Here is a 56104-nt window from a genome sequence, read left to right as displayed (position 1 = left end):
GCCACGTCGGCGCCCAGGTCCGCTATGCCATCCTGCGTTTCAACGGCCGCGGTGTCGCGCCCGACGAGGCTGAGGCAGCCGACTGGTTCGAGCGCGCCGCCTTGTCAGGCAATCCGGTGGCGATGAACCGCCTCGCCCGCCTCTATGCCTTCGGCCGCGGGCGCCCGGTGGACCTCGAGAAGGCCGCCGGCTGGCACCTTGCCGCCCGTGCGCTCGGTATCTCCGACCTGGAGCTCGACGGTGTCCTGACCGCCATCGACGAGGAAACCCGGCGCAAGGCGGAGAGCTTTGCTCAAGGCTATGCGACGGTGCTCGACGCCCCCGACCCCGAACCGCTGTCCGAGACCCCCTGAGTTCGGCTGAACGGCCGTTTCCGCGCGCTCCAGGGCAGCCATCCCGCGTTTTTGCTTGATTGGCGACCCGAAGTGTGGTGCACAGGCCGCGCACCGAACATCGTGCCCGCTCCCGGCCGTTCCGCGTTTTGCGGCAGGCAGACGGACCGGCGTGGCACCTGTCCGGCGAGAGGCGCGCGGGCCCGTTACGATGGCCAGGACCCATGCCACATCCGGCACACCCGCACGCGACCCGCCAAAGGGGCATGAGCAACACCAGACCCGCCGGATCGCACGCGCTCCGCGCGCGGAGCCGCAAGGCAGCCAGAGACGGAACCCGAATCCATGAAAATCAACGGCAACGAAATCAAGCCCGGCAATGTCCTGCTGCACCAGGAAACCCTGTGGGCTGTGGTCAAGGCCGAGCACGTCAAGCCCGGCAAGGGCGGTGCGTTCGCACAAATCGAGATGAAGAACCTCATCGACGGCCGCAAGCTCAACGAGCGCTTCCGCTCCGCCGACAAGGTCGAGCGCGTCCGCCTCGAGCAGAAGGACTTCCAGTTCCTCTATCCGCAGGACGAGATGCTCGTCTTCATGGATACCGAGACCTATGAGCAGATCGAGCTGCAGGCCGATTTCGTCGGCGAGCGCGCCGCCTTCCTCCAGGACGGCATGATGGTGACGCTGGAACTGCACGAGGAGAAGCCGATCGGCATCACCCTGCCGCAGTATGTGACGCTCGCGATCACCGAGGCCGACGCCGTGGTCAAGGGCCAGACGCAGTCCTCGTCCTACAAGCCCGCCATCCTTGAGAACGGCGTCCGGGTCATGGTGCCGCCGTTCATCACCGCCGGCGAGCGGATCATCGTCGACACCGAACTCGTCGAATACGTCCGCCGCGCCGACTGAGGCACATCATCCTTTTCGCCGGCGACAGCACGCCGCCGGCGCTTCTCCCCCTTCTTGCGCGCACCGCCTGCCGGCGCGCGCCGACACCTGCCAGGTAACGCCATGTCCCGCTCCGCAATTCTCAATGTCATGGTCCAGGCCGCGCTCAAGGCCGGTCGCAGCCTCGCCCGCGACTTCGGCGAAGTGGAAAACCTGCAGGTCTCGCGCAAGGGCCCGAGCGATTTCGTCTCCGCCGCCGACATCGCCGCCGAGAAGATCGTCCGCACCGAGCTGCAGAAGGCTCGGCCGGACTACGGTTTCCTGATGGAGGAGTCCGGTGTCATCAAGGGCGAAGACCCCCAGCACCGCTGGATCGTCGATCCTCTCGACGGCACGACCAACTTCCTGCACGGCATCCCGATCTTCAACGTCTCGATCGCGCTCGAGCGCGAGGGCGTGATCGTCGCCGGCGTGATCTACAACCCGGCGATGGACGAGCTGTTCACCGCCGAGCGCGGTCGCGGCGCCTTCATGAACGACCGCCGCTTGCGGGTCGCGGCGCGCAAGTCGCTGCCCGACTGCGTCATCGGCACCGGCATTCCCTTTCTCGGCGTCGGCGATCATGCCCGGTCGCTGAAGGAAATCCGCCACGTCATGGGCGAGGTCGCGGGCCTGCGTCGCTGCGGTGCCGCTGCCCTCGATCTCGCATGGACCGCCGCCGGTCGCTATGACGGGTTCTGGGAGCACGGCCTGTCCCCCTGGGACATGGCTGCCGGCCTGCTGATGGTACGCGAGGCGGGCGGCTACGTGACCGACATCGACGGCGGCGAGCAGATGTTCGAGACCCGCTCGATCGTTGCCGGAAACGAGCAGGTCCAGGGTCAGTTGCGCAAGCTGCTCGTCAACGCCCGGGGCTGACCGGCACGCGCCGGCGGCATGGCCGGGCACATTACGGCTTTTCACTACGGGGAAAATCACGCTATCAAGGGCTTGTCCTAAAACCGGGAGAAGACAAGCCGTCATGGCGCGTGCCTACGATCCGTACAGCCTGTCCAGCCCCTGGGTCTATCTGATCCGGATGATGATTTTCCTGGCGGTGGTCGCGTTTATCGCGCTGATCCTCTACCGCCAGATTGCCACGGCCTTCATGAGCAACCCCGGTCTCAACGGGCTGATCATTGGCACGGGCCTCGTCGGTATCCTGCTCGCCATCCGCCAGGTGATTCGCCTGATGCCGGAGGTCAACTGGGTCAACAGTTTCCGTCTTGGCGACCCCGGCATCGAGGTGCGCCGCCCGCCCGTTCTGCTCGCCCCGATGGCGACATTGCTCGGCAACCGGGCTGGCGAGACGATCCTGTCGCCGGCAACGATGCGCTCGATCCTCGATTCCATCGGCATGCGGCTAGACGAAGCGCGCGAGATGGCGCGCTACCTGACCGGCCTTCTCGTCTTTCTCGGCCTGCTCGGCACCTTCTGGGGCCTGTTGCAGACCGTCGGCTCCGTCAATGTCACGATCCAGAGCCTTGATGTCGGTTCGGGCGATGCCAATGTCATCTTCGAGGATCTCAAGGCCGGTCTGGAAGCGCCGCTCTCCGGCATGGGCACGGCGTTTTCCTCTTCCCTCTTCGGCCTGACGGGATCGCTGATCCTGGGTTTCCTCGACCTGCAGGCGGGACAGGCCCAGAACCGCTTCTACAACGAGCTTGAAGACTGGCTGTCGACGCTCACCGACATCGAGCCCGAGGAGGGCGGTGGCGGGGCCTCCGGCATGGTGGAACTGCGTTTTGCCATCGACAACCTGCGCAAGACGGTGGCCGAAAGCGGCGGCGGCGCCGGCCGCAATGCCGCCGTGGCGATGGCCAATCTCGCCGAAGGCATCCAGGGCCTCGTCCAGCATGTGCGCAACGAGCAGCAGATGATGCGCGACTGGGCCGACGAGCAGTCGGAACAGCAGAAGCGCATCGAGAAGCTGCTGCGCTCCATGTCCAGCGCCTTCGAGCGCATCAAGGACGAGCCGAAGTGATGCGGCACCGGATGACGCGCCGCAAGGGAACGGGCTGATCATGGCCGGCACGCGGATGAGGCGGCGGGACGCACGCACGGACTACTGGCCGGGCTTCGTCGACGCGATGGCCTCGCTGCTGCTCGTGATCATCTTCCTGTTGTCGATCTTCGTCCTTGCCCAGTTCTTCCTCGGCCAGCAGTTGTCGGGCCGCGACACCGTGCTCAACCGCCTCAACGCCCAGATCAGCGAACTGACCGAGCTGCTTGCGCTCGAGCGCGCCTCCGGCCGCGACCTGCAGGACACGATCGCCTCGCTGACGGCCAATCTCGGCGATGCCGAGGCCGAGCGCGAGCGGCTCCAGGGCCTTCTCGACGCCTCCTCCAGCCGGGCCGACCAAACAGGTGGCGCGCTCGCCGGGGTCGAGAGCGCGCTCGACGAGGAACGCCGCATCTCGCAGCGCGCGCTCTCCCAGGTCGAGCTGCTCAATCAGCAGATCTCCGCGCTGCGCCGCCAGATCGGCGCCCTTGAGGATGCGCTCGATGCGTCCGAGAACCGCGATCGGGAGAGCCAGGCCAAGATCGCCGATCTTGGCCGCCGGCTCAACGTGGCGCTGGCCCAGCGCGTGCAGGAGCTGTCGCGCTACCGCTCGGACTTCTTCGGCCGGCTGCGCGAGATCCTGTCGCAGCGCTCCGACATCCGCGTCGTCGGCGACCGCTTCGTGTTCCAGTCCGAGGTCCTGTTCTCCTCCGGCGCCGAGACGATCAACCCGGAGGGCGAGGCGGAGTTGCAGAAGCTCGCCGACGCGATCAAGGAACTGGCGGTGCAGATCCCGGCGGAGATCAACTGGGTGCTCCGCGTCGACGGCCATACCGATGCGCGCCCGCTTTCGGGGACCGGCCGCTTCCGCAACAACTGGGAACTGTCGGCGGCCCGCGCCATTTCCGTTGTCCGCTACCTCATCGACCAGGGCGTTGATCCCAAGCGGCTGGTTGCCGCCGGTTTCGGCGAGTTCCAGCCGCTGGAGGAAGGCGATGGCGAGGAGGCGCTTGCCCGCAACCGCCGCATCGAACTGAAGCTGACGGAACGCTGATCACCCGAGCCTGAACCCGGTCTCACGTCCGGGCACGCTGCAAGCGGGCTGTTTCCCCGCCACATCAGGCGTCGCCAGATCCCTCCCGAGGCAGTGTCTCTCCCGAAGCCGCCGCGCCATGGGGCGCGGTGTAATCCTTCGCCAGCAGGGCCAGCCGAGCCGACAACCGGGATGCGAGCGACGGATCGCCGGGAGACCGTCCCTGTCGCCTTTCCAGAACCGAATAGCGGATGGATGGAAGCGGTGGCAGCCGGCAGTCCTCACCAAGCGGCCGCAGGCCCAAACCGGCAACCGTTCGACAGGCAACGCCCAGGCCGGCCGCAACCGCGACGCGCGCGCCCTCCAGGCTCGGCGTGACGACCGCGATGCGCCAGGCTCTGCCGGCCGCGTCAAGCGCGTGCTCGGCCGCTTCGAGGAAGGGACAGGGGCGCGCAACGCTCACAAGCGGCAGAACCTCGTTGTCCAGCAACCCGGTCTCGCCGAACCAGCGCATCGGAAAGGCCCTCGTCCCGGCTCCGCGCAACTCGCTCACGCAAAGGGCGGTGTCGATCCGGTCCTCCCCCATTGCGCGCAGCAGGTCGGTCGAGCCGCCAATCATGATCTCGAGGCTGATCGCGGGCTCGCTGGCTCGCAATTCCGCGAGCACGGGGCTCAGCACCGTTCCGACGAAGTCTTGCACGATGCCGACCCTGACCGGCCGGGCCGCGCTCGGACCCAGGTCGGCTCTCGCCGCGTCGATACGATCGAGAATGGCGCGCGCGTGTCCAAGAAACCGGCTGCCCGCCTGGTTCAGGCGCAAGGAACGCCCGTCGCGATCGAACAGGGGCTGCCCCGCAATGTCCTCCAGGCGAGACATCTGCAGGCTGAGGGCGGATTCGCTGCGCCCCATGCGCCCCGCCGCGGCGGCAAGGGAGCCGCAGTCGACGACAGCGACCAGACTGCGCAGAAGTGGCGTCGGCAGGTCCTGTATCATGAACAAAACTCAATTCTGAATTCGGATTTTGCCGATAATAACTGAATTTTCCTGAAGTAAAATACGGCACCCGAAGCCGGAGGATCCGCAATGCCCTTTGCCAGACTGACCTTGATACCCGCCCCCGCCCCCGAGCAGGCAAGCCGCCTCGCCGCGGAACTGACCGACCTCGTCGCGGGCGATCTCGGCAAGCGACACGACCTGACATCGATCCTGATCGAAACGCCGGGCGAGGCCCTGTGGACCATCGGCGGGCAACCCCGTGCGAGCGCTGCGCACCTTGAGGTCTGCGTTACCGCCGGCACCAACTCCGACGAGGAAAAACGGACCTTCGTGGCAAACGCCATGCGGATGCTGAAGGCAGCGCTGCCCGGTCTCGACCCGGCCACCTATGTGATCGTCAAGGAAGTGCCCGGGTCGGACTGGGGCTTCGACGGGCGCACCCAGGCCGATCGCGCCCGAGAGCGAAACTGAAGCGGCGGTTTGCCGCCGGTCCCCGCGAGTTCCGGCCGCTCGAGGAAGGCGACAGCGAGGAGGCACTTGCCCGCAACCGCCGCATCGAACTGAAGCCGACGGAACGCCGGCCCCGCGCCGACCGGCATGGCGATATTCTCCCCAACCGGCTCTTTACCGGACGGATGTCCTTCAGATAGCCGTGATGCGAGGAGGAACCTTGCCATGCTGGAACTTCGTCCAGGCTGCGAATGCTGTGATCGCGACCTGCCCCCGGATTGCGCGGACGCGATGATCTGCACGTTCGAGTGCACCTTCTGCAGCGACTGCGCGCAAGGCGTCCTGAAGGGGTGTTGCCCGAATTGCGGCGGCAACTTCACCAGGCGGCCGATCCGGCCGGTCGAGAAACTGGCCAGGTACCCGGCTTCGACCCGCCGGGTGGTCAAGCAGGCCGGCTGCGCCTGACGGCAGCCAAAAAGAAAGGCCGCCCGAGTACGGACGGCCTCCCGATTGTCCCTACGTGCGCCAGGCTCAGTCTTCGTCTTCGTCGTCCTCGTCGCTCTTCTTGCCCTTCAGCGAGTTGAGCTTGGCGAAGACCGCGTCGGCATCGATTTCCTCGTCCTTGGGCTGCGAGGGCGCCGGACGGGCGAAGGCGGCTGCCATGGCGTCTTCCGACGTCGTCTCGTCGACCGGCAGCAGTGTCTCCTCGACATACTCGCTCTCGGGGCGCGGCGGCAGGTTCTTCGAGGCCTTCTCGACTTCCATGTCGAGTTCGATCTGGCTGCACAGGCCCAGCGTCACCGGGTCCATCGGCGTCAGGTTGTTGGAGTTCCAGTGGGTGCGCTCACGGATCGCCAGGATCGTCGGCTTGGTCGTGCCGACCATGCGCATGATCTGCGCATCCTTGAGTTCGGGATGGTTGCGCACCAGCCACAGAATGGCGTTCGGCCGGTCCTGACGGCGCGACACCGGCGTGTAGCGCGGCCCCTTGCGCTTGCTCTCCGGCACCCGCGTCTTGGTTTCCTGGAGCTTCAGCCGGTAGGCCACGTCACCTTGCGCCTTCTCGATCTCGTCGCGCGTCAGCTGCCCGGTCATGACGGGATCGAGGCCCTTGATACCCTGGGCCGCCTCGCCGTCGGCGATCGCCTTGACCTCGAGCGGGTGCAGTTTGCAGAAATCCGCAATCTGTTCGAAGCTGAGGGACGTGTTATCCACGAGCCACACGGCCGTCGCCTTGGGCATCAAGGGAGTGGTCGCCATGTGTAAATGCCTCCTGTTCGCTCCGCCGAGGGCCCGCACTTGAAGCGCAGGAACCGGCAAAGCCTAAATCTGTCGCATGGAAGGGGAACTGCAAGGCTTATACGCGCTCCCCGTCCTGAAATCAAACATGGATCACGCACCTTGATCCGTCAAAAGCACGATCTTTCCGATGTGCCCGGAGCTTTCCATCCGGGCATGGGCCGCGGCCGCCTCACGCAGGGGAAAGGTTGAATCCATGACGGGCCGCACGGTGCCCGCCTCGATCAGCGGCCAGACCTTTTCACGCAGGCTGTCGGCGATCGCCGCCTTGAAGGCGGCATCGCGCGGCCGGAGGGTCGAGCCGGTATGGGTCAGCCGCTTGACCATCAGCCGCGAGAAATTGACCTGCTCGGCAACGCCGTTGAGCGTGGCGATCTGGCAGATGCGCCCTTCCACCGCCGCCACTTTCCAGTTGCGCTCGACATAGTCGCCCCCGACCATGTCGAGGATCACGTGCACACCCTCGCCGCCGGTCGCGGCGAGGATCGCCTCGACGAAGTCGGTCGTGTTGTAGTTGATCGCATGATCGGCGCCGAGCGCGCGAACCGCCTGCGCCTTTTCTTCGGATCCCACGGTGGTGAAGACCTCCGCTCCGAACGCCCTGGCCAACTGGATCGCCGTCGTGCCGATGCCCGACGTCCCGCCATGGACCAGAAACCTTTCACCCGATGTCAGGCCGACGCGGTCGAAGACATTCGTCCACACGGTGAAGAAGGTCTCCGGCAGGGCCGCTGCCTCCGCCATCGAGAGGCCGGCGGGAACAGGAAGGACGCTGCCTTCGGGCGCCGTGACGTAGTCGGCATAACCCCCGCCTGGCACCAGCGCACAGACCGCATCGCCCGGCGCAAGGCCCGAAACCCCGGGGCCGGTGGAGACGACGCGCCCCGCCACCTCCAGGCCGGGAATGTCCGTAACCCCTTTCGGCGGCGGATAGCTTCCCATCCGCTGCAACACGTCCGGGCGATTGACGCCTGCGGCCGCCACCTCGATCAGGACCTCGCCCGCGCGCGCCGACGGCGTCGGCCGCTCCATCGGCACCAGGACGTCCGGTCCTCCCGGGCTTTCAAAGCCGATTGCGGTCATCATGCGCGGTGTTTCGATCATGGGTGTTTCCTTCCCCGGCTTGTCTCACGCCCGGTTTAAGCGTTCGGAGGCTGCCTGACAATTGACGGGACGGCCACAGGCCTGACATCTTGTCCGGTCTGGAGGAGCCGCTTTCTCGAGGAGACAAGGACAAATGCCTCAGGACGACAACCTGCCGCCCCAGACCATGCCGACCCCCGTGGTCGTGGGCGAGGACCTTTCCCGGCTTTCTGTGGATGAACTCGGCGCGAGGATCATCCTGCTCCAGGGCGAGATCGACCGCACGGAAGCCGAACGCTCCGCGCGCGGAGGCGTGCTTGCCGCGGCGGATGCCTTGTTCCGAAAATAGGCCGCGACAAACAACCCTTATGTAAGATCCGATTTCTACTTGTGAAATCGCTGCGGGCAACTTTGCGCGAACGGCTGGGATTCATTAAGATTTTAGATATTTACCAATTATTAAGCTTTCCAAATCATAACTGTGGGTATCCAGTCATCTGGATTTCGAGTGGCTCCTGTCCACTCTGTTTGACGCCTCCCTGTTAATGACTTCGAGCCGCGGTCACGCGGCTCTTTTTTTGCCCGGCACTTCGGTGTATCCCGGGTCGGTCGTGTTTTTTGGCGACCCTCTGTCGTGGCACGATGATTGCGAGACAAGGATTGACGCCGCCGGCTGCGGCCCAAAACGGGACATGTGTCCAGGGACGCGACAGGATCGAACGCTCCTGTCGCCAAGAGAGACACCCCCGGCCCGGACGCCTGATGCGTGGCGGCACGCAAGCATTGAGACAAGAAGACAGGGAACAGGAGGCACTGGCACATGACGGACTGGTTCTCATCCACAAGGCGGGAAGGACCCATCGACTTCGCCGATCGCCTGGCCAATTCGGACATGTTCCAGGCGCTGTTTCGCGATGGCATGGCCCTGGTCGAGGAAACCGCCGCCTATCTCGACGGTGACGGGCGGGTGGAGTCCAAGTCGCTGCCGCGCGCGGCCTCGCTCGCCTATGCGACCGAATCCATGCGCCTGACCACGCGCCTGATGCAGATGGCCTCCTGGCTGCTGCTGCAGCGGGCCGTGAACGAAGGCGAGATGTCATCGGAGCAGGCCGGCAGCGAAAAGAACAAGGTGCGCCTCGACACGCTCTCCTCGACGCGTGGCGGCCCCGGCTGGCAGGACCTGCCCGAGCAGCTTCGCGACCTGATCGAGCGCTCCGTGCGCCTGCAGGAACGCATCGTGCATCTCGACCGGATGATCCACGAGAGCAAGCAAGGCGAGGTCCGCGCTGAAAACCCGGTCGCGGCACAGCTCAACGTCCTGACCGCCGCATTCGGCGCCGGAGGCGGCGCGGGTCGCCTGCGCTGATCCGGCCGAGCAGATGCCGGCGGGGTACCCGCCGGCAGCATCCTTCAGCCGCACACAAAAAAACCCCGGCCGCTTCGGCCGGGGTTTTTGTTTGTCGCCCGGAAGCCCGGGCCAGATCATCCGGCAATCAGTTGCCGAGGAAACCCGCATACTTGTTCTTGAAGCGCGAAACGCGGCCGCCACGGTCCATCAGCTGGCGATCGCCACCCGTCCACGCCGGGTGCGTGCGCGGATCGATGTCCAGCTGCAGCGAGTCGCCTTCCGAGCCATAGGTGGAGCGCGTGTGGAACTCGCTGCCGTCCGTCATCACCACCTTGATCGAGTGGTATGCGGGATGAATGTCCTTCTTCATCTTCTCGTCCCCGTGCCTGCGGCAAACACCGGCCCTGGGGAGGCGCGGCGCGTTCTGGTTGAAACAATGTCGACGCGCACCCAGTCACGCGCGCCTCTCCCGGCCATCTGGCGGAAGCCGCGTCACATGACGGCTGCACGAATTTGCGGTCCCCCGCGCCGAAAGCACGGGCGAGCCGAAACCTTGAGCGCGAGCCTATAGCCTATCCGCCCCCGGAAAACAAGGCCGCGAGCGATCTCTTGGGCCCTCTCTTGGCCGCGGTCCGGCGGCGCGGCAATCGGACCATGCGCAACCGGTTGGCCTGCCTTGCGCGACCCGCTATGGTCCGGCGGATTGCGAAAGGCGGTCCCGCATCGCCACGCGCCGAAAGGGTCTCAACGGAGAAAACAACAAACGTGTCCCGATACGGTTCCCCATCATCGCCCGACCGCGGTGGCAAGCGCGACATCCGGCCACTGGCCGCCCTCCTCCCCTATCTGGTGAAGTATCGCGGCCGCGTGGTTCTGGCGTTCTTCGCGCTGCTAGGCGCCTCCGCCACCACATTGCTGCTGCCCGTGGCGATCCGGCGGATGATCGACTTCGGTTTCGGCGCCGATGATCCCTCGCTCGTCGACAACTATTTCTCGGTGCTGATCGCCGTCGCGGCCGCGCTCGCGACCTTTTCCGCCCTGCGCTACTATCTCGTCACCTCGCTCGGCGAGCGGATCGTCGCCGACCTGCGCGCCGATGTCTTCGCCCATCTGGTGCGCCTGTCGCCGGCCTATTTCGACAGCGCAAAGTCGGGCGAGATGGTCTCGCGCCTCACCGCCGATGCCACCCAGGTGAAATCGGCGGTCGGGGCCAGCGCATCCATCGCCATGCGCAACCTGATGATGTTCGCCGGCGCCTCCGCGATGATGGTGGTGACCAGCCCCCGCCTGTCGCTGTTCGTGCTCGGCGCCATCCCCGTCATCGTGCTGCCACTGATCGCTTTCGGCCGCTCCGTGCGCCGCCGCTCCCGCCATGCGCAGGACACGCTCGCCGGCGCGTCCGCCTATGCCTCGGAATCGCTCGGCGCGATCCGCACCCTCCAGGCCTTCACCAACGAGCGCTTCGCCGGTCGCCGCTTCGCCGGCGCCGTCGAGGAAGCCTTCGGCGCCGCGCTGAAGGCGATCCGCGCCCGGGCGCTGCTCACGGCCTTCGCCATGTTCGTCATCGCCTCCAGCGTCGTCACCGTGCTCTGGGTGGGTGCCAGCGACGTTTTCAACGGGCGCATCTCCGCCGGTGAACTCGGCCAGTTCCTGCTCTACTCGATCTTTGCCGCCGGCGCGCTCGGCGAGCTCAGCCAGGTCTGGGGAGAGATATCGCTCGCCGCCGGCGCCGCCGAACGCCTGTCGGAACTGCTGCGCATCGAACCGGAGATCGCCGCCCCGCGCGATCCCAAGCCGCTACCGAAACGCGTCGCGGGAGAGGTGCGTTTCGACCAGGTCGGGTTCTCCTACCGGCAGGCGGGGGAACTGCCTGTCCTTCATGGCGTCGATCTTGCGGTCGCGCCCGGCGAGACGGTCGCCGTCGTCGGTCCGTCCGGCGCCGGCAAGTCGACGCTGTTCCATCTGTTGATGCGCTTCTACGACCCGAGCACGGGCGCGATCCGCATCGACGGTCTGGACCTGCGCGACTGCGACCCGGAAGAGGTCCGCCGCCAGATCGCGCTTGTCCCCCAGGACACGACGGTTTTCGGGGCAAGCATTGCCGAGAACATCGCCTTCGGCCGGCCCGACGCGACCCGCGAGGAGATCGAGGCGGCGGCGGCGGCCGCATCCGCGGATCTGTTCATCAAGGCCATGCCGCAGGGCTATGACACGCCGGTCGGCGAGCGGGGCGTGACGCTGTCCGGCGGCCAGCGCCAACGGGTCGCCATCGCCCGCGCAATCCTCAAGGACGCGCCGGTGCTGCTCCTTGACGAAGCCACCAGCGCGCTCGATGCGGAAAGCGAGACCCTGGTCCAGGGAGCGCTTGAACGCCTCATGCAGGGTCGCACCACGCTGGTCATCGCCCACCGCCTTGCCACCGTGCTGAAATCCGACCGCATCATCGTCATGGATGGCGGGCGGATCGTGGAAAGCGGCCGTCACGAGGAGCTCGTCGCCGATGGCGGCCTTTATGCCAAGCTCGCCAAGCTGCAGTTCGAAAGCGGTGCACAGGCCTTTTCTTCGGCCCGTGAAAGGCTCCCCCTCCCGGAGTAGGCAGAACCCCGCTTCGCCGCTCAGGCGAACCGCTTGAGGAGGAAGATCCGGTCCTGTCCGCGGGGATGATCGCCGATGCGTCCGAATTCCTCGAAACCCAGCTTCCGGTAGAAGTCCGGCGCCTGGTAGGAAAACGTATCGAGCCACAGGCCGACGGATCCCAGCCGCCGTGCCTCCAGCTCGACGGCCTCGACCAGCTTTCGGCCAACGCCGCGCGAGCGCGCGGCATCGCTCACCGCGAGGAGCTCGATGAAGGTCCAGTCGGAGACGCTGCGCGCGATGATGCCGCCGAGATAGATCTCGCCGTCCCAAGCTTCCAGGGAGAGGGTCTGCGGGCGGAAAGGATGGCCCGCCGCATCCGAATGGGCGCTGAGCGTGTCCAGGATCCGCTGGCGCACCTCGTCACCGGCATCCCCGGCCTTGCGTATCTCGAGCATGTTGAAGTGTCCGGAAAATCAGGTGTGAAGCAGGTCGCGCCCGGCGCCCTTGCGGGCACCGGGCGGATCCGGGATCAATCTTCCTCGGCGACGGGCACCGTATAGTTGAGCGGCAGCCGGCCGCCATCGGCATAAACCGTCTGGCCCGTCACGTAGCTCGCATCGTCCGAGGCCAGGAATGCGGCGACGCCGGCGATTTCCGACGGTTCGCCGACCCGGCCGAGCGGCGTGCGCGAGAGAACCCGCATGCGCGCCGCCTTGTCGGAATTCACCGAGGCCAGCATCTCCGTCATGATCGAGCCGGGGCCGATCCCGTTGACGCGAATGCCATAGGGCGCCAGCGACAGGGCCGCCACCTTGGTGAGCTGGTTGAGCCCGCCCTTGGAGACCGAGTAGGGAACCTGGTTGGGAATGGCGAAGACGGCATTCACCGACGACATGTTGATGATCACGCCCGGCTTGCCGCCCTCCTTGACCTTGTCGACCATGTGGCGGGCCACCGCCTGGCTGCACAGGAAGGCGCCTTTCAGGTTGATCGAGAGGACGCGTTCGAAATCCGCCTCCTCCAGGTCGAGGAAGTCGCCGCCGATGACGATGCCGGCATTGTTCACCAGGATGTCGATGTCGCCGAACGCGTCCAGCGTCGCAGCGACGAGATTGCGTACGTCGAGCTTCTCGGCCACGTTGCAGTGCACGTAGCGCACCTCGCCAAGAGCCTTGAGCTCGGTCTCGGCCGCCTCGCCGCGCGTGTCGTCCACGTCGGCAATGATCACCTTCGCACCGTCGTTCAGGAAGCGACGGGCGATCGCGAAACCGATGCCGCCGGCCGCGCCGGTGACGATGGCTACCTTGTTTTCCAGGGACACGGAGTTCCTCGCAACTGTCATTCGGAATGATTGGCAGGGCGCACGTCCCGCGAAGGGGAAGCGCACCCATGCGCGCGAACATAGGCCGGCAAGCGCGCCCTGTCGATCAGCGCCGCCGACATCTCCCCGGCGCGCGCGCCGCCGGCCGGCCGCAAGCCCGGCGGACGCTGCGTTCCCACAGGTCCGCGAACGGAGCTACACCGCCAGCCCGCGGTCCTTCAGCGCGCTCTCGATCTCCTGAAGGATCGCCGGATCGTCGATCGTCGCCGGCATGCGGTATTCGGCGCCGTCGGCGATCTGCCGCATCGTCGCCCGCAGGATCTTGCCGGAACGGGTCTTCGGCAGCCGCTCGACGGTGATCGCCAGCTTGAAGGCGGCAACCGGTCCGATCTTCTCGCGCACCAGCGCCACCAGCTCCTTCTCGATCTCGTCATGCGGCCGGTTGACGCCGGCCTTGAGCACCACGAAACCGCAGGGCGCCTGTCCCTTGAGACTGTCGGAGATCCCCACGACCGCGCATTCGGCAACATCCTTGTGGCTGGCCAGCACCTCCTCCATCGCCCCCGTCGACAGCCGGTGACCGGCGACATTGATGATGTCGTCGGTGCGCGCCATGACGAAGAGATAGCCGTCCTCGTCCATGATCCCGGCATCGGCCGTCTTGTAGTAGCCCGGGAACTCCTCCAGATAGCTGGCATGGAAACGCTCCGGCGCCTGCCACAGCGTCGGCAGGCAGCCTGGCGGCAGCGGCAGCTTCACCACCACGTTGCCCAGCGTTCCCGCCGGCAGCGGATGGCCGGCATCGTCCAGGACCTGCACGTCATAGCCCGGCATCGGCACGGTCGGCGAGCCGTGCTTGACCGGCAGCATGCCAAGGCCCACCGGATTGCCCACGATCGGCCAGCCGGTCTCCGTCTGCCACCAGTGATCGATCACCGGCACGCCGAGCTTGTCCTCCGCCCAGGCGAGCGTGTCGGGATCGGCGCGCTCCCCGGCAAGGAACAGCGTGCGGAAGGACGCGAGATCGTGATCGCCGATCAGCTTGCCCTCCGGATCCTCCTTCTTGATCGCCCGGAATGCCGTCGGCGCGGTGAACAGGGCAACGACATTGTGCTCGGCGATCACGCGCCAGAACGTGCCGGCATCCGGCGTGCCGACGGGCTTGCCCTCGAACACGACCGTCGTCGCCCCGTGCAGCAACGGCGCATAGACGATGTAGGAATGGCCCACCACCCAGCCGACATCGGAGGCGGCCCAGAAGACCTCGCCCGGCTCGACGCCATAGTGGTTCTCCATGGTCCATTTCAGCGCCACCATGTGCCCGCCATTGTCGCGCACAACGCCCTTCGGCTGGCCGGTGGTGCCTGAGGTGTAGAGGATGTAGAGCGGATCCGTCGCCGCGACCGGGACGCAATCGATCTTTCGCCCCAGCGACAGCGCCTCGTCCATCAGCGCGCCGAGGTCCCGGTCGCGCGCCTCGCCGAGCTCGGCCGGCGCCTGCGTCCGTTGCAGCACGAAACAGGCGTCCGGCTTGTGCACGGCCATCTCGACCGCCGCGTCGAGCAGCGGCTTGTAGGCGATGACGCGGCCCGGCTCGATGCCGCAGGAGGCGGCGATGATCGCCTTGGGAGTGGCGTCGTCGATGCGCGTTGCCAGTTCGCGCGCGGCAAAACCGCCGAAGACGACAGAATGCACGGCGCCGATGCGGGCGCAGGCCAGCATCGCCATCACCGCTTCCGGGATCATCGGCATGTAGATGATCACCCGGTCGCCCCGGCCGATGCCGTGGTCGTCGAGGATCGCGGCAATGGCGTTCACCCGCTCCAGCGTCTCCTCGAAGGTGTAGCTCGCCTGCGCTCCCGTGATCGGGCTGTCGTAGATGATCGCCGGCTGGCCGGGGCGGCCGCGCTCCACATGCCGGTCGAGGCAGTTGTAGCAGGTGTTGCACTGCGCGCCGGCGAACCACTGGCCGTATCCGCCGAGCGCGGGATCGAACACCTTGTCCCAGGGCTTCACCCAGTCGATCTCGGCGGCGGCCTCGGCCCAGAAGGCCTCCGGATCGCGCTGCCATGCCTCATAGAGCTCATGATAACGGCTGGCCATCTGGACGTTCTCCTCCCTGTCGCTTGCCGGCGCGCTCCCCCGGATGGGGGCACGCCCGCCAGGCATCTTGTCATCCCGCGCCGTTCGCCAGGGCCTCCCCGCCCCCGCCGCCGCAGGACGTCCTCGACTGCGTATGTGCCGTCAGCGACGGGGCGAAGGCAAGCCTCGCCAGCCTAGACATTCGGAGAATGGGAGCTTTGCGTATGGCGGCGGAGAACTCTCCGGCGGCATTGCCAGAGGCTTCACAGCTAGAGCAGTCCGAGACTGTTCGAGATCATCGCAATGCGTGGCATGGCGGCGGCCCTCACCGAGGCATGGAACCTTTCCGGGAAGTCCCCCGGCAGTGCTTCCTCGACCTGGTAGAAGGCGCGCTCGCCAATGTCCGCTATGCGCTCCAGGGTCCGCATCGCGAGGCTTTTCGGCACATTGGCCGATCCGGCCATCTGAAGAAAATGGCGGGGATGGATCTCGTCGACGCGATAATGCCGGTTGTCGCCGGCCGACATGGCGAGCTTCATCTGCCGCCGCCTGATCTGGCCCGCGTCCAGAAGCGGCTGGACGGTGAGGATGTCATAGAGCGGCGTGAGGTGGAAAGCGCCACCCGGCATCAGGAAAATGCTGAAGTTCTTCGCATGGCCGTCCGTCGCGCCGATCACCCAGAAGAACAGCTGTGCCGCGAGAAACGTTTCCTGGTCCTCGAGAGGCGTATCGCTGGCCCTGAGCAGATCCAGAACATCACTCATGCCCGGTCCGCCGTCGCGCTGATACTTGAGTGTCGGGGGAACCGAGAGGGCCTGGCAGCAATCCTCCTGCGGCAGGCGCAACAGGCGGCCCTCGCGTGTCCAGCGACGGTCGAACCGCTCGATCACCAGGGTCTTCGTCTCGCCGAAGGTCTGTATCTCGGCGGCAGCGACCGGCAGGCCGAACGCCTCGGCCAGCTTCAGGCAGTAGAATTCGTTCTCGACGCCGTCGGACAGATTGATGCCGTCGGGCAGCACGCCGATCTGCGTCTTGAAGATATGCGTCGTCGGTGTCGTGCCGTGAGGTTTCAGCCAACGTCCCTCGTGCCGGAGCAACGCAGTTTTTTCCTGCGCCCCGGCAAGGGAGATCCGGAACGCGTCGTCCCTCTCGATCCCCAAAGGCGCCTGGGCAAGGTTCCGCAGAAGTCTCTCGATATCCGCCTCGTCGATGACTTCCCCGTCGATGCCGTCGTCGTCGACCCGTTCCTCGTCGTCGGGAACGAACTGAAAGGCGCCAACGCAATCGCGTCCGATCCGGGTCAGCAGACTGAAGGCATCCACACCTCGCGCACCCACTTTTTCAGCGATCCGGCGACGCAGGACGTCGGAATCGGGCAGCAGGTTCTCGAACACTGCGGAGACCGGTTCTCCACGGTAGGCCTCCTCGCGCAAAGGCAGCGACAGTGACACGGGGATCACATTGGTCCGCGCCAGCCAGGCGGCTTCGTAGCGGAATGACACGGCGCCGCCCGGCTCCTTGAGAAGAAGCCCGGCCAGTTGCGAGCCCAGATACACCCGCAAGGGAGGATATGTCCGACGACGCGCCATTAGCCCAGCAGATCCTCAAGATCGGCGTCGCTGGCGCCGCCTGCGCCACGCGGCTCTATACGGAACTCCAGGTCGAGCGCCGCCAGCACGGCAAGCAGCGTTTCGATCCGCACGCCCGGGTTGCCGTTTTCGATGAGTGAGACCGTGCCTTGCCGCAGGCCGGCTCGGCTGCCCAGATCAGCCTGGCTCATGCCTCGCTTCTTGCGGGCGCGCCGCAGGACGCTGCCGATCTGTTTGGGACTGCGTGCAAGGTCGGTCATGGGCACCTCCGCCTCTCTTATACGCCACAACAGATAACACAAAAATATTTGATTAAGCGTATAGATTGAAATTATACGCTATAGCGAGTTAAACAAATTTATAAGCTTTAGCGTATAAAATATCCGGCATCGCGCAGGACCTTCCGGGTGCGCCGAGCGGACAGCTTGACGCGACACCAACGTGGCGGGAAAAGGGGACGCCGACAGCGGTTTGACGCGCGCGACCCGGCGACCTGAAACAGGTCTTGCGGTCAGGGCACAGCCCTCTGGTTGACGAAACCAACGCCTGGTTGCCTTGCAATCGGATCTCGCTTACGCCTATCTGCAATTGTAGATTGCCGTACCAATTGTTTTCACGGACATTTCATGACGAGATACGGGCTTCCGCCGTCTCCCGACCTGCCGATCTGGTTGCCCGGGGCCATCTGGGTGATCAGCGCGGCTGCACTTGTCTTTCTCCTTGCCAGGGCTCTTGCACAGGCCGCCACGCTTCGACTTTCGGGCAGCAGCGAGACCGCGCTGCATTCGACAGGGACAGAGGACAAGGGTGCAGCCGGCTTTCGCCAGATCCTGACATCGGTCCTTGGCCACATCGACCTGTGGCTCTCGACGCCGCGAGTTCGGCAGAGTTCGAGCGGGCACGATGAAACCCTGCAAGCCGAGGGGCAGGCAGCGTTCACGCCCTACACGTTCGTCCTGAAAGCCTGCCTTTTCTACCCGCTCCTGCTTTCCCTGTTGTCCGCTACCATCCTCAGACCCCATCAGTATTCCTGGGCGAGGTCGACAAGCCCCTCGGTTGACGTGGGGATGCTGCTTCTTTGCATCTTGTCTGTGTTCTTTGCTCGCTGGGCGATCGCGGAACGATCCCCGCGGCGAATGGTCGGGATGGCGATGACACCGGCGCTCGCCATCATCATGGCCGGACTTGTTTTGATCGCCGGTGAGAAACTCGCGGCACAGGCAGGGCTGCCGACGCCTGGCCTGGCTGGAGTGGAGGCCCTGCGAACAACCGGGGCATCACTGACGGTTCTCGGCGCGACCACTGCCGCAATCGTTATCGCAACCGGCGCTGGCTGGCTTGCGGCGATCATGGTGCTTGCGCTTGCCGCCCTGAGCCCTTTCGCGACCACCCCCCTCATCTGCGCTGGCGGCTTTATCGCTTTCATTGCCGGATTGTGGCGGAGGATGGATTCCACCGACACGCCCATGACCGGGCCGCTTACCTTGGGCCTGGGATATTCCCTTGCCATGATCGCCGGTCTGGGATTGATCACCGTCATCACAGCGAACGACTTGAAGGGCAACCTTCAGATGGCCCTAGGGTTCGGACCCATCGTGCTCATGTTCGTCGCCGGACTTATTCACATCGGCGTCGTGCTTCCAGCCGCCTGTATGTACAGAAACTGGTTTGCCGGTCTCGCACCTCGCCCGCAGACCGCGTTTCGCCGGATGGAATGGCTGCTCATGATCGGCTGTGTGCCTGCAGTCGCGCTGATGAGAGTGCCGCTGTCCTGCAACGACCCTCTGGTGAGCGCCGCCGTTTTCATGTGCCTGATTCCGGCGCTGCTTGCCCCGTTTGTCTGGCTGTCATTGATCGCGGCGCGCGACCTGCTCCTGAGAGGCTGCCGGCCGGGCGGGCGCTTTCTCCTCGCCCGCATGGCGGCAATCATCCCGCTGACGACCGGGACCTTGACGGTCCTTCTGGTCTCCGCGGCCGCGCTGGTGGGAGCCTTGTCCGATCTCTTGCCTCGCAAACCCAGTTTCGTGCCGTTCCACACCGTCGAGGAGCACATCAAGTTCATCGAGAAGTTCCCGGAAACGCCCGACTATCAGGTCCTGTATGCCCTGATGCTCTCTCCGCTTCTGCCGGTCGCCCTCTATGTCCTCGCGCTCATCGTCGCCATGTCGGTACGGGTCTTGAGGCCCGCGCGATCAGGTTTCGGATCGGAGTTCCTGCCCCACAATGCGGCCGCGCTGGCGACGGTATGTTTCAGCCTCCTGCTGGCGGCTCTCTGGTATATCCTCGTCGTTGCAACGGACGGCTTCGATACGATGATCCGCATCGGCCTTGCGATCGCGCACACCGTCCGGGGGGTGCTGCCGATATAGGCACACGCTTCCGCTTCGCCTCTGGACAAGCACCCGCAGCGGGTAGATACCGAAGAGGTTTCCGGCGGCGGGCTCTTGCGTGCGTTCCGGATCGACCGCCCGCCCCTTGCTATTCCCCCCGCGAGATCCGCCCCCGTGCAACCCATCGCCGATCCTCTCTTCTACGCCTTCGCCATTCCGGCGGTCATCCTCGTCGGCCTTGCCAAGGGCGGCTTCGGCGGGCCGCTGTCGCTGCTCGGCGTGCCGATGATGAGCCTTGTCATCGCCCCCGTGCAGGCGGCCGGTATCATGCTGCCGATCCTCGTCGTCATGGACATGGCCGGGCTCTTCGCCTATCGCGGAAAATACGACACGGCGAGCCTGAAGGTCCTGCTGCCGGCCGCGATTCTCGGCATCGGGCTCGGTTATCTGACAGCCGCCTATGTCAGCGATGCGCATGTGCGCCTGCTGATCGGTCTCGTCGCCATCCTCTTCGCGCTCGACGCCTTTCGCGGCGGCGCAGCGCGCGCCGAACCGAAACCCCAGCGTCCATGGGCCGGCCGCTTCTGGGGGCTGATCGCCGGCTTTACCAGCTTCGTCAGCCATGCCGGCGGGCCGCCCTACCAGATCTACATGCTGCCGCTCAGGCTCGATCCGGTGCGCTTTGCCGGCACCACGGTGATCTTCTTCACCACCATGAATGCGATCAAGCTGGTGCCCTATGCCGCGCTCGGGCAGTTCGACACGGTCAACCTTGCAACCTCGGCCGTGCTGCTGCCGCTGGCGCCGCTGGCAACGCTTGCCGGAGCCTGGGCGGTTCGCCGCATCCAGCCGGCGCTGTTCTACCGGATCACCTACGCGGCTGTCGGCATCATCGGCGTCAAACTGCTGTGGGACGGGCTCGCCGACCTGCTGGCATGAACATCCCGGCCCATGACAGCGATCCCGGTTGATCGCGCCCGTCTTTGAAGCTTTGATGATCCCGGCGGAAACCCGTCCGGCGCGACGGACGCTGCGGAATGGAAACTCGGAGGAACGAATGGCCGAAACCGGCAATCCCTACATGCGCGATCTCGGCAAGACGACGGCCAATCACACGCCTCTTTCTCCCCTGAGCTTCCTGGCGCGGGCCGCCCATGTGTTCCCCGCCCAGACCGCCATCGTTCACGGTCGCCAGCGCTTCTCCTACGCGGAGTTCTACGCCCGGTCCCGCCGCCTCGCCTCGGCTCTCGCCGCCCGCGGCATCGGCAAGAACGACACGGTGACGGTGATGCTGTCCAACACCCCGCCGATGCTCGAGGCCCATTACGGCGTGCCGATGACCGGCGCCGTGCTGCATTCGCTCAACACCCGCCTCGACGCGGCGGTCCTCGCCTTCCAGCTCGACCACGCGGAAACCAAGCTCGTCATCACCGACCGCGAATTCGCGCCGGTGATGAAGGAGGCGCTGGCGCTGGCCTCCGTCGACCCGCTCGTCATCGACTACGACGATCCGGAGTTCCCGCAGGAGGGAGAACGGCTCGGCACGCTCGACTACGAGGCCTTCGTCGCCTCCGGCGACCCGGATTTCGCCTGGTCGCTGCCGGAGGATGAGTGGGACGCGATCTCGCTCAACTACACGTCCGGCACCACCGGCAATCCCAAGGGCGTCGTCTACCATCACCGCGGCGCCTATCTGCTTGCCCAGGCCAACATCCTCACCGCCTCGATGGCCAAGCATCCGGTCTACCTGTGGACCCTGCCGATGTTCCACTGCAACGGCTGGTGTTTTCCCTGGTCGATCTCGGTCGTCGCCGGCACCCATGTCTGCCTGCGCTGGGTGCGGCAGAAGCCGATCTGGGACGCGCTTGCCGACGAGGGCGTCACTCATCTGTGCGGCGCGCCGGTGGTCATGTCGACGATCCTCAACGCAGCCGATACGGACAAGCGCGACCTTGCCGGGCGCGTCGTCGAATTCTTCACCGCCGCCGCCCCGCCGCCTGAATCGGTGCTTGCCGCGATGAAGGAAGCGGGTTTCAACGTCACCCATCTCTACGGGCTGACCGAGGTCTACGGCCCCGCCGTCGTCAACGACTGGAAGGTCGAGTGGAACGAGCGGCCGGCGGCCGAGCAAGCGGCGCTGAAGGCGCGCCAGGGCGTGCGCTACGTGGCGCTCGAGGATCTCACCGTGCTCGATCCCGAGACGATGCAGCCGGTGCCCGCCGACGGCGAGACGCTGGGCGAGGTGATGTTTCGCGGCAACGTGGTGATGAAGGGCTACCTGAAGAACCCGGAAGCGACCGACGAGGCCTTTGCCGGCGGCTGGTTCCACTCCGGCGACCTCGGCGTGCTGCACGAGGATGGCTATATCCAGCTCAAGGACCGCTCCAAGGACATCATCATTTCCGGCGGCGAAAACATCTCCTCGATCGAGGTGGAGGATGCCCTGTTCCGCCATCCCGATGTGATGGCCGCCGCCGTCGTTGCCCGGCCCGACGACAAGTGGGGCGAGACCCCTTGCGCCTTCGTCGAATTGCGGCCCGGCGCCAGCGTCACGGCGCAGGAGATGATCGACTTCTGCCGCGAGCGCCTCGCCCGCTTCAAGGTTCCCCGCCACGTGGTCTTCACCGATCTGCCGAAGACCTCGACCGGCAAGGTGCAGAAATTCGTGCTGCGCGAGATGGCCAAATCGGTCTGACGCCCGGCCCCGCACGCCTGAAAACGACAAAAGCCGCGGCACTGCCGCGGCTTCTGATGTCGACCGGCGGGCGGACCCGCCGGCATGTGTCATGCACGGAACTTCAGTGCAAAGTCTCGTTGGTTCTGATCCTCTCGATCTCGTCCTTGAGGTGTAGTTTCTGGCGCTTGAGGTTTGCAATCTCAAGCGAGTCCGCGCTCGGATGGCGCATCGCTTCTTCCAGTTTCCTCTCGAGATCCGAGTGGCGCTTCTTCAACTCGACCAGATGCGACTGAAGGGACATGGATAACCTCCTTGCCTATTCGCGTTTGACGACATCAGTGTGACATAGGTGCCAGCGTCTGTCGAACGGTTCCGGGACCGCGCGCAAGCGTTCCGCATTCGCCGTTACCGCCCGGTTTACGCAGCGTCCGCATTTCGTTTCGTCGCTTCTGCGAACAGCCCCGGAGCCGTTCTTGAGCAGGCGCGACGAAATGACCGGCGGGCGGGCGGCGGGCCGGCCGCGACACGAGAATGCGCCCCCGCGTGCCACAAGGTCTACCAAGGAGGGCGCACACGCGGTATTCTGCAGATCGTGCGTGGCGGCAGGCCGCGCCGAGCAGGCGGGCCGGGGCGCACCGACCCCGCTTCGGCCGGGATCGGGCGGGCGGGTCCTGTTGCGGCGACCAGGTACACGCGTGCCGGCGGCCGCGCCGGAAGGTCAAGGCCCGGCATTCATACCGGCAGTGTGGAGTACAATGGCATGGATGCGGGCATGGGCAGCGAGATCGACGAGAAGGCCGTGCGGATCGAACTCGCGCGGTTGCGGCAGGAGCACCGCGACCTCGACATGGCCATCGACGCCATGGCCGGCACCGGCCGGGCGGACGCCCTTCAGATGCAGCGCCTGAAGAAGAAGAAGCTGGCGCTCAAGGACCGTATCACCACCCTGGAAGACCGGCTGCTTCCCGACATCATCGCCTGAGCCGGCGCCGCCCGCCGGCACACGCCGGTGTCGGTGACCCCGTGCATGACGGCTCCCTCTCCTTCGCACTTGCACGCGGCAGGGCGCTGCCTATAGTGCGGAGCCTTCCAGGACGTCGGCCGGCTTGCATGCGGGTCCGGCACGGGCAAGCAGGGGCGCGCATGAGCGACAACAAACCGCAGGTGGCGATCATCATGGGCAGTCAGTCGGACTGGCCCACCATGAAACACGCGGCCGAAACGCTGGACGCGCTCGGCGTTTCCCATGACGCGCGCATCGTCTCGGCCCATCGCACCCCGCAACGGCTCTACGATTTTGCCCAGGGCGCGCGCGATGCCGGTTTCAAGGTGGTGATCGCCGGTGCCGGCGGCGCCGCCCACCTGCCGGGAATGGCCGCCTCGATGACGCCGCTCCCCGTTTTCGGCGTGCCGATCGAATCGCGCACCCTGAAGGGCGAGGACAGCCTCCTGTCCATCGTCCAGATGCCTGCGGGCATTCCGGTCGGGACATTGGCCATCGGGCGGGCCGGCGCCGTCAACGCGGCACTGCTTGCCGCTTCCGTGCTCGCCTTGAACGATCCGGAACTCGCCGGACGGCTCGATGCCTGGCGCCAGCGCCAGAGCGCCGCCGTCGCGGAACGGCCCGTCGACGACGCCTGACGAACCAGGAACGAGAACACGGCATGACCTCCTCGAACGCCCGCATCCTGAAGCCCGGCGACACGATCGGCATTCTCGGCGGCGGCCAGCTCGGCCGCATGCTGGCGCTGGCCGCCGCGCCCCTTGGCCTCAAGACCCATGTCCTGTGCCCCGATCCCGAAAGCCCGGCCTTCGAGGTGGCCAGCACCCACACCATCGCCGGCTACGACGACACCTCCGCGCTTGATATCTTCGCCTCCGCCGTCGATGTGGTGACCTACGAGTTCGAGAACGTGCCCGGCCCCACGGCCGCCCATCTCGCCGCCCGCGTGCCGGTGCGCCCGGGCGCGGACGCGCTGGCCGTCTCCCAGGACCGCCTGTCGGAAAAGACCTTCCTGCGCGAGGCCGGTATTCCCGTTGCCGGTTTCGCCGCCATTGATACCGATGCCGAGGTCGCGCCGGCGCTGGAGCGGCTCGGCGGCAAGGGCATCCTGAAGACCCGGCGCCTTGGCTATGACGGCAAGGGGCAGGCCCTGCTGCGCTCCGTGACCGATGCCCGCGACGCCCATTCGCGCCTCGGCCGCGTACCGGCCATCCTCGAGGCCTTCGTGCCCTTCGAGCGCGAGGTCTCGGTGATCGCAGCGCGCGGTGTCGACGGCACGGTGCGGGCCTATGACGTCGCGGAAAACGTCCACCGCGACCACATTCTCAAGACATCGACCGTTCCCGCCGGCATCGACGCGGAACTCGCCGCCGAGGCCCGCGCCATGGCCGAGACGATCTGCGAGAAGCTCGGCTATGTCGGCGTGATCGGGGTCGAGATCTTCGTGCTGCCCGAGGGCGCGCCCCAGCGCATCCTGGTCAACGAGGTCGCCCCGCGGGTGCACAATTCCGGCCACTGGACGGAAGCGGCCTGCCAGGTCTCCCAGTTCGAGCAGCACATCCGCGCGGTCGCCGGCTGGCCGCTCGGCAGCGCCGAGCGCCACTCGGACGTGACCATGGAGAACCTGATCGGCGCGGAGGCCGACGACTGGGCCGGCATTCTTGCCGAGCCGGGCGCCTCCCTGCATCTCTACGGCAAGGCGGAAAGCCGGCCGGGCCGCAAGATGGGTCATGTCAACCGGTTGCGGCTCCTGCGCCCCTGAAACCACGTCCGCCCGAAAAGCCCCCGGCAGGCTTTCCGCCTGCCGGCAAGTGCCGGATCGACCTGTCAGATAAGCCCGATCTTCTCGCGCAGCGCGAAGCGCCACATCACCACCACGGCAACGACCGCAAGCCCCGCCGCCAGCCCCCACCAGATGCCGATGCCGCCGAAGCCGAGCGGGAAACCGAGCCCGTAGGCCGCTCCCATGCCGATGCCCCAATAGCCGATCACGGCGATGACCATCGGCACCTTCGTGTCGGACAGGCCGCGCAGCAGGCTGGAGCCGATCACCTGGGTTCCGTCGAACACCTGGAACAGTGCCGCGATGGCGACGAAGCCGACGCTGATGGCCAGCACCTCGGCCGCGTCGGGATTGTCGAAATCCAGGAACAGGCCGACCAGCGTCTGCGGGAACAGCCAGAAGGCGACCGCACAGGATCCCATGAAGACGAGGCCGATCCCGAAGGCTGTCCAGCCGGCCCGGCCGACCGCGTCCCTGTCGCCGCGACCGGCGGCGAGACCGATGCGGATCATCGCGGCCTGGCCGATGCCGATCGGCACCATGAAGGTGAGCGAGCCGAGCTGCGTCGCGATGCCGTGCGCGGCAAGATCGATCGTGCCGATCCAGCCCATCAGCACCGAGGTTCCGGAGAACAGGCCGACCTCGACCAGCAGCGTGATGGCGATCGGCCAGCCGAGCCGGACGATTTCGGCCAGCTTCGACCAGTCGGAGCGCCACAACCGGCCGAACACCGCGTAGCGCCGCAACTGCCGGTCGCGCAGCACATAGCCGACCAGGATGACGAAGGTGAGGGTGGAGGTGGCGACCGAGGCAATGGCCGCGCCCACGAGCTCCAGTCGCGGAAAGCCGAAATTGCCGAAAATCAGGCAGTAATCGATCAGAGCGTTGAGAACGGCGCCGACAATCGTCGCCCAGAGCACGATCTGCGCCCGCTCCATCACCGTGATGAAGCTGCGTAGCGCCATCGTCATCAACGAGGGCAGCATCGAGAACATCATGATCCGCGCATAGATGCCGGCCAGTTCCGACACCCGTGCCTCCTGACCGAGCGCGACCAGCAGATCCTCGGTGAACCACATGATTCCCCAGGCCGGCACGCAGTAGAAGGCGACGAACCAGAAGCCCATCCTCACCGCCCGGCGCAGGTCGCGCGCGCGCCTCTCGCCGCGGGCGCGCGCGGCAAGCGGGATCACCGCCTGCAGGACGCCCATGCCGAACAGCCAGATGACGATGAACAGGTTGAACGCCAGCACCGCGGCCGCAAGTTCGGTCGCCCCGAGCCAGCCGATCATCAGCACGTCGGTGGTGTTGATCGCCATCTGCGCCACCTGCGCCCCGGCGATCGGCGCCCCGAGCGTCAGCGTCGGCAGCACATCGCCGCGCCAAAGACCGGCCAGGCGGCCCGCCGGCTTTGCCGACAACGAACCGTTCATCATTCCAACTCCAGAAGCACTCTGCGGGCAGGCGGACGAAACGCTCGGACATGCCGCAAAACGACGGGGTCTCGCCTTCTGGTGGACCGCGTAAGGCGAGGAAACGGTTGGCGGCAGGCGGGGTGTCAGGAGAAAAAAATGCTCCGGATAGCCGCTGCGGGCACCTGCCATTCCTAACTGTCCGCCACAACCCTGTCCAGAGGCCGGGCCATGCCTGCACGCGGCAGCTGCCATCCCGATCGGCTTGAGCCCGATGCCCTGCTGCGGCGGCATCGGAAGGCGGAAAACATGCGCCCGAACGGGATTATGCCGGTGGACAAGCCTGACGGCCTCTGGTAACACAACGGCCTGATTAGCGACGTGAGGGCGGCGCAGCCAAGTCTTTGTGCATGTGGCAGCCCCTTTCCGGATGGCAATCGGGTTCGATTGCGGTCTGACTTCGCTTCCGCATCACATTGAATATGCTCCGGCGCAGGATGCAGTTCCCGCATCCCGTGCAAACACGATGGGAAAAGACGCGTGCAGGTTCTGGTCCGCGACAACAATGTCGATCAGGCGCTCAAGGCGCTGAAGAAGAAAATGCAGCGCGAAGGCATCTTTCGCGAGATGAAGCTTCGCGGCCATTACGAGAAGCCGTCCGAAAAGAAGGCTCGCGAGAAGGCCGAGGCCGTTCGCCGCGCCCGCAAGCTGGCGCGCAAGCGCGCCCAGCGCGAAGGCCTTCTGCCGAGTAAGGCTCCGCGCCGGTAGTTTTCGGCCCGGCCGATCCTGCGTTCGGCCGTCAAAGCCACACAGATCTGACCTTTCGCCTCCTGCCGCGGTCTTCGCCCGGCACGGAGGCGAAGGCGTATGTGCCGATGCATGATAAGCGGCGTGTCGTCATCGGCCGCCCCCTTGCAAGGGCCCGGTCGGGCAGCGCCGGGTTTCCGCCCGAATCGCGCGGCACTCTGCCGACCTCCGGGTTTCGGCGCCGGCATTGCCCTTCACCGGACAAAAGTTCCCGTATCGCCGGCATGCCGGTACACCACGGGTGGAACCCGCGTCCCGGCCATGCCATTGTCCGGGATACGGTTGAAAACGCAGTATCGAGGTATCGTGCATTGATGATGTTGGCGAAATCCCGGCGTGAACCCAGGACGGAAGCACTCGTGGCCGGCACGCTGCTGGCCGTCGGTCTGCTGGTCTCCGGTTGCCAGACCTCGAGCCTTTCCTCCGGCGTCCCCATCGACCGTTCGGCCGGGTCGGCGGCGAACATCGATTCGCTCAATGCCGTGATCGAGGCCAATCCCCGCGATGCCTCCGCCTACAACACCCGTGGCATCGCCTATGGCCAGGCCGGCCGCTTCGAGAATGCCATCGCCGACTTCAACACCGCCCTGCAACTGGCCCCCAATTCCTACCAGTCCTACGCCAACCGGGCGCTGGTCTATCGGCGGATGGGCGACCTGCAGGCTGCCGTCAACGATTACAGCGCCGCCCTGCGCATCAAGCCCGACTACGATCTTGCCCTTGTCGGCCGGGGCAATGCCTATCGCGCGCTTGGCCGCAACGACCTGGCGCTGGCCGATTTCGACGCGGCGATCCGGCTGGATTCCAGCAATGCGCGCGCCTTTCACAATCGCGGACTGATCTATCAGGCGCAGGGCAACCACACCCAGGCGGTGGAGAATTTCGCCACGGCCATCGGCCTCGACCCGAACGCGGCCGAGCCGTATATCGCCCGGGGCACATCCTATCTGGCGCTGAACGATCCCAAGGCCGCCCTCTCCGATCTCTCCGATGCGGTCAACCGCGACAAGCGCTCTGCCGTCGCCTGGGCCAATCGCGGCGTTGCCCTGGAAACGCTTGGCCAGAACAATGACGCACGCCGTTCCTACAATCGCGCGCTCGGCATCGACGCCTCCAACAGCATCGCCCGCGAGGGCATCGGGCGTCTCGACCGGGGCTGATCGCGACCGGGAAGGGGCACTGGAACGTCGGTTGGCACCGGCAGTGCCGCCGACTTGCGCCCCGTCTGACTTGCACCGCCTGGCCCGCTCGGCACCTGTCCGGCCACACCGATCACCGCCCGCCTTCCACCTTGCTCGCGGGCGGCCAGACATGAAAACGCCGGCACGGAGCTTTGTCCGTGCCGGCGTTTTCATGTCTGGTTGGTCTCTTGATGTCCCGGTCGGGCCGCTTTGGCCGCGAACGCAGCCCGGCCGGTAACGACTATTGCAGCGAGAACACCGGCAGCAGCACGACGGCGGGGCCCTCGAAACGGTCCGCGCGCGGCGGCGAGCCTGCACTCTGGGTGGTGCCGAAACGGTTGGCGAAGACGCGCCCGCCCGGTGCCAGCAGCAGTTCCAGCCGACGCTGGTTGGGATGCTGCAGCCTTGCGAAGGTCAGTGTGCGCGTCGTCGTCTGCCCGGAAATCAGGTCAGGCAGCGCGGTGCGGTCCGGCAGGGCGGCGAAGCGGGCAAGCGGGTCGCGGACAACCGGCTCCGGCACGCGGCCGGAAACGGAGGCGCGCGCCGCCTTGGCGTTTCCTGCGGGCGGAACGGCGCGGCGCTGCGGCACGCCCACGGGTGCGCTTGCCGATGCAGCGGCGGCCGCCGGTGCATAGGCGAGCGTGGCGCCCGTAATGTCGGACTGCGGCTTGGCCGAGGGCTGGGTCGCGCCGGTCGCCGCGGCGATGGCTGAAACCCCGTCCGCCGGAGCCGGGCGCGGAACCATTGAGGCCAGAACGGCGTTCCCTCCCTGCCCCTGACCAAGCGGGCCCTGTCGCAGTTCGGCCGGCTTGGCGAGCGGCGCGGAGGCAACCGCCACCGGCTGGGCCGGAGCAAGAACGGACGCCGTCTGCGGCTGGTCCACCGGCGGCAGGCCGCTGGCCAGACGCTGGGCCTGTGCCTCGAGCGTGCCTGGCGCGACGGCGCCGGCTGTTGCGGCCGCGACGATCGCCGAGAATCCGGCGGGCTTGGCCTGCGGCACGAGCTGAGCGACGACGACGGGATCCGGCGCGGCTGCAGGCTGCTCGGCCGGTTCGGCCGCGCGCACGCCGGGAGGTGCCTGCGAGGGCACCGGAGGCGGCGCCGGCGGCGCGCTGGCCACTTGCGTGCGTTCGCTCGAGCGGACCGGCGCGGGCGGTGTCGGAGACGCACCGGTGTCCTCGCCCTCGTCCTCGTCGCCGCCGAAGATGCGGGCGAGAAGGCCCGGACCGCCACTGGCGCTGCCCGGCAGCGGTGCGCGGATGTTGCCTTCGGCCAGTTCCCCGGCCGGGCGCAGCGGCCGCGAGGGCGATGATGCACTAGCGACAGCCGTCGGCCGGCGCGAGGCGCCGCTCTTGTGACGGGCCAGCGCCTGGGCATAGCCCGGCATCTTCTTGCCGTCGGTGGGAACGTGAATGGTGTCGCCGCGCGGGAAGACCTTGGCGAGCTGCGAGCGGGTCATGCGCGGCCAGTGCCGCACGGAGCCGGTGTCCATGTGCACGAAGGGCGAGCGCGAGGTCGGGTAGAAGCCGACGCCACCGACTTCCTTGCGCAGGCCGAGCGCCCTCAGCTTGGCGACGCTGACGCCGGGAATGTAGAAATCCATCGCCCGGCCGCGCGTGTGCTGACTGGACTTGGCGACGCCGCGCGAGCGGCTGCGCAGCATGTTGTTGGTGGCCGGCGAGCGATATCCGGAGACCACATGGATCGCCTCGCTCGTCCCGGCGCCCTGATAGACTTCCCAGACAAGATCGAAGAGTTCGGGATCCATCTTGGTGATTTCGTTGCGCCGCCAGTCGCGCAGGAACCGGTTCAGGTCGCGCAGCCCCTCGGAGATGTAGCGGCCGTTGCGCTTGAAGGTGATCGACACGCGCTCATGCGTATGCGTGTTGTAGAGCTTCAGCGTCCGGGTTTCGGCAAGCGCGGGGGCGATCGAAATCGGCAGCAGCAGCGCGCAGGCAAACGCCGCAAGCGCCAGCACTGGCAACGCGCGATATCGCAGCCGGAAGAACCATGCCTCGAGCAATGTTCAGTCTCGCTTGTTTGCCGGCGGTATCGCCGTACATCGCCCCCCAGATGGACTGATGTAAGGGACCGAGGTTAAGAAGCCTTTACCGTATTCCGAAATGAGCGCAAATCGTGGCAAATGCGCATCAACATCGAAAAAAATGCCGGTGGCAGGCGTTTTCGTCGCGCAGCGCCCCCCAATGAGCCCCCAAAGACGGTCGCGCGTCCCGAAATCAGCCCTGCGAACCGAGTCGGGCGAGTGCCTCGCGAAACTGTTTGTCGACGATCGTTCCGTCGTCGTTTCTCTCCACCCAGCGCGGCACACGCGCATAGCCTTGTGGCTCATAGACAACGACACCGCTGGCTGCAAGTCCCGCGACATAGCTGAAGGTGCTCTTGGCCATCACCAGGACATCGGCGGTGACCAGGCTCCGGAACGACTCGATCGCACCCGGCGCATCGGATATCCGGTAGCCGCGATCAAGGAACTCCTTGAGCTCTTCCGGCGACCCGTTGCTGTGGATCTCGACCTCATGAGCAAGACCACGCGCCTCCAACTCCCGCACGATGCCCTCGATGGTGCGCAGAATGGCGGCGTTGGGCGTGAAGCGCTTGGTGGTCTCCGCGCGGCTGACGTCGCCGCGCCGGACATGGACGGCGACCCGGTACCTGTCCGGTGTCGATCGAACATGCATCCCGGCCCTGGCGCGATAGCGTGCTCCCCAGGGCAGGTTGTCCATCAGGTGTGGGCGGGCATTGCAGTAGCGGAACATTTCGCGGAAGCCGATCAGATGCGGCTCCCGCCAGAGCCTTTCGTCAACCGCGTAGTCCAGGAACTCAACGTAGGGCAGTTCGCACTCCGCTGATCGAGGCAACCCGTGTCCCAGGTCGAACTCCGCCTCGCAGTGACGGACCCAGGCATCGAGCTCCATCTCCTGGTGCCCGACGAAATCGAACGGCTTGTGATAGTAGGCAAAGCCCATATCGGATGCTGCGGCCTGAATGCTGAGCCGCTGGATCATCACGGCCCCGAGCCCGTCCGGGCGAATGCCGGCGGTGAACGCGCTATCGGGATGGATCCGCCCCCGTGCGATCCCCCGCACGATGCGCTCGCAAAGATGTGCCTTGTCCGATTTCGGCGATATGCCAAGTGCATTCTTGGCACTGACCCAGGCGAAGCGCCCCGAATACCGAATTTCGTCGACAAGCTTGTTCAACATTTTCAATCGACCGCCTGCACGTGATGCATCCGCTCAGTGTGAACGCTTGAAGTAGAGGTTGTAATACGTGCCGACGCCCTTGAGGCTTGCCATCGAGGCCTTGTGCTGCAGCCCAAAGCCGTGTCCGGCGAGAAACGCCGTCAGTTCCTCGACATTGGTCGCCCCGCGATAGGCCTCGAAATCGGCGGCCTCGGCGACAATCCGTTCAAAGCCCGCCAGCCGGTCGCCGGCGCCTTTCAGCACCAGCAGCTCGGCGCCCTGTGTGTCGATCACCAGGGCGTCGTATGGCGGGGAGGAAAGCCCGTGGGCCTGCATCAGCGTGTCGAGACGCGATGTGGTCAGTCGCAGGATGCCGCTGGCGTCGATCTCGGGCCAGAGCTTCTTGTGCTCGGCAAAGGCGAACATGGAGGACGATTCGCCCGCCACGTGGAAATCGACCTCCGCCCCGTCGCTGTCGGACACCAGCGCCCGGACCGCCTGCTGGAGCGGATGGCTGGAGATGCGTTCCTGAAGCGCTGCGAAAACGTCGGGGAGCGGCTCGATCCAGAACACCGGCACGCCGAGCCGGGCATAGGACGGCGCTTCCTGTCCGCTGTTCGCACCGACATGGACAATGCCGCGGGCCTGGCTGAGGAAACGCCGCTCATCGCCGCCCTCGCGCAACCGCCGCACGCGCTTGGCAAGGCTCCTCGCCAGCTTTGCGATCGGGTTACGCGGCTTCGCCCGCGATACATCGGCCATTGAATCTGCCCCGCCGGTTCAGTTGCGCGGGGTTGCCTAGAGGCCGGCAGGGATCTGTCCCCGCGCACGCACCGCCGGCCACAGACCCCGAACCCGAACCGCAGCCCCCCGCGGGATTCGATTTTGCAAACATGTATCTCAAAACATCGGGAACGGAACCGCGGAATTGCACGCGGCTACCGTCGATGCATCGATCCTGACTGTCCGGCCCCGGCTCAGTAGTCGGACGCTGCCCGCTGGCGCAGCTGGAACATCCGCTGGCGCTCGGCGCGAATGTCCGCCGGGCTGCGCTCGCGGACGGGCTCGAAGGGACGGATTTCCGCCCGTGCCCGCTTCACCGGCGCGGCCACGGCGAAACGCTGCCAGTCCTGCCAGCCCTCGATCTCCAGCGCCTTGGTCAGCACCGCGTTGTGGCCATAGATATCCGGTCGCCGCTGCAGCTTGCCGGCCTCGTCGACGAAGGCGGTGAAATAGGCCAGATGCACCGGAACGGACTTCGTCAGGTCGACGCGCTTCTCGCTCCCGCCCACCATCGCCTTCAGCTTCGCCGCGTTCCAGTTCGGGTCGAGCTGCAGCAGCGCGTCGGCGAAGTCGAACGGGTCCTGCACCCGGACGCAACCATGCGAGAAGGCCCGACTCGGCCGGGCGAACAGGCTCTTCGAGGGCGTGTCGTGCAGGTAGACCGAATGGCGGTTGGGGAACATGAACTTGATCTGGCCAAGCGCATTGCCCCCGCCAGGACGCTGACGGATGCGCACGGAGCGCAGGTTGACGCTGGCCCAGTCGACCGCGCCGGCATTGATCACCCGTCCGCCCGCGACGACCTCGTAGTTCTTGCGCGCCAGATAGGAAGGATCGGCCGCGATCGAGGGAAGCAGCTCCTCCGAGGCGATCGAATAGGGCACGTTCCAGTAAGGATTGACGATGACGTGGTCCATCACATCGGAAAAGACCGGCGTCTGGTTCGACGATTTGCCGACCACCACCCGCGTCTCGTAGACTTGGGCCCCGTCACGGAACAGCCGCGCCTTGAACTCCGGGATGTTGACGAAGATGTGGAAGGCGCCGAGCTCGCGCGGCATCCAGCGCCAGCGCTCCAGGTTGGCGACGATGTCGGAGACCGCCATGCCGTCGTCGGAAACCGCGTTCAGCGCCAGCAGCGTGCGCGGCCCCACGACCCCGTCGGGATGCAGGCCGTTGTCGCTCTGGAAGGCAAGCACCGCCGCCTTCACGTCGGCGTCGAAAAGATCCTCGTCCGTGGCATCCGCCACCGCGTCGGTGGCGACGTCGGCACCGGCGACCTGTGCGTCAGCGACCTGCGCGCCAGCGACCTGCGCGTCTGCGTTCTCCCCCGCCACGTCGGCAACGGCATCGGTCGCGGTTTCAGGCTCGGTTTCCGCAGCCTCGGCCGGGGCCGTCTCGCTGGCGGCCTCGGTCGCCACCGCCGCGCCGGCGTCCGCTGCCGTCTCCAGCCCGAGGCGCTTGCGTAGGATGACGACGCGCGGATCGCGCATGCCCTGCTTCAGTGTCGCGCCCTCCGGCACCGTCGGCGGCGCTTCGCTGACAAGGTCCGGGCGGGTCAGTTCGGCAAGCTTGTCGCGCAAGGCCCGGAAGCCCGGATGCTGCGGATTGTAAAGGTCGAGCCGCGCCACCGGGTCGGCGGCAGCGGCAAGCGCGGCCATGACCGCTGCCGGGTCCGGGCGCTCGGGCGCAAGCGTGATGTTCTTCGACAGGCTGTCCGGTTCAAGGCGTCCGGCCTGCGCATGGTCGGCATAGGCCAGCAGCGCGGCCGACAACAGCACCTCGAAACGGGCCGCGCGCGTTTCCTCGAGCCGGCCGGCCGTGCGGGCAAGATCGTCGGGAAGCGCGTAGTCGTCCTCTTTCAGGCCGTCGCGGCCGGCCTGGCCCAGCCGCGCGATCAGGCGGCGGGCGGCAAGCGTCGGCACGTGGTCGCGCGTCCACAGCGGTTCCTGGCCGCGTCCCTTGTAGAAGGCGGCGAGCGCCTGTCGGCGGGCGCCGGTCAGATAGGGCGCGGCGCGGTCGGCCTCGGTGAAGGCCTCGCCTGAGGAGAGCAGGCTCTCCAGAGCCCCGACGGGCAGAGGCGCGACGACGGCCGCCCCCGGCACGGCGGCCTCGGCTTCCTGCGTCGTGGCCACGGCCGGCGATGCCGCAAGGCCCGTCATCGCGGCAAGCGCCAGCATGCGGCCCAGGACGAGGCTATGGTCGAGGGGGCGGGAGAAGATCGAGCGGGCCATGTCGCTTGTTCCGGATAGAGGGTCGGGGATCGCCCGACCCTGCGGCCGCGCGGATTCGCCATCACGCAAGGTTAACAAGACGTCCCCGGCCGGCCAATGCAAGTCACGTCGGCAGGATCGGCGGCCTACTCGGCCGCCTCCGCGTCCTGTGTTGCATCGAGGCCATAGTCCTTCAACTTACGGTAGAGAGTTGAGCGCCCGATCGACAACCTGCGCGCGACTTCGGTCATCCGGCCACCATAGTGGTCGATGGCCGAGCGGATCATGTCGGCCTCCACTTCGTCGAGCGCGCGGATATGGCCGTGATCGTCGAGGCATCGCAGATACCCGAAGGGAGCGCCCTGCCCGGCATCGGCAAATCCCTGGCCGGCAAGGTCCCGCGACCTTGCATCTTCCGCGCCAGAGGGCGATCCGGCCTGCGGCTCCGCTCCCCGGTCAGGCCCGCTGCCGGATATTTCGCTGCGGGACATTTCGCTGCCGGACACTTCGCTCGCGGGCGCTTCACCCGCCACCTCTCCGCCAGCCGGCGTGGATGCGGGCGGGCGGGTCTGGGCCGGCGCGGTGCCCGGCTGCCCCTCGCCGCCACCCACGCTTGCCTGCACCTGGGGAAAGTCCGCCGCGACAAGATGGTCGCCCTCGCACAGGACGACGGCCCGGAAGACGGCGTTCTCCAGCTGGCGGATGTTGCCCGGCCAGCCATAGGCCTGCAGCATCGCGACCGCGTCGGGCGCCACCGCCGAGATATGCGAGCGCCCTTCCTCGGCGGCAAAGCGCGCCAGGAAGTGCCGCACGAGATCGGGAATGTCTTCGCGCCGGTCGCGCAGCGGCGGCAGCCACAGCGGAAAGACGTTGAGCCGGTAGTAAAGGTCCTCGCGGAACGCGCCGTCCTTGACCAGGTCCACCAGCCGCCGGTTCGTCGCCGAGATCAGCCGGAAATCGACCTTGACCGGCCGTCGCGCCCCGATCGGGTCGATCTCGCCCTCCTGCAGCGCGCGCAAGAGCTTGACCTGGATGTCGAGCGACAGCTCGCCGACCTCGTCGAGGAACAGCGTGCCGCCATGGGCTTCCTGGAACTTGCCGACATGCTTGTCGACGGCACCGGTGAAGGCGCCCTTCTCGTGGCCGAACAGGATCGATTCCACCAGGTGTTCCGGGATCGCCCCGCAATTGACCGTGACGAACGGCTTGCTCCGGCGCTCGCTTGTGCCCTGGATCGCCCGGGCGATCAGCTCCTTGCCGACACCCGATTCGCCCTCGATCAGCACCGGGATATGCGAGGTGGCGGCGCGCCGGCCGACGCGGATCACCCGCTCCATCGCCTCGGAACGCGTGACGATATCGTCGAACGTGAAGGTACCGCTCGTCTGCTTGTGGATGCGGGCGATCTCGCCTTCCAGCGCCGACATCTTCATGAAGGTGCGGATGGCGACTTCCAGCCGTTCCGGCGACACCGGCTTGACGACGAAATCCTGCGCCCCGGCGCGGATCGCGTTGACCGCCGCGTCGATGCCGGCATGTGCCGTCTGGACGATGATCGGCACCGCCTTCTTCATCTCCCGCAGCCGGGTGATCACCCCCATGCCATCGAGTTCCGGCATCACCAGGTCGAGGATCAGAAGGTCAATGTCGGCGCCTTCCGGCGACGACAGCAACGCCACCGCCTCCGCGCCGTTCTCGACGCTGCGGGCGCGGTAGCCGAACCGCTTCACCGCCTCTTCGACAAGGCGGCGCTGGACGGGATCGTCATCGGCAATGAGGATGCGTCCGCTGGTCGGGATCATGCGTGCGCGCGCCTTTCGGAAAACTGTCTCAATTCGGGGCACCGTAGCCCGGGAGCGGTAAACAAAACGTCCACGTTTGGGTGCCGCATTCGCCGCAATCGCCGTTTTGCCCGTTGCTCTTGGCGCATGATCCACAATATCCAGAGGGAACGATCCCGCGCCGCCCGCCGGTGCCGACCCCACACACAGACGCCGGAGAGCCCATGACCGCCGCCCTCACCTCGATGCCCGCCCGCGCCGCCGACGACGCGGCCGCCCGCAAGGACGAGCTTGGCGACCTGCCGGAGTGGAACCTTGCCGATCTCTACCCCGCCCATGACAGCGCCGAGGTGAAAGCCGACCTCGCCAGGGCGGAGAGCCAGGCCGCCGCCTTTGCCGAGCGCTACAAGGGACGTCTGGAGGAAATGGCGCGCGCCTCCGGTGCAAGCCTCGCCGGCGCCGTTCGCGAGATGGAGGCGCTCGACGACCTGATGGGACGCCTCGCCTCTTTCGCCGGGCTCTTCTATGCCGGGGACACGACCGATCCCGTCCGGCAGAAGTTCTACGGCGACATCCAGGAGAAGCTGACGAGCGCGAGCACGCACCTGATCTTCTTCACGCTTGAGCTCAACCGCATCGACGATGCCGTTCTGGACGCGGCGGCGGAGGATCCGGACCTTGCCCACTATCGCCCCTGGCTCGACGACATCCGCAAGATGCGACCGCATCAGTTGGAGGACCGCATCGAGCAGCTCTTCCACGAAAAGTCGGTCAGCGGCGCCTCTGCCTGGAACCGGCTCTTCGACGAGACCATGGCCGGCCTCAGGTTCGATATCGACGGAACCCGGATGCCGCTGGAGCCGACCCTGAACCGGCTTCAGGATGCCGACGGCGAAAAGCGCAGGACCGCCGCCACCGCCCTGGCGAAAACGTTCAAGGCCAACCTGCCGGTCTTCACCCTGATCACCAACACGCTCGCCAAGGACAAGGAGATCTCCGACCGCTGGCGCGGCTTCGAGGACATCGCCGACAGCCGCCATCTCGCCAACCGGGTCGAACGCGAGGTGGTCGATGCCCTGGTCGAGGCGGTGCGCGGTGCCTATCCCGCCCTGTCGCATCGCTACTACGCAATGAAGGCGCGCTGGTTCGGCCGCGACGAGCTCGATTTCTGGGACCGCAACGCACCGCTCCCCTCCGCCGACACCCGCTCCATTCCCTGGGACGAGGCTCGCGAGATGGTGCTCGGCGCCTATGGCCGCTTCTCGCCGAAGATGGCCGAAATCGCCGGCGACTTCTTCGACAAGAACTGGATCGACGCACCAGCCCGTCCGGGCAAGGCGCCGGGCGCCTTCGCCCATCCGACGGTGCCCAGCGCCCACCCTTACGTCCTGCTCAACTACCAGGGCCGCACCCGCGACGTGATGACGCTCGCCCACGAGCTTGGCCACGGCGTCCACCAGGTGCTCGCCGCCCCCAACGGCGCACTGATGGCGCCCACGCCCCTGACCCTGGCCGAGACCGCCAGCGTCTTTGGCGAGATGCTCACCTTCAAGGCCCTGCTTGAGCGCGCCGAAACGCCGGAAAAACGCAAGATCCTGCTCGCCGGCAAGGTCGAGGACATGATCAACACCGTCGTGCGGCAGATCGCCTTCTACAGTTTCGAGCGCAAGGTCCACGCCGCCCGCCGCGAGGGCGAATTGACCGCCGACGCCCTGTGCGAGTTGTGGATGTCGGTGCAGACGGAAAGCCTCGGGCCGGCAATCCGCCTCGGCGAGGGCTACGAGACCTACTGGACCTACATCCCGCATTTCATCCACTCGCCCTTCTACGTCTATGCCTATGCCTTCGGCGACTGCCTGGTGAACTCGCTCTATGCGGTCTACGAGGACGCGGAAGCCGGCTTCCAGGACAAGTATTTCGCGCTGTTGTCCGCCGGCGGCACCAAACACCATTCGGAGCTGCTCGCCCCCTTCGGCCTCGATGCGACCGATCCCGCCTTCTGGCAGAAAGGCCTGTCGGTGATCTCCGGCTTCATCGACGAACTGGAAGCGCTGGAGGGATGAGCGAGGGCGCGTCCCCTCCTTTCGCCCACACGCCCTATGACGGATCGGCCCGCCCCTTCACGGTCGGGTTGATGCCGCTCGACCCTGCCGAGTGGATCGAGCCGGACGCATTGCTCGCCGACCATCTGGCGGAGAAGGACCGGCTGCTCGCGGGCGCGGCGCGCGCGCCCGTGCTGCTCGCCGAAGAGGGAACGGCCGATGCCCAGCGCGAGGTGCTGGACCTCCTCGCCGACCATCTGCCGGCACGCTTTCCGGACCTCTACAGTCGCGAGGGAACCCGCATCGCCATTGCCGGGACGGGACGGACCGTCGATCTCGACGAGCCTTGCGACATGCCGCTGGCGCTCGCCGCGCGCCTCGTGCAGGAGGATCTCGTCCTGATGCGCCGGGGCGGGACCGGCTACCGGCTTGCCGCGGCGGCCCTCTTCTTCCCCTCCTCCTGGTCGCTTGCGGAAAAATTCGGCAAGCCCATGGACGCCATCCACGCGGGCGTTCCCGGCTTCAACGACGGCCGCATGGGACCGATGGTCGCCCGCATCTTCGACAACCTCACGGTCGAGCGCCCGAGCTGGCGACTCAACTGGTCGCTCTATTCGGGCGCCGGCCTGCACCACCCCGTCCCCAAGCCCGTCTCGGCCGACGGGGCCGACACCAGCCGCGTCGACGGCACGCGCGAGGCGCTGCATGTGAGGGTCGAGCGCCAGACCCTGCGACGGCTGGCGAAAAGCGGCGACATCCTCTTTACCATCAGGATCCACCATGATCCCGTCGCCGCCTTCGCCGGCCATCCGCAAGGCGCGGTGCTTGCCGCCGGCCTGCGCCGCCAGTTGCTGGCGCTCGACGCCGCGCAACTCGCCTACAAGGGACTGACAGGGGAACGCGACGCGATCGCCGCACGGCTTGCTGGCCTTGCCGGCGGGACCGCCTGAGAACCGCCGGCAGCGACAACCCGCCTGCTGTCAGGCCCGCCTGGAACTCCTATATGTGATGTCGCGTGGCATCCTGCCCCGAGCACCGCGTTTTTCGAGGACATGATGAGCAAGCCTCCCGCCCGCGACAGTGAAAAGAACCGCCTCAGCGCCCGTGTCGGCCGCTATGCGCGTGTCGGCGCCAACATGAGCGGCCTGGCGGCGAAGCTCGCCGGCGCGCGCGTCTTCGGCTACGAGATCGACAATGGCAGGCAGGCGGCGGAACTGGCCGCCGCCCTCGGCGGGCTCAAGGGTCCGCTGATGAAGGTGGCCCAGCTCCTGTCGACCATTCCCGACGCGATCCCGCCGGAATACGCCGCCGAACTGGCGCAGCTTCAGTCGGCCGCTCCGCCGATGGGCTGGGCCTTCGTCAAGCGCCGCATGTCGGCCGAGCTTGGCCGCGACTGGCAGGCGCGTTTCGCCAGCTTCGACAAGGAGCCGGCCGCCGCCGCCTCCCTCGGCCAGGTCCACAAGGCGGTTTCCAGGGACGGTGCCGCGCTTGCCTGCAAGCTGCAATATCCCGACATGGCCTCGGCGGTCGAGGCGGACCTGAAGCAACTCGGCCTGCTCTTCTCCCTGCATCGCCGCATGAGCCCGGCAATCGACACGCGCGAGATCGCCCGCGAGATCGGCGACCGGGTCCGCGAGGAGCTCGACTATGTCCGCGAGGCGGCACAGACCGCGGTCTACCGCCACATCTTCCGCGACGAGCCGCGCATCCGCGTTCCGCATGTCCATGACGACCTGTCGACCGGCCGCCTGCTGACCATGGGCTGGCTCGAGGGCGAGCCGATGCTTGCCTTCAAGGACGGGGAGCTGGAGGACCGCAACCGGCTGGCCGAGGTGATGTTCCGCGCATGGTGGCATCCCTTCAGCCACTACGGCATCATCCACGGCGACCCGCATCTGGGCAATTACACGGTCTTTTCGCAAGGCGGCGCGCCGCAGGGGATCAATCTGCTCGACTATGGCTGCATCCGCATCTTCCCGCCCGGCTTCGTCCAGGGCGTCGTCGACCTTTACCGCGGCCTTCTGGAAGAGGACGAGGCGCGCATCGTCTCCGCCTATGAGCGCTGGGGCTTCAAGGGGCTGACGAAGGAGCTGATCGGGATCCTCAACATCTGGGCGCGCTTCATCTACGGGCCGTTGCTCTCCGACCGTGTCCGCTCCATCGCCGATGGCGTCAAGCCGGCCGAATACGGGCGCAAGGAGGCGTTCCGCGTCCACAAGGCGCTGAAGGAGCTGGGTCCCGTCACCGTGCCGCGCGAGTTCGTCTTCATGGATCGCGCCGCCATCGGCCTTGGGGCCGTCTTCCTGCATCTGGGCGCGGAACTCAATTTCTACCGCCTGTTCAACGAGCAGATCGAGGACTTCGACACCGGCGCGGTGGCGCGGCGGCAGGCGAACGCCCTTTCCCTTGCCGGGCTCGGCCCTGCCGGCGGTGCCCCCGCCACTGACGTTGCCGGGGAGCGGCCGGCGGCGGAATAACGTTCTCCCGCACGCGTTTGCAGCGCAAAACATCGCGTTGCCCGTGGGAACGTCTCTGCTATAAGTACGGCCAAACATCCCGTCAGACCACGCAAGGGGGACACATGGCAGACCAGACCGCTCCGTCGATGGACTACGCCGAGCACGAGCGCACCTATGCCGGCTTCATCAACTTCTCCAAGGTCGGCACCATTGCCGTCATCAACATCATGCTCTGCCTCGCCCTGTTCGCCTTCGGCGGCGGCGCCGGCACCTTCTTCGGCTGGGTGGCCCTCATCGCCACGCTCGTCGCGGCTGCCATCGGCCTGTTCGCCGGCGAGAAGGGCTGGATCCCCTCGGCCGTCGTCTTCGGCATTACCGGGCTCCTCGCGATCCTGACCACCGCCTGACCTGTCCCCTTCGCGGACAACCGACTGCAAGCCTGGGAGGAGACAACCGATGAAACTCGCAGTGCCCCGCGAGAGCGAGGCAGGAGAAACACGCGTCGCCGCGACGCCCGACACCGTGAAGCGGTTCATCGCTCTCGGCTTCGAGGTCACGGTCGAGAAGGGCGCGGGAACCCTGTCGCGCATCGTCGATGCCGAATACGAGGCTGCCGGCGCCAAGATCGCCGCCAATGCCAAGGCGGCCCTGTCCGGCGCCGACATGGTGCTCAAAGTGCGCCGCCCGTCGACGGCCGAGCTCGCCCTGATCAACAAGGGCGCGATCGTCATCGCCACCATGGATCCGCACGGCCACGAGGATGCGGTCAAGGCCATGGGCGAGGCCGGCGTCGCCGCCTTCGCCATGGAGTTCATGCCGCGCATCACCCGTGCCCAGGTCATGGACGTGCTCTCCTCGCAGGCCAATCTCGCCGGCTACCAGGCCGTCATCGACGGCGCGGCCGAGTATGACCGCGCCATGCCGATGATGATGACCGCCGCCGGTACGGTTCCCGCTGCCCGCGTCTTCGTCATGGGCGCCGGTGTCGCCGGTCTCCAGGCGATCGCCACCGCCCGCCGCCTCGGCGCCGTGGTCAGCGCCACCGACGTGCGCCCCGCCGCCAAGGAACAGGTCGAATCTCTCGGCGCCAAGTTCATCGCCGTCGAGGACGACGAGTTCAAGCAGGCCGAGACCGCCGGCGGCTATGCCAAGGAAATGTCGGACGAGTACAAGAAGAAGCAGGCCGAGCTGGTAGCCTCCCACATTGCCAAGCAGGACATCGTCATCACCACCGCGCTGATCCCCGGACGCCCCGCGCCGAAGCTGATCAGCAAGGAGATGGTCGCGGCGATGAAGCCGGGCTCCGTCATCGTCGACCTGGCGGTCGAGCGCGGCGGCAATGTCGAGGGCGCCGTCCCGGGCAAGATCGCCAAGGTCGGCGACGTGCGCATCGTCGGTCATCTCAACGTGCCCGGGCGGATCGCCGCCTCGACCTCGGCACTCTACGCGAAGAACCTGTTCGCCTTCGCCGAGACCCTGGTCGACAAGGACGCCAAGGCCATCGCCGTCAACTGGGAGGACGAACTGGTCAAGGCGACCGTTCTGACCCGTGACGGCCAGGTGGTGCATCCGGCCTTCGCGCCGGCAGCCGGATAAAGGGGGACGCGATGTCGGAACTCAACGCAACCGAAACGCTCGAGCGCGCCCGCGCGGCCGCGGAAGCGGCCCGTGACGCCGCCGACACGGCCCAGGCGGCGGCCGATGCCGCACAGGGCTATGCCGACCAGCTCGCCGGCGGCATGGGCGACAGTCTCGCCCACGCGGCCTCCGCCGCCACCGGCGGGGCGATCGATCCCTTCGTCTTCCAGTTCGCCATCTTCGTGCTGGCGATCTTCGTCGGCTATTACGTGGTCTGGTCGGTGACGCCGGCCCTGCACACGCCGCTGATGTCGGTCACCAACGCCATCTCGAGCGTCATCGTCGTCGGCGCGCTCCTGGCCGTCGGCGCCGATCTGGCGGCGGAGGGCGCCGGCTACGCGCGCGGCTTCGGCTTCCTTGCCCTCGTCATGGCGAGCGTCAACATCTTTGGCGGCTTCCTCGTCACCCAGCGCATGCTCGCCATGTACAAGAAAAAGCAGAAATAGGAGGCCGGACACATGCTTTCCGCCAATGTCACGGCCGTCCTCTATATGGTTTCGGCCGTTCTCTTCATCCTGGCGCTGCGCGGGCTTTCCAGCCCGGAAACCTCCCGCCAGGGCAATTTCTACGGCATGACCGGCATGGGCATCGCCATCGTCACGACGCTGCTGGTCGCCGCTCCCGGCGGCAGCGGGTTGCTGATGATCGTCGGCGGCCTCGCGATCGGCGGCGGCATCGGCGCCGTCACCGCCAAGCGGGTGCCGATGACCGCCATGCCGCAGCTCGTCGCCGCCTTCCACTCGCTGGTCGGCATGGCGGCGGTGATGGTCGCCGCCGGCGCGCTCTACGCGCCGCAGGCCTTCGGCCTCGGCGAGGTCGGGCAGATCCACGGCGCCAGCCTTGTGGAAATGTCGCTCGGCGTCGCCATCGGCGCGATCACCTTCACTGGCTCGGTCATCGCCTTCGCCAAGCTCGACGGACGCATGTCCGGCGCGCCGATCATGCTGCCCATGCGCCACGTCATCAATGGCGGCCTGGCCGCCCTGATCGTGCTGCTGATCATCGTCTTCGTCGCAACCGAGAGCCACACGGTCTTCTGGCTGATCGTCATCCTGTCGCTCGTCTTCGGCGGCCTGATCATCATCCCGATCGGCGGCGCCGACATGCCTGTCGTCGTGTCGATGCTCAACTCCTATTCGGGTTGGGCGGCGGCCGGCATCGGCTTCACGCTCGGCAACATGGCGCTGATCGTCGTCGGCGCGCTGGTCGGCTCGTCCGGCGCGATCCTGTCCTACATCATGTGCAAGGGCATGAACCGCTCCTTCATCTCCGTCATTCTCGGCGGCTTCGGCGGCGAAACCGCGGCGGCCGGCGGCGGTGGCGCGGAGGAGCGTCCGGTCAAGCAGGGTTCGGCCGAGGATGCCGCCTTCATCATGAAGAACGCCAGCAAGGTCATCATCGTGCCGGGCTACGGCATGGCGGTGGCGCAGGCGCAGCACGCGCTGCGCGAGCTTGCTGACGTTCTCAAGGAGGAAGGCGTCGAGGTCAAATACGCCATCCATCCGGTCGCCGGCCGCATGCCGGGCCACATGAACGTGCTCCTGGCCGAAGCGCAGGTGCCCTATGACGAGGTGTTCGAGCTGGAGGACATCAACTCGGAGTTCGCCCAGGCCGACGTCGTCTACGTCATCGGCGCCAACGACGTCACCAACCCGGCCGCCCGCGACGACCCGCAGTCGCCGATCTACGGCATGCCGATCCTCGACGTCGACAAGGCCGGCACCGTCCTCTTCGTCAAGCGCGGCATGGGCTCCGGCTATGCCGGCATCCAGAACGAGCTGTTCTTCCTCGACAAGACGATGATGCTGTTCGGCGACGCCAAGAAGATGACCGAGGGCATCGTCAAGGCGATCTGACCGCGGTCGTCCCATCGCTGAAAACAAAAAAGCGGCGCCCCCGCTTTTCGTTTGATCCGCAAGGCCGGGGGAACACGGCTCAGGCGTCGTTGGCAGGTCCCGCCATGCCCAGCGCATGCATGTAAAGGTCGAGGATCGCGTCCTCCTCCTCGCGCTCGTGCGGCTGCTTCTTGCGAAGCGAGATCACCTTGCGCAGGATCTTCACGTCGAAGCCGGTGCCCTTGGCCTCCGCATAGACATCCTTGATGTCGTCGGAAATGACCTTCTTCTCTTCCTCGAGCCGCTCGATGCGCTCGACAAAAGCGCGCAGCTGATCGCCGGCGACGCCGCCTGGATCGGACATTATCGTGTTCTCCTCAACTGGGGTCAGGACGGGGTGGTGGGACATCGCGACGCGCGCGGGGCGCATCGCAGATCTGGTCGGTGTTTTCCTTGCGCGGAAACGCGCCGGCTTGCAAGCGCTGTGAACGAAAAAAGAACATCATTCACAGGCGCCAGCCGTTTTCCGGTTCATGCGTGGGGCTTCGCCGTCTCGAAGGCGGCCTTCTGCTCGGCGCTCGCCTCGCTCTGGTGGGCGGCCTTCCATTCGTCATAGGGCATGCCGTAGACGATCTCGCGCGCGGCTTCCTTGTCGAGGTCGAGGCCGCGCGCGTCTGCCGCGTCCTTGTACCAGTTCGACAGGCAGTTCCGGCAGAAACCGGCAAGGTTCATCATGTCGATGTTCTGCACGTCCGTGCGCTTGCGCAGATGCGAGACCAGCCGGCGAAACGCCGCCGCCTCCAGTTCCGTCCGGGTCGCCTCGTCCAGTTCGGCCATGTCGTTTCTCCCTCGTCTTGACCGGCGGCGATACGCCTGTTCCGGTCCGTCGAATCTGTCTCACTCGCAGCGAGATCCGTAATGACGTATCTCGCCCAGCGCCTCGCCGCTCGCCAGGATGCGCGCCAGCACCGGCACCAGCCGTTCCGCCCAGGCCGTCACCCCGACCCGGTCCGCGATCAGGTCCTGCCGTACCTCCAGCAGCGCATGGGCAAGGCCGCGCACCGTACCATGGCGATACATGCAGTCATTCTTCAAGGCTCCGTCATAGGGCTCGTTGTCGCCCACGACCAGATCCGCGTCTTCCCGCAAGGCCGCAAGCAGGGGCAGGGCGAAACGCGGGTCCGTGTCCCACAGCACCCCCGCATGCCAGGGACGCGGCACCCCGCGCCACACCGCCGTGTAGCTGTGGATCGACAGTATGGCGGGCGGATGGCCGGCGGCGATGGCCGCGTCGATCTCGGCCGCGACCGCCTCGTGGTAGGGCCGGTGGTAGGTCGCCAGCCGGTGCGCCCGCTCGGCCGCGTCATGGTTCGCATTGCCCGGCACCACCGCACCGTCGGACAGCCGCATCACCAGCGTCGGGTCGTCCTCTCCCCGGTTCGGGTCGATCAGGAGCCGCGAGTAGGTGGTCAGCAGCGCCGGCACGCCGAAAGCCTGCGCCAGCATCAGTGTCAGCTCCCGCACGCCGATGTCATAGGCGATGTGGCGGCGGAACTCGCTGTCGGGAAGACCGAGCGAGCCGTAGCGGGCGGGCAACGCGTTGCTGGCATGGTCGCACAACAGGAGCAGGCCCTTCGACCGGTCGCCGGCGACCCGCTCGAACGGCGTCACGTCGGGCGAAGGCGAGGCAGGCAGCGGCGAAATCGGCAAGGGCGAAGTCGGGCTGGTTTCGGTCATCTTGACACCGCAGGTGGGGCATGGCGGAAGCGCACCGGCAACGACGCGGCGCGGTTCGTCTGTCCACCACATCCGCACGCGCCTTTCAACCGCATATTGATCGCGCCCGGAGATATCATCTATCAGGGATTTGAAAGAGACACGGGCGTCCCCTGACCTTAGTCTGCGTAGCTTCCAGGCTGCCCTGCCCCGGGCCGCCCGGTTTCGTATGGCCCGAAAGACCCTTTCCGCATGACCACCGCCGCGTCTCCCCTTGCCTCGCCGGACCGGCGCATGCTCGTTGCCCTTGTCGCGCTGGTTGCCGGCGCCATCGCCATGGGCGTCTCGCCCGTCTTCGTCCGACATGCCGATGTAGGGCCCTTCGCCAGCGCCTTCTGGCGCGCCGCGCTGGCGTTGCCGGTTCTTGCCGTGTGGGCCCGGCTGGAACGTCGCGGCGACGCCCCGCCGCCGCGCTGGAACCGGGCAACGATCGCCGCCGGCGTCCTTTTTGCCGGCGATCTCTTCTTCTGGCACCTGGCGATCATGAACACGACGGCGGCCAACGCCACCTTGCTGGCGACCCTTGCCCCGTTCTGGGTGATGCTCGCCTCCGGCGCGCTGCTCAAGGAGCCGGTCACCCGGGCCATGGCGCTTGGCCTTGCCGTGTGCCTGTCCGGCGCGGCCATGCTGGTCGGCAGCAGTTTCGCCCTCGCCCCCGAGCGGCTCGACGGCGACTTCTACGGCCTCGTCACTTCGCTCTTCTTCGGCAGCTATTTCATCGCCATGCGCTTCGCCCGCCGCGGTGTTGCCGGCATGACGCCGGGCCTGCTTGTCTACCGCAGTTCTCTGGTGACCGCCGCCGTGCTCCTCGTCGCGGCGCTGGCGCTGGAGGAGACGCTCTTCCCGTCATCGCTGAAAGGCATCGCCATGCTGGTGGCGCTCGGCGTCTTCAGCCACGCCGCGGGCCAGGGCCTGCTTGCCTATGCGCTCGGCACACTGTCGGCGGGGTTTTCCGCTCTCGTCATCTTCCTGGAGGCGGTGGCGGCAGCCACCATGGGTTATCTTTTCCTCGGCGAGAACGTCAGCCTCGCCCAGGCGGCCGGCGGGGCGGTGATCCTCGCCGGCATCTATATCGCCCGCCCCCGGTCCAATGCCGGGGTCGCGGTAAGCAGCCCGGCCCGGAGCGATCCGGCCAGGGACGGCACGATCAAGAACAGCCCGGCGCCGGAAGCCGGCGACACCTGACATGGAAGGATCCGCGATGACCGACGCCGCTGCCCTGCGGGGCACCCTGGCAGACATGTTCACGGCGGCCGTCGATGCCGCGCGCGCGGAAACCTGCCTGCCCGCGCGCCTGCCGAAGCCCGTCGATGGCGGCCGCATCCTGCTGCTGGCCGCCGGCAAGGCGGGCGGCGCGATGATCGAGGTCGCCGAACGCGTCTACATGGAGCGCGACGGGCTCGGCCCGGACCGGCTGCGCGGCCTCTGCGTCACCCGGCACGGCTATGCCCGCCCGACCTCGATGATCGAAACCGTCGAGGCCGGCCATCCGGTGCCCGACCAGGCCGGCATCGACGCCACCCGGCGCACCCTCGACCTCGTCGCCGGCGCGGCGCCGCAGGACCACGTCGTCGTGCTCCTGTCCGGCGGCGGCTCCGCCAACTGGATCGCCCCGGTCGATGGCGTGTCGCTCGCCGACAAGCAGGCCGTGACCCGCACCCTGCTGCGCTCGGGCGCCACCATCGACGAGATCAACACGGTGCGCCGCCACCTGTCCCGGATCAAGGGCGGCCGGCTGGCGGCGGCCCGGCCCGCCGGCGTCGCCATGACGACGCTGGCCGTCTCCGACGTGCCGCGCGACGATGCGGTCGCCATCGCCTCCGGCCCGACCCTGCCGGACCCCACGACCCTTGCCGATGCTCGCGCCCTCGTTGCCCGCTATGCGCCCGGCGCCCCGGCCGCGATCCATGCGGCCCTTGCCGACCCCGCCAACGAGACACCGAAGCCGGGCGATCCGCTGTTCGAGGGAACCCGGTTCGAAATCGTCGCGCGGCCGGCCCTGTCGCTGGAGGCCGCAAGCGCGGTCGCCCGGGCACGCGGTTTCGAGCCGGTCCTCTTGGGCGACAGTCTCGAGGGCGAGGCGCGCGAGGTCGCCGCGAATCACGCGCGGCTGGCGCGGCAACTTGCGGGCGAGGGTCGCCGGGCGGTGCTGCTGTCGGGCGGCGAACTCACCGTCACGATCAGCGGCGATGGGCGCGGCGGTCCGAACCAGGAATACGCGCTGGCCCTCGCCATCGCGCTTGACGGGGCGCCCGGAATCGCTGCACTGGCTGGCGATACCGACGGCACCGATGGCGGGTCCGGTTCGGCCGACGATCCCGCCGGAGCCTTCGTCGATCCTGGAACACTTGGTCGCGCCCGGGCGGCGGGTCATGATGCCGCCGCATTTCTGGCGAGAAACGACAGCACGGGCTTCTTCGATCATCTCGGCGATCTGCTGAGACCGGGGCCCACCTATACCAACGTCAACGACTTCAGAGCCGTCATCATTGACAAGCCGGAAGGCTGTCGGCCATAAGATGACGCGCATGGTCGTGGCACGAGTAATCGAATGATGACAAAAGCCGAAAGGCAACGGCGCACCACGGCGACACGCATGGTCCGATGGGGTTTGACACCAGGCGGCGTCGCAGCGCTTGCAACACTCATGCTCGGCCTGTTCACGGCAAGCCCGGCTCAGGCTGAACTGCGCCTGTGCAACAAGACGGAAAGCCAGGTGGGCGTCGCGATCGGATATCGCGAGGATTCATCCTGGGTGACCGAGGGCTGGTGGAACCTTCCGGCGAATTCGTGCGAGACGCTCGTCGCCGGTTCGCTGGTGTCACGCTTCTATTACATCTATGCGGTGGATTACGATCAGTTCGGGGAATGGGGCGGCCGCGCCTTCATGTGCACCCGCGAGAAGGAATTCACCATTGCCGGCATCGAGGACTGCGTTGCGCGCGGTTTCGAACGAACCGGATTTTTCGAGATCGACACGGGTGAGCAGAGCAGCTGGACCGTCCAGCTGACAGAGCCCGTTCAAGGGGGGACAGGCGGACAATGAAGCGTGACAGGCGGGTCAAGATTCTGGCCACACTCGGGCCATCCTCCTCGGATCCGCAAACGATCGAAAAGCTTTACACCGCCGGCGCCGACGTCTTCCGCATCAACATGAGCCACACCGACCACCCGCGCCTGCACGCGCTGGTGGAGACGATTCGCGGCGTCGAGGCGAAGCTCGGCCGACCGATCGGCATCCTTGCCGACCTGCAGGGTCCCAAGCTGCGCGTCGGCACCTTCGCCGATGATTCGGTCATGCTCGAGAACGGCGCGCGCTTCACCCTCGACAGCGACACCGCGCCCGGCAGCACGGCGCGCGTGCACCTGCCGCATCGTGAAATTCTCGAGGCGCTTGAGCCCGATCACCGGCTGCTGCTCGACGACGGCAAGATCCGGCTGCGCGTCACCAGCTGCACGAAGACCAGCGCCGAGACCGTGGTCGAGGTCGGCGGCAAGCTGTCGAACCGCAAGGGCGTCAGCGTTCCCGACACCGAGATCCCCGTCGGCGCCCTGACGCCGAAGGACCGCAAGGATCTCGACGCGGCGCTCGAGGCCAATGTCGACTGGATCGCGCTGTCCTTCATCCAGCGCCCCGACGACCTGGCCGAGGTGCGCAAGATCACCCGCGGCAAGGCCGGCATTCTCGCCAAGATCGAGAAGCCCCAGGCGATCGAGCGGCTCTCCGAGATCATCGACCTGTCCGACGCGCTGATGGTGGCGCGCGGCGATCTCGGCGTCGAGATGCCGCTCGAGCAGGTCCCCGGCCTGCAGAAGCAGATCGTGCGTGCCTGCCGCCGCGCCGGCAAGCCTGTCGTCGTCGCAACCCAGATGCTGGAATCGATGATCACCGCGCCGGTTCCCACCCGCGCCGAGGTCTCCGACGTCGCCACCGCCGTCTTCGAGGGCGCCGATGCGGTCATGCTGTCGGCCGAATCGGCCGCCGGCCAGTTCCCGGTCGAGGCGGTCGCCACGATGGACCGGATCGCGCGCCAGGTGGAACGCGATCCCAACTATCGCGGCATCATCCACGCACAGCGCCAGGATCCGGAGCCGACCGGCGCCGATGCGATCGCCGCCGCCGCGCGCCAGATCGCCGAGACGCTGAACCTGGCCGCCGTGGTCTGCTACACGACCTCCGGCGCCACGGGCCTGCGTGCCGCGCGCGAGCGTCCCTCCGTACCGGTGATCGTGATTTCGCCGGTGCTTGCCACCGCCCGCCGCCTGTCCCTCGCATGGGGCCTGCATTGCGTCGTCTCGGACGACGCCCGCGACGAGAACGACATGGTCGACCGCGCCTGCCAGATTTCCTTCCAGGAGGAGTTGGCACGCCCCGGGCAGCGCATCATCACCACCGCCGGCGTTCCCTTCGGCACGCCCGGCTCGACCAACATGCTGCGCATCGCCTTTGTCGGCAGCGACGGACGCGGCGGTCTCTGACGCGTACCGCGCGATGACGGGATGACTTTCAGGAAAGGCAGGCCTCAGGGCCTGCCTTTTTCCATCGTGCCGACGCCGGCGCTTTCTCCTGCGGCTTCCCGCGCCGCGCCCTGTCCCCACACCTGCGACGCCAGCGCCTCGATCTCGGCAACGACCCGTGCCTTGCGCGTGTGATGCGGCATGTGGCCGGCTCCCGCCAGCGTCACCAGACGCGCCCCGGGAAGGTCGCGCACCAGTCCCGCCGAATGGATGTCCGGATAGACCACCGTGTCCTTGTCGCCGGTGATCACCACCGCCGGCTGGGCGATGCGCGGATAATCAGAAACCGCTGCGGCGACCTCGCCCTTCAGCAGCGCCACGTCGCGCGCATTGGCGTGGAACGTCGCCGGCCGCAGCAGCAGGTCGAGCCCGATCGCATCCGCATACCCCTCCGGCGCCGTCTCGGGGGAAAACACGCTGCCGATTGCCCGCGGCGCCACCTGCCCGGCCACCACCGGCGCCAGCGTGTGGGAGAACAGCGGTCCGAACACCGGCGCCGCGGCCGCGTCGTAATACCAGTCGACGCCGCCCGGCCAGGGATGGGTGGCCGGCGCGATGAACACCAGTCCCTCGATCAGGTCGGGTCGCAGCAGCGCCATCTGCGCCACCACCGCCCCGCCCCAGGAATGCCCGACGGCGACGGCCTGCCGCACCTCCAGCGCGTCGAGCAGCCCGCCGATCAGCCTTGCCTGCACGGCTGGGCGATGCGCGTCCTGCGGGCCGCGCTCGGAATGGCCATGCCCGGGCCGATCGACGAAGATCAGCCTGTAGCGCCCCGCAAGCGCCTCCTCGAAGGCAAACCGGGTGTCGCGCAGGTTGCCGCTCGCCCCATGCACAAAGACCAGTGTCGGGGCCTCCCTGCCCCCTGACGGCGGCATCCGCTCGACATGATGCAGACGCACGCCCTCGACGGTGGTGAAGGTTCCGTTCGGCGGATAGCGGGCCTCCGCCGCCTCGCCGTTGCGCAGCGCGATCAGCGCCAGCGCCGCAAGAAGCAGCAACGGGACGAGCAGGATGGCGATTGTCACTGTGGTCATGCGGCTTGGAATGACGGTCCCCGGAGGCTCTGTCCACCCGTGCCGCCCGTGCTGGATGCCCGGGCGAGGCCGGATTGAAGGTGATCGCCCTGAGCGCCCCGGAACCCGGCGGCGTCAGATCGGAGACCCGGCCGCCTTCGCCGCCAGGTCGTCCACCGCTTTACGCGCGTTCTCGCTGATCGGATGTATCTTCAGCACCTGGCGGAAGGTTTCCAGCGCCTCGTCGTCGCGCCCGATGCGGCGCAGGATGATGCCGAGTCCCGACATCGCTCCCCAATGCCTCGGCTCGATCGCCAGGACCCGCTCGATATCCACCATCGCCCGACCGAAATCCTCGCGCAGGTAATTGACCGTCGCTCGGCGGTTCCAGCCTTCCGCGTAGTCGGGCGCAAGCCGCACCACCACGTCGAGGAGATCGAGCGCCAGCGGCAGGTTCTTGGCCTTCATCGCGCTGCCGGCCCGCGACATCAGCAGGTCGACGGTGGCGCTGCCCGAGGTCGACCAGATGCGCTGGATGCGCGACACGATCGGCTTTGCCTGGTCCTCGCTGGTGACCCCGGCAAGATCGGCGAAGAGGGTGTCGAGCTCGCTCGTTCCCTCCTGCTCCTCGGTGATGGCCGGCGCCGGACCGGACGGCGCCTCGAGCTCCGTCGTCGGCGTGTCGAGATCGTCCACCGACGGCGGCAGCGCCTCCGGCGGCAGGACGTCGGGCGCACCTTGCGCGCTGGCGGAAGCAACGACCGCGGGAGCGGTCGCCACGCCGGCGGCGACAAGGACGATCAGGGCGGCAGACAATAGAAAACGCATCCGGTGAGTATGGCTCACCGGATGCGATCGTCAATGGGATCGGCAAAATCAGAAAGCATTGCCCCGGCGCGGCAAGCGCGCCGTGCGGCCGGCCTTCGTCAGCCCTGGCGGGCCTTGAAGCGCGGAGCCTTCTTGTTGATGATGTAGACGCGGCCCTTGCGGCGAACCATGCGGTTGTCGCGGTGACGGCCCATCAGCGCCTTCAGAGAGTTCTTGATCTTCATTGTCTCGTCTCCGTCAACGGTGCCACGTTGGCGGCGGCATCCTGCATGTTGCGCTGGCGCGAGGCGCCCGCCGTTTCAACCTCGAAAGACGGCTTCAGCCGCTTTCACGTCGCCCGTCGGGTTCCTGTTCCGTGTCCCGGCGCGCCGGCCTCAGGCCGCGCTCCCGTTTCCCGCAACATCGCCACCGGTCCGGTGGCGGCCCTCGCTGGGCTTTTCCGCCTGCCCGGAACGTCCGGAACAAGCGGCAAGAATGGTGGGCGTGACAGGGATTGAACCTGTGACCCCTACGATGTCAACGTAGTGCTCTCCCGCTGAGCTACACGCCCGAACCTTGAAAAACCGGCGGTGATCCGCCGCGAAGTCCGGTACCAACACCATCTGTCTGGCATGGTGGCAAGCGATATAGCGGGCTTCGAAAGACGGTGCAAGCCCTGTTCTGAAACTTCTTTGCCCGATCCCGGAAGAACCGCACAAGCGGTGGAAAACACGGCCCTTGCGAGGGGCGGATGCACCCGAACCGGGCGCGGCGCCCGTCAGGCGGCGAGCATGCGCTCGACTTCAAGCACCAGGTCCTTCAGGTGGAACGGCTTGGACAGCACCTTGGCGTCCTTGGGCGCCTGCGAATCCGGGTTGAGCGCGACGGCGGCAAAGCCCGTGATGAACATGACCTTGAGGTCGGGGTCGAGTTGCGTGGCGCGCCGCGCCAGTTCGATCCCGTCCATTTCCGGCATGACGATATCGGTCAGCAGCAGCGAGAACGGCTCTTCGCGCAGACGCTCATAGGCACTCTTGCCGTTGTCGAAGGAGACGACATCGTAACCGGCCTTCTGCAGCGCCTTGGCAAGGAACCGGCGCATGTCATTGTCGTCTTCCGCAAGTAGGATTCGTGTCATCTCGTCTTGTCCATCCCGCCCAGGGCGGCGTCCCGTGTGCTGTGCCCGGTCACGCCGGCCCGGCGATGCTTGCCATATCCCGTTTTGGCACATTCCCTTCGACGGTTATAAGGCCGAAAGGCGGTAAACATCCAGTGAAAGCGACGATCGGTCCGCGGGCGCCCCGCGTTACCCACCGGGCATGTGGACATTAACCGCGATTCGGGGACTAATAGGGAATTCGTGCAAGCGCACGACAGTCGGGACATTCGGAGAAGGCGGATCATGCAGGTCGTCAGCGGGTTCGAGGACATGGAAGCCTTCGAAGTCCTGCATCCCGCCGAGCAACACGTTCCCTTCGTGTTCAACTCGCCCCATTCGGGCCGGCACTATCCCGAAGCGTTCCTGAACGCCTCGCGCCTCGACCGCCTCGCCATCCGCAGGTCCGAGGACGCCTTCGTCGACGAGCTGTTTTCCGGCGTCACCGGGCTTGGCGCACCGCTCCTGCGGGCCTGCTTCCCGCGCGCCTATCTGGACGTCAACCGCGAGCCCTACGAACTCGATCCGAAGATGTACGAGGACCGCCTGCCCGCCTATGCCAACAGCCGGTCGATCCGGGTCGCCGGAGGCCTCGGCACCATCGCCCGTGTCGTCGGGGAGGCCCAGGAGATCTATCGCGGGCGCATGTCGGTGCGCGAGGCGCTCGACCGCATCGAGACGATCTACAAGCCCTATCACCTCACCCTGCGCCGGCTGCTTGCCAGAACCCATGTGAATTTCGGCTATGCGGTGCTGGTCGACTGCCATTCGATGCCCTCGACGATCCGCAGCAGCGACAACGGGCCGCGCCCCGATTTCATCCTGGGCGATCGCTACGGCACCAGTTGCGCGCTTGCCCTGGTCGACCGGGCGACGGAGATCCTGCGCGACATGGGCTACACCGTTGCGCGCAACAAGCCCTATGCCGGCGGCTTCATCACCGAGCATTACGGCCGCCCTGCCAAGGGCTTGCATGCGCTGCAGGTGGAGATCAACCGCAGCCTCTACATGGACGAGGCGCGCACCGACCGCAATTCCGGCTTCGAGGCGTTCGCCGCCGACCTTGCCCGCTTCAACGAGGCGCTGGTCGCCCTGCCCGACGCCGGCCTGATCCCCGACGCGCTTGCCGCCGAATAGCGGGGCCGCCGGGCGAATTTCCCGGCATCCAGCACGACGCCAACAGGAGAGCGGAGAATCCAAGAAAAAAGGGCCGCACTCTTGCGAGGCGGCCCGAGTCTAGGGAGGAAACGCCCAAGGAGGGCGGCGCGATCTGGCAAGCCATATCGCACTGCAACAAGTTTCCATCGCGGCGCACAAAAGTCAATATCGAAATTCGATTCTCGCGGTAAATTCGGCTGTATATTTTTGGAAAACTCATATATTTCAATGAGATAATCTTTACTAAATCTCCTTGATAAAATTGCCCTTGGGCGGATTTCCGCTCGACTTCGCCGCGCCGCGCTGCTTAAAAAGAGGCTCGATCAGGCAGTTGCCGCTTTTCGCGCCACATCCGCACTCTTGCCAAGCCCGCCACGCCGCGACGCGCGCCATCCCCCGAAGCTGTACGACGCGGCAAACCGGCAGGATCCGAAGGAACCGTTCCCGATGCTCGAAACCGAAGACCTTGCCGCGTTCGCCGACCGGCTCTGCACCGCCTCGGCGGAGGCGATCCTGCCGCATTTCCGCACCGACCTTTCGGTAGGCAACAAGGAACAGGGCGGTTTCGATCCTGTCACCATCGCCGACCGGGCCGGCGAAACGGCGATCCGCGAACTGATCGAGGCGGACTATCCCCATCACGGCATCCTTGGCGAGGAACACGGCAATGTGCGCCTCGATGCCGAGCACGTATGGGTTCTCGATCCTATCGACGGCACCCGCGCCTTCATCTGCGGGCTGCCCACCTGGGGCACCCTGATCGGGCTGAACAGGCATGGCGAGCCGGTCTTCGGCGTCATGGACCAACCCTATGTCGGCGAACGCTTTTATGGCGATCGCCGCTCGGCCTGGCTGTCGCGCGGCGGCAGCCGCCGCGAGCTGAAGACGCGCGGTTGCGCCAGCCTGTCCGACGCGATCATCTGCACCACCCATCCGGGCCTGTTCCAGGGTGCCGAGCGCGACGTCTACCTGGAAATCGAGCGTACGGTGCGCACCGCCCGTTACGGCACCGACTGCTACGGCTACTGCATGCTGGCCAGCGGCCAGGTCGACCTCGTCATCGAGACCGGGCTGCAGCCCTATGACATCGTCGCCCTGGCGCCGATCATCGAGGGGGCCGGCGGCGTGGTCACCAACTGGAACGGCGGTTCGCCGGCCAAAGGCGGACAGATCCTCGCCACCGGCGATCGCCGCCTGCACGACAAGGTGCTGGCGATGCTCGCCGGAGCCGCTGTCTGAAGCGTGAGGAAGCACGACCGGCAATCTCGTCACACGGTGGCGCGGGCGTCCCCTTGCGATGGTCATGAGCGTCCGGTCGGCAAGACCGGATGCAACGGTCCTGGCGGTGCACGATGACACAGGACACGCGGATCGAACTTGGCCTTGACGAATTGCGTGCGGTCGCCGCTTACGCGGTCGCCTGCACGCGCCTGGTTCTTCCGGTCTTCGAAGCCCGCGAGCCGGCCGACATGCGTCCGGGCGCGGC

Annotated in this window: 55 protein-coding genes and 1 tRNA gene (2 of these 56 cut by a window edge); 32 read left to right on the top strand and 24 right to left on the bottom strand. The window is 66.8% G+C overall.

Annotated elements, in window-relative coordinates:
* The 5 genes from RBB46_RS05915 to RBB46_RS05895 form a co-directional block, all read left to right on the top strand.
* On the top strand, positions 1–353 hold part of the coding region annotated (locus RBB46_RS05915) for a tetratricopeptide repeat protein (protein WP_336623135.1) (this coding region is incomplete at its 5' end). 702 nt of the annotated region lie to the left of the window's left edge; 353 of 1055 annotated nt are visible.
* A 324-nt stretch (positions 354–677) separates the two neighbouring features.
* Positions 678–1241, top strand: a complete 564-nt coding sequence (gene efp, locus RBB46_RS05910) for an elongation factor P (protein WP_306027967.1) — start codon at positions 678–680, stop codon at positions 1239–1241.
* 102 nt (positions 1242–1343) lie between these two features.
* Positions 1344–2138, top strand: coding sequence for an inositol monophosphatase family protein (locus RBB46_RS05905; protein ID WP_306027966.1), 795 nt, complete (start codon positions 1344–1346; stop codon positions 2136–2138).
* A 103-nt stretch (positions 2139–2241) separates the two neighbouring features.
* On the top strand, positions 2242–3243 hold the full coding sequence (locus RBB46_RS05900) for a flagellar motor protein MotA (RefSeq protein WP_306027965.1): 1002 nt from the start codon (positions 2242–2244) through the stop codon (positions 3241–3243).
* 40 nt (positions 3244–3283) lie between these two features.
* The gene (locus tag RBB46_RS05895) at positions 3284–4315 is read left to right on the top strand and encodes a peptidoglycan -binding protein (protein ID WP_306027964.1); all 1032 of its coding nucleotides are present in this window, start codon (positions 3284–3286) and stop codon (positions 4313–4315) included.
* A gap of 64 nt (positions 4316–4379) precedes the next feature.
* On the opposite strand, the gene RBB46_RS05890 is transcribed toward RBB46_RS05895, so the two are convergent.
* Positions 4380–5288, bottom strand: coding sequence for a LysR family transcriptional regulator (locus RBB46_RS05890; protein WP_306027963.1), 909 nt, complete (start codon positions 5286–5288; stop codon positions 4380–4382).
* Between the two features lie 90 nt (positions 5289–5378).
* On the opposite strand from RBB46_RS05890, the gene RBB46_RS05885 reads away from it, so the two are divergent.
* The gene (locus RBB46_RS05885; protein WP_306027962.1) at positions 5379–5762 is read left to right on the top strand and encodes a hypothetical protein; all 384 of its coding nucleotides are present in this window, start codon (positions 5379–5381) and stop codon (positions 5760–5762) included.
* Positions 5763–5966: 204 nt separating this feature from the next.
* Positions 5967–6206: a DUF1272 domain-containing protein gene (locus RBB46_RS05880; protein WP_306027961.1), complete on the top strand. Its 240-nt coding sequence runs from the start codon at positions 5967–5969 to the stop codon at positions 6204–6206.
* Between the two features lie 66 nt (positions 6207–6272).
* On the opposite strand, the gene RBB46_RS05875 is transcribed toward RBB46_RS05880, so the two are convergent.
* Both RBB46_RS05875 and RBB46_RS05870 read right to left on the bottom strand, forming a co-directional pair.
* Complete coding sequence (locus RBB46_RS05875) at positions 6273–7001, bottom strand: DUF1013 domain-containing protein (protein ID WP_306027960.1); 729 nt, start codon at positions 6999–7001, stop codon at positions 6273–6275.
* Between the two features lie 132 nt (positions 7002–7133).
* On the bottom strand, positions 7134–8144 hold the full coding sequence (locus RBB46_RS05870; protein ID WP_306027959.1) for an NAD(P)H-quinone oxidoreductase: 1011 nt from the start codon (positions 8142–8144) through the stop codon (positions 7134–7136).
* 133 nt (positions 8145–8277) lie between these two features.
* Here RBB46_RS05870 and RBB46_RS05865 point away from each other — a divergent pair, with 133 nt between their 5' ends.
* Positions 8278–8472: a DUF1192 domain-containing protein gene (locus RBB46_RS05865; RefSeq protein WP_306027958.1), complete on the top strand. Its 195-nt coding sequence runs from the start codon at positions 8278–8280 to the stop codon at positions 8470–8472.
* Positions 8473–8943: 471 nt separating this feature from the next.
* Positions 8944–9489 carry a DUF1465 family protein gene (locus tag RBB46_RS05860; protein WP_306027957.1) on the top strand — a complete coding sequence of 182 codons (546 nt, stop codon included), beginning with the start codon at positions 8944–8946 and terminating at the stop codon, positions 9487–9489.
* A 127-nt stretch (positions 9490–9616) separates the two neighbouring features.
* Here RBB46_RS05860 and rpmE read toward each other — a convergent pair whose 3' ends face one another.
* Positions 9617–9841 (bottom strand): 50S ribosomal protein L31, encoded by a 225-nt coding sequence (rpmE, locus tag RBB46_RS05855; RefSeq protein WP_306027956.1) that lies wholly within the window; start codon positions 9839–9841, stop codon positions 9617–9619.
* Positions 9842–10161: 320 nt separating this feature from the next.
* Here rpmE and RBB46_RS05850 point away from each other — a divergent pair, with 320 nt between their 5' ends.
* Positions 10162–12066: an ABC transporter transmembrane domain-containing protein gene (locus tag RBB46_RS05850; RefSeq protein WP_306027955.1), complete on the top strand. Its 1905-nt coding sequence runs from the start codon at positions 10162–10164 to the stop codon at positions 12064–12066.
* A gap of 20 nt (positions 12067–12086) precedes the next feature.
* Here the strand turns inward: RBB46_RS05850 and RBB46_RS05845 are convergent, their stop codons facing one another.
* From RBB46_RS05845 to RBB46_RS05825, 5 genes are all read right to left on the bottom strand, one after another.
* Complete coding sequence (locus RBB46_RS05845; protein WP_306027954.1) at positions 12087–12503, bottom strand: N-acetyltransferase; 417 nt, start codon at positions 12501–12503, stop codon at positions 12087–12089.
* Between the two features lie 74 nt (positions 12504–12577).
* Positions 12578–13369, bottom strand: coding sequence for an SDR family NAD(P)-dependent oxidoreductase (locus RBB46_RS05840; RefSeq protein WP_306027953.1), 792 nt, complete (start codon positions 13367–13369; stop codon positions 12578–12580).
* A 195-nt stretch (positions 13370–13564) separates the two neighbouring features.
* Complete coding sequence (locus RBB46_RS05835) at positions 13565–15472, bottom strand: propionyl-CoA synthetase (RefSeq protein ID WP_306027952.1); 1908 nt, start codon at positions 15470–15472, stop codon at positions 13565–13567.
* A 248-nt stretch (positions 15473–15720) separates the two neighbouring features.
* Complete coding sequence (locus RBB46_RS05830) at positions 15721–17007, bottom strand: type II toxin-antitoxin system HipA family toxin (protein WP_306027977.1); 1287 nt, start codon at positions 17005–17007, stop codon at positions 15721–15723.
* Positions 17008–17039: 32 nt separating this feature from the next.
* Entirely contained in the window at positions 17040–17300 is a 261-nt protein-coding gene (locus tag RBB46_RS05825) for a helix-turn-helix domain-containing protein (RefSeq protein WP_306027951.1), read from the bottom strand.
* A gap of 366 nt (positions 17301–17666) precedes the next feature.
* On the opposite strand from RBB46_RS05825, the gene RBB46_RS05820 reads away from it, so the two are divergent.
* From RBB46_RS05820 to RBB46_RS05810, 3 genes are all read left to right on the top strand, one after another.
* Positions 17667–19409 carry a hypothetical protein gene (locus tag RBB46_RS05820; RefSeq protein WP_306027950.1) on the top strand — a complete coding sequence of 581 codons (1743 nt, stop codon included), beginning with the start codon at positions 17667–17669 and terminating at the stop codon, positions 19407–19409.
* Between the two features lie 135 nt (positions 19410–19544).
* Positions 19545–20309 (top strand): sulfite exporter TauE/SafE family protein, encoded by a 765-nt coding sequence (locus RBB46_RS05815; RefSeq protein ID WP_306027949.1) that lies wholly within the window; start codon positions 19545–19547, stop codon positions 20307–20309.
* Between the two features lie 118 nt (positions 20310–20427).
* The gene (locus RBB46_RS05810) at positions 20428–22065 is read left to right on the top strand and encodes an acyl-CoA synthetase (RefSeq protein ID WP_306027948.1); all 1638 of its coding nucleotides are present in this window, start codon (positions 20428–20430) and stop codon (positions 22063–22065) included.
* 103 nt (positions 22066–22168) lie between these two features.
* Here the strand turns inward: RBB46_RS05810 and RBB46_RS05805 are convergent, their stop codons facing one another.
* Positions 22169–22348: a YdcH family protein gene (locus RBB46_RS05805; protein ID WP_306027947.1), complete on the bottom strand. Its 180-nt coding sequence runs from the start codon at positions 22346–22348 to the stop codon at positions 22169–22171.
* Between the two features lie 459 nt (positions 22349–22807).
* On the opposite strand from RBB46_RS05805, the gene RBB46_RS05800 reads away from it, so the two are divergent.
* From RBB46_RS05800 to RBB46_RS05790, 3 genes are all read left to right on the top strand, one after another.
* Positions 22808–23029, top strand: coding sequence for a YdcH family protein (locus RBB46_RS05800; RefSeq protein WP_306027946.1), 222 nt, complete (start codon positions 22808–22810; stop codon positions 23027–23029).
* 161 nt (positions 23030–23190) lie between these two features.
* Positions 23191–23688, top strand: a complete 498-nt coding sequence (gene purE / locus RBB46_RS05795) for a 5-(carboxyamino)imidazole ribonucleotide mutase (protein ID WP_306027945.1) — start codon at positions 23191–23193, stop codon at positions 23686–23688.
* Positions 23689–23711: 23 nt separating this feature from the next.
* Positions 23712–24812 carry a 5-(carboxyamino)imidazole ribonucleotide synthase gene (locus tag RBB46_RS05790; RefSeq protein WP_306027944.1) on the top strand — a complete coding sequence of 367 codons (1101 nt, stop codon included), beginning with the start codon at positions 23712–23714 and terminating at the stop codon, positions 24810–24812.
* Between the two features lie 65 nt (positions 24813–24877).
* Here the strand turns inward: RBB46_RS05790 and RBB46_RS05785 are convergent, their stop codons facing one another.
* Positions 24878–26266 carry an MATE family efflux transporter gene (locus RBB46_RS05785; RefSeq protein ID WP_306027943.1) on the bottom strand — a complete coding sequence of 463 codons (1389 nt, stop codon included), beginning with the start codon at positions 26264–26266 and terminating at the stop codon, positions 24878–24880.
* Between the two features lie 519 nt (positions 26267–26785).
* Here RBB46_RS05785 and rpsU point away from each other — a divergent pair.
* Together rpsU and RBB46_RS05775 are read left to right on the top strand one after the other, a co-directional pair.
* A complete protein-coding gene (rpsU, locus tag RBB46_RS05780; RefSeq protein WP_029059436.1) occupies positions 26786–27013 on the top strand; it encodes a 30S ribosomal protein S21 in 228 nt (75 codons plus the stop codon).
* A gap of 398 nt (positions 27014–27411) precedes the next feature.
* Positions 27412–28212 carry a tetratricopeptide repeat protein gene (locus tag RBB46_RS05775; protein WP_336623134.1) on the top strand — a complete coding sequence of 267 codons (801 nt, stop codon included), beginning with the start codon at positions 27412–27414 and terminating at the stop codon, positions 28210–28212.
* A 262-nt stretch (positions 28213–28474) separates the two neighbouring features.
* On the opposite strand, the gene RBB46_RS05770 is transcribed toward RBB46_RS05775, so the two are convergent.
* The 5 genes from RBB46_RS05770 to RBB46_RS05750 form a co-directional block, all read right to left on the bottom strand.
* Positions 28475–30256, bottom strand: coding sequence for a DUF882 domain-containing protein (locus RBB46_RS05770; protein ID WP_306027942.1), 1782 nt, complete (start codon positions 30254–30256; stop codon positions 28475–28477).
* Positions 30257–30470: 214 nt separating this feature from the next.
* Positions 30471–31457, bottom strand: a complete 987-nt coding sequence (locus tag RBB46_RS05765) for a hypothetical protein (protein WP_306027941.1) — start codon at positions 31455–31457, stop codon at positions 30471–30473.
* Positions 31458–31490: 33 nt separating this feature from the next.
* Positions 31491–32198 (bottom strand): FkbM family methyltransferase, encoded by a 708-nt coding sequence (locus RBB46_RS05760; protein ID WP_306027940.1) that lies wholly within the window; start codon positions 32196–32198, stop codon positions 31491–31493.
* A 215-nt stretch (positions 32199–32413) separates the two neighbouring features.
* Positions 32414–34453 carry a murein L,D-transpeptidase gene (locus RBB46_RS05755; RefSeq protein ID WP_306027939.1) on the bottom strand — a complete coding sequence of 680 codons (2040 nt, stop codon included), beginning with the start codon at positions 34451–34453 and terminating at the stop codon, positions 32414–32416.
* 125 nt (positions 34454–34578) lie between these two features.
* Positions 34579–36234 carry a sigma-54 dependent transcriptional regulator gene (locus RBB46_RS05750; RefSeq protein ID WP_306027938.1) on the bottom strand — a complete coding sequence of 552 codons (1656 nt, stop codon included), beginning with the start codon at positions 36232–36234 and terminating at the stop codon, positions 34579–34581.
* 224 nt (positions 36235–36458) lie between these two features.
* Here RBB46_RS05750 and RBB46_RS05745 point away from each other — a divergent pair, with 224 nt between their 5' ends.
* From RBB46_RS05745 to RBB46_RS05715, 7 genes are all read left to right on the top strand, one after another.
* Positions 36459–38276 (top strand): M3 family oligoendopeptidase, encoded by a 1818-nt coding sequence (locus tag RBB46_RS05745; protein ID WP_306027975.1) that lies wholly within the window; start codon positions 36459–36461, stop codon positions 38274–38276.
* A complete protein-coding gene (locus RBB46_RS05740) occupies positions 38273–39205 on the top strand; it encodes a DUF3445 domain-containing protein (RefSeq protein WP_306027937.1) in 933 nt (310 codons plus the stop codon). The genes RBB46_RS05745 and RBB46_RS05740 overlap by 4 nt, the downstream gene beginning before the upstream one ends.
* A 105-nt stretch (positions 39206–39310) precedes the next feature.
* Positions 39311–40732: an AarF/ABC1/UbiB kinase family protein gene (locus RBB46_RS05735; RefSeq protein WP_306027936.1), complete on the top strand. Its 1422-nt coding sequence runs from the start codon at positions 39311–39313 to the stop codon at positions 40730–40732.
* A gap of 104 nt (positions 40733–40836) precedes the next feature.
* Positions 40837–41121 (top strand): aa3-type cytochrome c oxidase subunit IV, encoded by a 285-nt coding sequence (locus RBB46_RS05730; protein WP_306027935.1) that lies wholly within the window; start codon positions 40837–40839, stop codon positions 41119–41121.
* 49 nt (positions 41122–41170) lie between these two features.
* Positions 41171–42310 carry a Re/Si-specific NAD(P)(+) transhydrogenase subunit alpha gene (locus RBB46_RS05725; RefSeq protein ID WP_306027934.1) on the top strand — a complete coding sequence of 380 codons (1140 nt, stop codon included), beginning with the start codon at positions 41171–41173 and terminating at the stop codon, positions 42308–42310.
* An 11-nt stretch (positions 42311–42321) separates the two neighbouring features.
* On the top strand, positions 42322–42798 hold the full coding sequence (locus RBB46_RS05720; RefSeq protein ID WP_306027933.1) for an NAD(P) transhydrogenase subunit alpha: 477 nt from the start codon (positions 42322–42324) through the stop codon (positions 42796–42798).
* A gap of 12 nt (positions 42799–42810) precedes the next feature.
* A complete protein-coding gene (locus tag RBB46_RS05715) occupies positions 42811–44208 on the top strand; it encodes an NAD(P)(+) transhydrogenase (Re/Si-specific) subunit beta (protein WP_306027932.1) in 1398 nt (465 codons plus the stop codon).
* Positions 44209–44287: 79 nt separating this feature from the next.
* Here the strand turns inward: RBB46_RS05715 and RBB46_RS05710 are convergent, their stop codons facing one another.
* The 3 genes from RBB46_RS05710 to RBB46_RS05700 all read right to left on the bottom strand — a co-directional run bounded on the left by RBB46_RS05710 (position 44288) and on the right by RBB46_RS05700 (position 45924).
* Positions 44288–44551 carry a DUF2312 domain-containing protein gene (locus RBB46_RS05710; RefSeq protein WP_306027931.1) on the bottom strand — a complete coding sequence of 88 codons (264 nt, stop codon included), beginning with the start codon at positions 44549–44551 and terminating at the stop codon, positions 44288–44290.
* A 167-nt stretch (positions 44552–44718) separates the two neighbouring features.
* The gene (locus tag RBB46_RS05705; protein WP_306027930.1) at positions 44719–45024 is read right to left on the bottom strand and encodes a DUF1244 domain-containing protein; all 306 of its coding nucleotides are present in this window, start codon (positions 45022–45024) and stop codon (positions 44719–44721) included.
* A gap of 60 nt (positions 45025–45084) precedes the next feature.
* A complete protein-coding gene (locus RBB46_RS05700) occupies positions 45085–45924 on the bottom strand; it encodes an N-formylglutamate amidohydrolase (RefSeq protein WP_306027929.1) in 840 nt (279 codons plus the stop codon).
* A 231-nt stretch (positions 45925–46155) separates the two neighbouring features.
* On the opposite strand from RBB46_RS05700, the gene RBB46_RS05695 reads away from it, so the two are divergent.
* The 4 genes from RBB46_RS05695 to pyk are packed head-to-tail and all read left to right on the top strand — an operon-like array spanning position 46156 to position 50442.
* Positions 46156–47148, top strand: coding sequence for a DMT family transporter (locus RBB46_RS05695; RefSeq protein ID WP_306027928.1), 993 nt, complete (start codon positions 46156–46158; stop codon positions 47146–47148).
* A gap of 16 nt (positions 47149–47164) precedes the next feature.
* A complete protein-coding gene (locus RBB46_RS05690; RefSeq protein ID WP_306027927.1) occupies positions 47165–48481 on the top strand; it encodes a glycerate kinase in 1317 nt (438 codons plus the stop codon).
* A 36-nt stretch (positions 48482–48517) separates the two neighbouring features.
* Positions 48518–49009, top strand: coding sequence for a DUF1036 domain-containing protein (locus RBB46_RS05685; RefSeq protein ID WP_306027926.1), 492 nt, complete (start codon positions 48518–48520; stop codon positions 49007–49009).
* Positions 49006–50442, top strand: a complete 1437-nt coding sequence (pyk, locus tag RBB46_RS05680) for a pyruvate kinase (protein WP_306027925.1) — start codon at positions 49006–49008, stop codon at positions 50440–50442. The genes RBB46_RS05685 and pyk overlap by 4 nt, the downstream gene beginning before the upstream one ends.
* Positions 50443–50486: 44 nt before the next feature.
* On the opposite strand, the gene RBB46_RS05675 is transcribed toward pyk, so the two are convergent.
* The 5 genes from RBB46_RS05675 to cpdR form a co-directional block, all read right to left on the bottom strand.
* The gene (locus RBB46_RS05675) at positions 50487–51518 is read right to left on the bottom strand and encodes an alpha/beta fold hydrolase (RefSeq protein ID WP_306027924.1); all 1032 of its coding nucleotides are present in this window, start codon (positions 51516–51518) and stop codon (positions 50487–50489) included.
* A 114-nt stretch (positions 51519–51632) separates the two neighbouring features.
* Complete coding sequence (locus RBB46_RS05670) at positions 51633–52313, bottom strand: tetratricopeptide repeat protein (protein WP_306027923.1); 681 nt, start codon at positions 52311–52313, stop codon at positions 51633–51635.
* A gap of 110 nt (positions 52314–52423) precedes the next feature.
* Positions 52424–52549: a type B 50S ribosomal protein L36 gene (gene ykgO, locus RBB46_RS05665; RefSeq protein WP_029059454.1), complete on the bottom strand. Its 126-nt coding sequence runs from the start codon at positions 52547–52549 to the stop codon at positions 52424–52426.
* Positions 52550–52800: 251 nt separating this feature from the next.
* Positions 52801–52875 (bottom strand) — tRNA-Val (locus RBB46_RS05660).
* Between the two features lie 207 nt (positions 52876–53082).
* Positions 53083–53442 carry a cell cycle two-component system response regulator CpdR gene (gene cpdR, locus RBB46_RS05655; protein WP_067218617.1) on the bottom strand — a complete coding sequence of 120 codons (360 nt, stop codon included), beginning with the start codon at positions 53440–53442 and terminating at the stop codon, positions 53083–53085.
* Positions 53443–53706: 264 nt separating this feature from the next.
* On the opposite strand from cpdR, the gene RBB46_RS05650 reads away from it, so the two are divergent.
* From RBB46_RS05650 to RBB46_RS05640, 3 genes are all read left to right on the top strand, one after another.
* Positions 53707–54597 carry an N-formylglutamate amidohydrolase gene (locus tag RBB46_RS05650; protein ID WP_306027922.1) on the top strand — a complete coding sequence of 297 codons (891 nt, stop codon included), beginning with the start codon at positions 53707–53709 and terminating at the stop codon, positions 54595–54597.
* A gap of 468 nt (positions 54598–55065) precedes the next feature.
* Positions 55066–55857, top strand: a complete 792-nt coding sequence (gene hisN / locus RBB46_RS05645) for a histidinol-phosphatase (RefSeq protein WP_306027921.1) — start codon at positions 55066–55068, stop codon at positions 55855–55857.
* A 113-nt stretch (positions 55858–55970) separates the two neighbouring features.
* Positions 55971–56104, top strand: the start of a protein-coding gene (locus RBB46_RS05640) for a putative immunity protein (RefSeq protein WP_306027920.1). It continues 424 nt past the right edge of the window; the window shows 134 of its 558 coding nt (coding positions 1–134); its start codon is at positions 55971–55973; its stop codon lies off the right edge, out of view.

Origin of the sequence: Stappia sp. MMSF_3263, assembly GCF_030733745.1 — a bacterium.
Classification (GTDB): domain Bacteria; phylum Pseudomonadota; class Alphaproteobacteria; order Rhizobiales; family Stappiaceae; genus Stappia.
This window is presented reverse-complemented; position numbering and strand designations above follow the sequence as displayed.

Bases quoted from the DNA above. Each gene is read 5' to 3' on its own strand.
- RBB46_RS05720 (WP_306027933.1), top strand. From the start codon at position 42,322: ATGTCGGAACTCAACGCAACCGAAACGCTCGAGCGCGCCCGCGCGGCC.
- RBB46_RS05820 (WP_306027950.1), top strand. From the start codon at position 17,667: ATGACGAGATACGGGCTTCCGCCGTCTCCCGACCTGCCGATCTGGTTG.
- RBB46_RS05905 (WP_306027966.1), top strand. From the start codon at position 1,344: ATGTCCCGCTCCGCAATTCTCAATGTCATGGTCCAGGCCGCGCTCAAG.
- RBB46_RS05900 (WP_306027965.1), top strand. From the start codon at position 2,242: ATGGCGCGTGCCTACGATCCGTACAGCCTGTCCAGCCCCTGGGTCTAT.
- RBB46_RS05895 (WP_306027964.1), top strand. From the start codon at position 3,284: ATGGCCGGCACGCGGATGAGGCGGCGGGACGCACGCACGGACTACTGG.
- RBB46_RS05710 (WP_306027931.1), bottom strand. From the start codon at position 44,551: ATGTCCGATCCAGGCGGCGTCGCCGGCGATCAGCTGCGCGCTTTTGTC.
- RBB46_RS05850 (WP_306027955.1), top strand. From the start codon at position 10,162: ATGGTCCGGCGGATTGCGAAAGGCGGTCCCGCATCGCCACGCGCCGAA.
- ykgO (WP_029059454.1), bottom strand. From the start codon at position 52,549: ATGAAGATCAAGAACTCTCTGAAGGCGCTGATGGGCCGTCACCGCGAC.
- purE (WP_306027945.1), top strand. From the start codon at position 23,191: ATGAGCGACAACAAACCGCAGGTGGCGATCATCATGGGCAGTCAGTCG.
- RBB46_RS05745 (WP_306027975.1), top strand. From the start codon at position 36,459: ATGCCCGCCCGCGCCGCCGACGACGCGGCCGCCCGCAAGGACGAGCTT.
- rpmE (WP_306027956.1), bottom strand. From the start codon at position 9,841: ATGAAGAAGGACATTCATCCCGCATACCACTCGATCAAGGTGGTGATG.
- efp (WP_306027967.1), top strand. From the start codon at position 678: ATGAAAATCAACGGCAACGAAATCAAGCCCGGCAATGTCCTGCTGCAC.
- RBB46_RS05790 (WP_306027944.1), top strand. From the start codon at position 23,712: ATGACCTCCTCGAACGCCCGCATCCTGAAGCCCGGCGACACGATCGGC.
- RBB46_RS05730 (WP_306027935.1), top strand. From the start codon at position 40,837: ATGGCAGACCAGACCGCTCCGTCGATGGACTACGCCGAGCACGAGCGC.
- RBB46_RS05880 (WP_306027961.1), top strand. From the start codon at position 5,967: ATGCTGGAACTTCGTCCAGGCTGCGAATGCTGTGATCGCGACCTGCCC.
- RBB46_RS05755 (WP_306027939.1), bottom strand. From the start codon at position 34,453: ATGGCCCGCTCGATCTTCTCCCGCCCCCTCGACCATAGCCTCGTCCTG.
- RBB46_RS05845 (WP_306027954.1), bottom strand. From the start codon at position 12,503: ATGCTCGAGATACGCAAGGCCGGGGATGCCGGTGACGAGGTGCGCCAG.
- RBB46_RS05760 (WP_306027940.1), bottom strand. From the start codon at position 32,198: ATGGCCGATGTATCGCGGGCGAAGCCGCGTAACCCGATCGCAAAGCTG.
- RBB46_RS05685 (WP_306027926.1), top strand. From the start codon at position 48,518: ATGACAAAAGCCGAAAGGCAACGGCGCACCACGGCGACACGCATGGTC.
- RBB46_RS05890 (WP_306027963.1), bottom strand. From the start codon at position 5,288: ATGATACAGGACCTGCCGACGCCACTTCTGCGCAGTCTGGTCGCTGTC.
- RBB46_RS05715 (WP_306027932.1), top strand. From the start codon at position 42,811: ATGCTTTCCGCCAATGTCACGGCCGTCCTCTATATGGTTTCGGCCGTT.
- RBB46_RS05870 (WP_306027959.1), bottom strand. From the start codon at position 8,144: ATGATCGAAACACCGCGCATGATGACCGCAATCGGCTTTGAAAGCCCG.
- RBB46_RS05785 (WP_306027943.1), bottom strand. From the start codon at position 26,266: ATGAACGGTTCGTTGTCGGCAAAGCCGGCGGGCCGCCTGGCCGGTCTT.
- RBB46_RS05865 (WP_306027958.1), top strand. From the start codon at position 8,278: ATGCCTCAGGACGACAACCTGCCGCCCCAGACCATGCCGACCCCCGTG.
- RBB46_RS05675 (WP_306027924.1), bottom strand. From the start codon at position 51,518: ATGACCACAGTGACAATCGCCATCCTGCTCGTCCCGTTGCTGCTTCTT.
- RBB46_RS05810 (WP_306027948.1), top strand. From the start codon at position 20,428: ATGGCCGAAACCGGCAATCCCTACATGCGCGATCTCGGCAAGACGACG.
- cpdR (WP_067218617.1), bottom strand. From the start codon at position 53,442: ATGACACGAATCCTACTTGCGGAAGACGACAATGACATGCGCCGGTTC.
- RBB46_RS05860 (WP_306027957.1), top strand. From the start codon at position 8,944: ATGACGGACTGGTTCTCATCCACAAGGCGGGAAGGACCCATCGACTTC.
- RBB46_RS05700 (WP_306027929.1), bottom strand. From the start codon at position 45,924: ATGACCGAAACCAGCCCGACTTCGCCCTTGCCGATTTCGCCGCTGCCT.
- RBB46_RS05705 (WP_306027930.1), bottom strand. From the start codon at position 45,024: ATGGCCGAACTGGACGAGGCGACCCGGACGGAACTGGAGGCGGCGGCG.
- RBB46_RS05650 (WP_306027922.1), top strand. From the start codon at position 53,707: ATGCAGGTCGTCAGCGGGTTCGAGGACATGGAAGCCTTCGAAGTCCTG.
- RBB46_RS05825 (WP_306027951.1), bottom strand. From the start codon at position 17,300: ATGACCGACCTTGCACGCAGTCCCAAACAGATCGGCAGCGTCCTGCGG.
- RBB46_RS05885 (WP_306027962.1), top strand. From the start codon at position 5,379: ATGCCCTTTGCCAGACTGACCTTGATACCCGCCCCCGCCCCCGAGCAG.
- RBB46_RS05690 (WP_306027927.1), top strand. From the start codon at position 47,165: ATGACCGACGCCGCTGCCCTGCGGGGCACCCTGGCAGACATGTTCACG.
- RBB46_RS05695 (WP_306027928.1), top strand. From the start codon at position 46,156: ATGACCACCGCCGCGTCTCCCCTTGCCTCGCCGGACCGGCGCATGCTC.
- RBB46_RS05735 (WP_306027936.1), top strand. From the start codon at position 39,311: ATGAGCAAGCCTCCCGCCCGCGACAGTGAAAAGAACCGCCTCAGCGCC.
- RBB46_RS05800 (WP_306027946.1), top strand. From the start codon at position 22,808: ATGGATGCGGGCATGGGCAGCGAGATCGACGAGAAGGCCGTGCGGATC.
- RBB46_RS05740 (WP_306027937.1), top strand. From the start codon at position 38,273: ATGAGCGAGGGCGCGTCCCCTCCTTTCGCCCACACGCCCTATGACGGA.
- hisN (WP_306027921.1), top strand. From the start codon at position 55,066: ATGCTCGAAACCGAAGACCTTGCCGCGTTCGCCGACCGGCTCTGCACC.
- RBB46_RS05835 (WP_306027952.1), bottom strand. From the start codon at position 15,472: ATGGCCAGCCGTTATCATGAGCTCTATGAGGCATGGCAGCGCGATCCG.
- RBB46_RS05725 (WP_306027934.1), top strand. From the start codon at position 41,171: ATGAAACTCGCAGTGCCCCGCGAGAGCGAGGCAGGAGAAACACGCGTC.
- RBB46_RS05750 (WP_306027938.1), bottom strand. From the start codon at position 36,234: ATGATCCCGACCAGCGGACGCATCCTCATTGCCGATGACGATCCCGTC.
- RBB46_RS05875 (WP_306027960.1), bottom strand. From the start codon at position 7,001: ATGGCGACCACTCCCTTGATGCCCAAGGCGACGGCCGTGTGGCTCGTG.
- RBB46_RS05765 (WP_306027941.1), bottom strand. From the start codon at position 31,457: ATGTTGAACAAGCTTGTCGACGAAATTCGGTATTCGGGGCGCTTCGCC.
- RBB46_RS05805 (WP_306027947.1), bottom strand. From the start codon at position 22,348: ATGTCCCTTCAGTCGCATCTGGTCGAGTTGAAGAAGCGCCACTCGGAT.
- pyk (WP_306027925.1), top strand. From the start codon at position 49,006: ATGAAGCGTGACAGGCGGGTCAAGATTCTGGCCACACTCGGGCCATCC.